This window comes from Candidatus Phytoplasma prunorum (assembly GCF_036924415.2).
Taxonomy (GTDB): domain Bacteria; phylum Bacillota_I; class Bacilli_A; order Acholeplasmatales; family Acholeplasmataceae; genus Phytoplasma; species Phytoplasma prunorum.
In genome coordinates, this window is the sequence record NZ_JAZHCY020000004.1 from 1 (window position 1) to 57,671 (window position 57,671).

Here is a 57,671-nt window from a genome sequence, read left to right on the forward strand (position 1 = left end):
TTTTTTTATAAAAATAAAACTTAAGTAATCTTTGATATTCTTCAAAATTATTATAATTTTTATTTTTCATAAAATAACGTTTTAAATCTCTAGACAAAAAAATTCTAATATCATCACTATTATATCCTACTTGAATTTTTTTATCACATACAATTATTGGTGTTCTTAAAATACTTGGATATTTAATAATAATATTTTTCAATTCCAAAACATTTAAATTTTCAAAATTAATTTTTTTTTCTTTATAAATATTAGATCTTTTAGAAATTATATTTTTAAAACCATATTCTGTATTTTTTAATATAAAATTAATATCAAAATAATTCATTTTATAAAAATTTAAATTAAACTCTTTGTAATCCAATTTATGTTCTTCTAACCAATTTTTAGCTTTCTTACATGAAGAACTACTTAAACTAGTATAAATCCTAATCAATTTAATATATTCCTCCTTTATAATAATTTAATTAATATTTTTTAAAATATTTAATATTAAATTATTTAAAATTTAAAATAATAATAAATATATGAAAAGAATTATAACAAAAAAAAAAAAATATTCAACTAATAGGCATATATATAAAAAAAATATAATAATAATTAAAAAAATTTAAAAAATAAATATTTAAATTTTTTTAATTATTTTAAAAATAAAAAAGATCAACTTAAAGTTGATCTTAATTATTATTTTTTTAAATATTAATATTATCATTAAATTATAAATATTAATATCATTTTATAATGAAAAAAAATAAATAAAATAATTTAAATTTAAAAAATAAAATAGAAAAATATTAGTTTGTTTATCTATTGTGATATGATTAATTTTTTTTATATTTATATAAAAAAATTATTAATCAATATATTTTAATTGATTTATTTATAAGATTTTTTTAAAGAAATAATTTCATTAAAATTCAATATTTTTTCTTCCTTTTTATCAAAAACAAAATAACCGTTTCTAATAAATTGAAATTTATCTAAATTTTTAAAATTTTTAAAAGAACTATCTAAAAAACCAACTTTAGTTTCTAAAGATTTAAAATTAAATTCTAATTTTAAATCTTTAGGTTTTTCAGTTTTATACATAAATGAAAAAAAATTAAAATTAGCTTTTTGCGCAGTATTAACTTCTACAAAATGAATAGTTCCATTAGGCTTTCTTTCATTAAAACCACTACCACTTTTTGTTTTAGGATCATAAGTAGCTAATAATTCAATAATTTCATCATTATTATTTTTAATAACATCATAAACTTTAATAAAATAAGCATGAAATAATCTTATTTCACCATTTAAAAACAATCTTTTGTATTTTATGTCAGGTTTATTAATTTGAAAATCTTCTTTTTCTATATATATTTCTCTAGAAAAAAAAATTTTTTTAGTTTGAATTAAATAATCATTATTTTCTTGAAACTCTAAAATTTCTTTTTTATTTAAAGGATAATTAGTAATTGTTACTTTTAAAGGATTTATTACAGCCATCATTTTAAAAGTTTGAGATTTTAAATCATCTCTTACAAAAGATTCTAACATACTTTTCTTAACTTTAGAATTAGTTTTAGACAAACCAATATTAGATAAAAAATTTTTAATAGAATTAGGGGTATATCCTTTTCTTCTTAATCCGGATAATGTAGGCATCCTTGGATCACTCCAACCATCAACTAAATTATTATCTACTAAAAATTTTAAATTTCTCTTACCTAAAATAAAATTTGTAATATTTAACTTACCAAATTCAATTTGAGTAGGAATATGAGACATTTCTGTTTCTTTAATAACCCAATCATATAAAACTCTATGATCTTCAAACTCTAAAGAACATAATGAATGACTAATTTTTTCAATAGCATCTTCTAAAGGATGTGCATAATCATATGTAGGAAAAATAAACCAATCAACATTTTTTAAAGTTTTAGCATGTAAAATACGATATAAAACAGGATCTCTTAAATTAATATTAGGACTTTTCATATCTATTTTAGCTCTTAAAACTTTTTCACCCTCCTTATAAAATCCTTCTTTCATTTTTTGAAAAAGTTTTAAATTTTCTTTTATACTACGTTTACGATAAGGAGAATTTTGGCCAGGTTCAGTTAAATTACCACGAGTTTGAAATATTTCTTCAGAACTTAAATCATCCACAAAAGCTTTACCTTTTTTAATTAAATTTAAAGCTCTTTCGTACATTTCTAAAAAATATTCAGAAGCAAATAATATTTTATTGGGTTTATAACCTAACCATTTAATATCTTCTAAAATAGAATTAACATAAATTTTATCTTCTTTAATAGGGTTGGTGTCGTCATATCTTAAATTAGTTTGCCCATTAAAAAAATTAGCTAATTCAAAATTAATAAAAATAGCTCTTGCATGACCTAAATGTAAAAAACCATTAGGTTCAGGCGGAAAGCGTGTAATAATTTGATTATATTTTTTTTTTTTTAAATCTTCCATTATGATTTTTTTAATAAAATTAGATTGTTTTTGCATTTTTTTACTCTAATTTAAAAAGATAAATTAGGTTTACCTTCCCAACGATAATTTTGATTAAATTTTAATTGATATTTAAATTGATAATAAGCTGCTATACCAATCATAGCTGCTTGATCACCACAATATTTTAAACTAGGAATAATAACTTTTAATTGAGAAAATTCACTCAAAAATCTTTTTCTTAAACTATAATTAGCAGCAACTCCTCCTGTAATAATTAATTGTTTAAAAAAATATTTTTTCAAAACTCTCTTTGTTTTTTCTACTAAAACATCAATAACACTAGACTGAAAAGAATTACAAATATTTATTTTTTCTTGTAAATTAAAATTATTTTTAGAAACTAAATTAAATATTAAACTTTTCAAACCAGAAAAACTAAAATTAAAATTATCATTTTTTAAATAAGGACGAACAAAATTAAAAGTATCATTACCTTTTTGAGCTAATTCATCAATAATAGGTCCTCCGGGATAACCAAAACCTAAAATTCTAGAAACTTTATCATAAACTTCTCCGATAGCATCATCACAAGTAAAACCTAACTTTTTAATTTGTAAATAATTTTCTAAAGATAATAATTCTGTATGTCCTCCTGAAACAATCAAAACTAGAGCAGGAAACTCAATTTCATTTTCTATTTGCGCCGCATAAATATGCCCTAATAAATGATTAATACCTAAAACTGGTTTTTTATAAATATAACCAAAAACCAAAGCACAATTAATTCCTACCAATAAAGAACCAATTAAACCTGGTCCTTGAGTGAAAGCAACTAAATCGATTTTTTGAGGTTGAATATCAGCCTCTTTTAAAGCTTTTTCTAAAACTAAAGTAATATTTTTTACATGTTCTCTAGATGCTAATTCAGGAATAACACCACCATTCAATGAATGTTCTTTAATTTGAGAAAAAACAATATTTGAAAGAACTTTTTTACCATCTTTAGTTACAGATACACTAGTTTCATCACAACTAGTTTCAATCGATAAAATTATCATATTTTTTTCCTTAAATTCTTAAATTTTAACTAAATAATTAGGAACTAAAGTATGTATATTATTAACTTTTTTTGCATAAAAAAAAATTTTTTTAAAATCTATTTTAATATTATCATTATTTATTAAAATATGATTTGGATAATTATCTAAAAAAATTTTGTTATATCTTCCTTCTGGTAAAATTATTTTTTTATCTTTCAAACTTAAACCAAAAAAAAAATTATTTCTAGCATCTATTAAAGGAGTTAAATATTTTTTAAAATATCCACTAGTTAAAAGAATTAAACTACTAATTTCTAATAAAGGTATATCAAAAGATAAAGCAATTATTTTCGATGTCAAAACAGCAACTCTAGTGCCTGTATAAGATCCAGGGCCTGTACCTACTAAAATACCATCCAAATCTTTAAAATCTGTTTTATTTTTTTTTAATACTTCATCCATCAAAGGAACCATATTAGTAACATATTTTTTTTTTTCAAAATTTTTTTTAAAAGTTACTATATTACCATCAATAACTAAAATAACAATTTGAACTTCGGTAGAAGTATCTAAAATAAGAAAATTTTTCATTTAATTTATAAATACCTTTAATATATATCTTTACTTTTTTTTAATTTAATTCAATTAAAATATTTCTTTTATTTTCACTTAAATAATCAATTTTTACTCTAAAATTAAAATTACTAAATGATTTTCTTAAATCTTTATAAGTTTCAATAACTAAAACATCTCCTATTTCAACTTCTTCCAATAGCTCTAATAAATTTTCAAACTTAAAAACAAAACGATAAATATCTATATGATGTAAATTTCTTATAGAACCAAAATAAGTTTTCATTAAAACAAAAGTAGGACTATTAATATTTTTTTTTATACCTAAAGATTGTGCTAAACCTTTGGTAAAAGAAGTTTTACCAGAACCTATTTCTCCTTCTAACAAAACAATAACTGTTTTTTGAATAAATTTAATTTTTTGTCCTAAAAATTTACCTATTTCTTTAGTCTCTTCAAAAGAATTAGTTTTTTTTATTATTATTTTTTTATTTTTTATTTTCATTCAAAAACTTTTAAACTCCCTTAAATTTGAAAATTTTTTTTATATTTCAAATGTGTAGTTCATTTATTTATTTAATTAATTAAATATCTTATTAATAACAATTATTATTTTTTAATTAATAATATTTAATAATATTAAAAAAAATTAAAAAATTTCAATTAAAGTTTCATCATTTGATTCTTCTTTTTTAATCAAAGTTTTTTTAATCAAAGCTATCGAAGATACTTTATCACTTTCTTCAAGCGAAATCAAAACATTTCCTTGTGTTACTTTAGATTTAGTCAAAGGTATTTGTTTAGTATCAATTCTAACTACTTTTCCATGATCAGAAAAAATAATTAATTCTTCATTTTGATAAATAGTTAAAAGTCTCACTAATTTACCATTTCTACAAGTTATTTTTAATGTTTTAGTACCTTTACCACCACGCATTTGATTTCGATATTCTTTAGCTTTAGTTATTTTTCCATAACCATTTTCAGTAATAACTAAAATATTTTGTTTTTCACTATCAACCACAGTCATACCAATAATTTCTTCTTCTTTTTGTATTTTGATACCTCTAATGCCTGAACTTTTAATTCCTGTTTTTCTAATTTCAAACTCATTAAAACGAATTGCTTTTCCATCAGAAGCAGCTAAAATAATATCTTGTTCGCCAGTAGTTCTACTAACAAATAAAACTTCATCATTATTTTTTAAAACAGCAGCTATTTTACCATTTCTACGAACATTTTCAAAATCTTTTAAAGAATTTCTTTTAATTAATCCTTTTTTAGTTACTAAAACTAAATAATTTTTTTCTTCTTTAAAATCTTTTACACTCGTTAAAGAAGTTAAAAATTCATTCTCTTCTAAAGGTAATAAATTAACCAAAGGAATACCTTTAGAATAACGTGAACCTAAAGGAATTTCATAACCTTTTAATTGATAAATTTTACCTTTATTAGTAAAAAATAATTGATGATCATGTGTGGAAGTAATTAAAATATGTTCTAAAAAATCATTTTCTTGCATTTTTAAACCAGAAACACCTTTTCCACCACGATTTTGTTTTTTATAAGTATCAAGATTTAAACGTTTTATATAACCTCTATGAGTAACTGTGATCAAAATTGTTTCTTTATTAATTAAAGATTCATTTTCAACAGTTAAATATTGTTCATTACTAATAATAGATTTTCTTTTATCTTGAAATTGATTTTTAATTTTTAATAATTCTTTTTTTAAAATTTTTTCTTTTTTAATTTGTGAATTAATAATGTTTTCACATTCAAAAATTTTTAATTTCAAACTTTCTTCTTCTTTTATAATTTTTTTTATTTCTAAATTAGTAATTTTTTGTAAACTCATTTCCAAAATAGCTTTACTTTGAATTTCATCAAAATTATAATTTATCATAATATTTTTTTGTGCATCTTTAACATCATTAGAACCTTTAATAATCTTTAAAACTTTATCTATATCATTAAGAATGATTGCTAAAGCAGTGATTAAATGTTTTTTTTGTTTTGCTTTATTTAATTCAAATTTTTTTTGACGATTAATAACATCCATCCTAAAAAGAAAAAATTCTTCTAACATATTTTTTAAAGAAACTATTTTAGGAACACCATTAACTAATGCTATCATATTAAAACAAAAAGAAGTTTGTAATTGAGTATGTTTATATAAATTATTTAAAATAATTTTAGGTTCAATATCTTTTCTTAATTCAATAATAATTCTCATTCCTCTAGCATTATTAGATTCATCCCTTAAATCAGTTATACCTTCTATAATCTTTTCTTTAACTAAAAAAGCAATTTTTTCAATTAAACTAGTTTTTTTTATTTGATAAGGAATTTCTTTAATTATTATAATTGGTTTATTTTTATCAGAATAAATAATTTCTGTTTTAGATCTAACAAATATTCTTCCTCTTCCCGTTTCATAAGCTTCTTTTAAACCTGAAACACCTAAAATTTCTCCTCCTGTAGGAAAATCAGGTCCTTTAATAAATTTCATTAAACCTTCGGTATCAATTTCTTTATTATCAATATAATTAATTAAAGCATCTATTACTTCGGATAAATTATGAGAAGGGATATTAGTAGCCATCCCAACAGCAATACCGGTCGATCCATTTACTAATAAATTAGGAAAACTGGAAGGTAAAAAAACTGGTTCTTTTTCACTACCATCATAATTATCAATAAAATCAACTGTTTCTTGATCAATCTCTTTCATTAATTCCATAGATATTTTAGACATTTTAACTTCAGTATAACGCATAGCTGCAGCATTATCACCATCAATAGAACCTAAATTACCGTGACCATCAACCAAAGGATAACGATAATTAAAATCTTGTGCCATTCTAATCATAGCTTCATAAATACTAGAATCTCCATGAGGATGAAACTTACCCATTACATCACCAACAATTCTAGCTGATTTTTTATAACTAGATTGAGAATAAACACCTAATTCATTCATTCCATATAAAATTCTTCTTTGAACAGGTTTTAATCCGTCTTTAATATCAGGCAATGCTCTAGAAACAATAACACTCATAGCATAACTTAAAAAAGATTTTTTAATCTCTTGATTAATATTAATTTTTTTAATTTTTCCAATTAAAAAATCTTCATTTTTTAACAAATCATTTTTTTTTGACATTTTTTAGTCTCTTCTTTTTAAAAAATTTTTTATTAGATATTTTATTAAACATCTAAATCAGCATAAACTGCATTATTTTGAATAAATTCTTTTCTTATAGAAACTTCTTCCCCCATCAACATATTAAAAATTTTGTCAGATTCTAAATCATCTTCTAAATTAACTTGTAAAAGAGTTCTAGTTTCTGGATTCATTGTAGTTTCCCAAAGTTGTTCAGGATTCATTTCTCCTAAACCTTTATATCTTTGAATATTAAATTTGCTATTTATTTGACTTAAAATTTTTTTTAATTCTTGTTCTTCATAAGCATAAGTTATTTTTTTACCATATTGAATTTTATATAAAGGTGATTTAGCGAAGTAAATATAACCTTTTTCAATTAAAGGTTTTAAATTTCTAAAGAAAAAAGTCAAAAGTAAAGTTCTAATATGAGCACCATCAACATCAGCATCAGTCATAATAATAATTCGATGATAACGAACCTTTTCAATGTTAAAATCTTTACCAAAACCAGTACCTACCGCTTGAATTAAAGAAATAATTTCTTTATTGCTTAAAATTTTTTCTAAACGAGCTTTTTCAACATTCAAAACTTTTCCTTTTAAGGGTAATATAGCTTGATATTTAGAATCTCTCCCTTGTTTAGCAGAACCACCGGCTGAATCACCTTCAACAATATATAATTCTGATTCCTTTGGATTTTTATTATAACAATCAGCTAATTTAGAAGCAAATCCTAAAGTTTCTAAAGGTGATTTTCTTCTTGTAGCTTCACGAGCTTTTTTAGCATCCATTCTAGCTTTAGAAGATAATAAACATTTTTCTATAATTTTTTTAGCTTCTTGTGGATTCTCTAATAAATATTTTTCTAATTCTTCCCCAAACAACTTAGAAATAATTTGTCTAACTTCAGAATTTAAAAATTTAGTTTTAGTTTGACTCTCAAAAGAAGGATTAGGATGTTTTAAAGAAATAATCATAGTTAAACCTTCTAAAGTATCTTCACTAATAAAATTAATGTTTTTTTTTAACATATTTTTATCTTTAACATATTTATTTAAAATTCTATTAAGAGCCATTTTAAAACCTTCTTCATGTGTTCCACCATCATGAGTAGGAATATTATTTACAAAAGAATAAATATTACTATTATAAACTTCTGTATATTGAAAAACAATTTCAAAAAACATTTTTTCAAAAAATTTTTCTTGATAAAATTCTTTATTTAAAATTATTTTATTTTTATTTAAATATTTAATATATTCTTTTAATCCTTCTTTATAGTGAAATTCAAATTTTTCTTCTATATCTTTTCTTTTGTCAATAATAATTAATTTAATACCTTTATTCAAAAATGCTAATTGTTGCATTCTTATCTTCAAAATTTCAAAATTATATTTTGTAGTTTCTTTAAAAATTTCATTATCTGGTAAAAAAGTAATAACAGTTCCTTTTTTATCTGTATTACCTTTAATTTCTAATTCTGTTACTGGTTTTCCTTTTTCATATTTTTGAAAATATAATTTACCTTTTAAGTGGATTTCAACTAAAAACCAAGAAGATAAAGCATTTACTACTGAAGCACCAACACCATGTAAACCTCCAGAAATTTTATAAGAAGAATTATCAAATTTTCCTCCTGCATGTAATGTTGTTAAAATAGTTTCTACTACTGTTTTATTAGTTTTTGGGTGAATATCTACAGGAATTCCTCTACCATTATCAGTTACACGAATAACATTTTCAGGCAAAACTTCAAGTTTTATTTCATCAGCATAACCTTCTAAAGATTCATCAATAGCATTATCAATAATTTCCCAAACTAAATGATTTAATCCTTTTTCGTTTGTTGAACCAATATACATTCCAGGTCTTATTCTTACAGCTTCTAAACCTTCTAAAACCTGAATACTTTCGGCATTATATATTTTTATTTTTTTTGACATTTTATTAAAAAATTACCTTTCTTTTTTAATAATACAAATATTTAATTTTTTTAAAATATTATTTATTTTTTTATTTAATTTACATAATTTAATAAATTAATATAAAAATTATTAATTTATTAAGGGAAGAATTAAATGTAAAGAAGTTTTATCTTCAAAACTAGTAATAATAAAAGGTTTAAAAGCAGATTGAAAAGAAATGGTAATTTCCTTAACTAAAAAAACTTTTAAAATATCTTCTAGATATTTGGCATTAAAAGATATTTCTATTTCTTTTGCTGAAATATTTTCTAAAGGTAATATTTCTTCTATAATATTACCAATTTCATCATTATAAGAAGATATTTCTACTTTTTTTTCTTTTTTTATTTTTAATTTAACAACATTAACATCATTTACATCTTTATTCGAAATAAAAGAAACTCTTTCTAAAGTTTTAATTAGTTTTTCTTTATCTAATTTAATTTTATTAATAAAATTATTTTCTAAAATTTCTTGTGTTTTAGGAAATTCACCTTCTAAAAGTATTGTTTGAAAAAATAAATTATCAGTTTTTAAAAACATTTTTTTAGAATTAAAATAAATTTGTAAATTATCATTTTCATAATATTCTAAAATTTTACTTAATTCTTCTAAAATTTTGTAATGTATTACAATGTTAAAATTTTTATAATCAAAATCTAATTTTATTTTTTTTTGACTTAAACGAAAATAATCAGTTGATAAAACTTTTAAAAATGGTTTTTGATAAACAAAATTTACACCAGTTAAAATTGATTTTTTTTCATCTTTAGAAGCTGATATTTTAATTTCTTTAATAATTTTTTTAAAAATATTACTTTTAATTTCAATTTTTTCTTTAAATTCTAAAAAAAAATTAATTTTAGGAAAATAATTTAAATTCATTAATTTTAAATTATATTCCAAAAGTTTTGTTTTTATAGTTAACGAATTATTTTCAGTTTTTATCATTTCAATATAATCACTGTTTATTTTTTTAATAATTTCAATAAAATATTTTCCTGAAATTAATAAACTTCCTTCTTCTTTAATTTTTAAACTTTCGTTTTTTATTTTTATTTTAATCGATGTATTTCCATCAGTTGATTCTAATATTAAAAAATTTTTTTTAATTTTTAATTTAATTCCTAAAAAAATAGGAAAAAAAGTTTTATTAGGAATAATTTTTTGAATTTTTAAGAGTTGTTCTAAAAATATTTCTTTTTTAATTTTAAAATGCATTTTGTATTTCCTAAATTTCTTCTTTTGATTTTATTTTTTTTATAATAAAATCAACTGATTTTTTAAATTCTGAGTTTTGTTCAATATTTTTTTCAATTTTTTTGCAACCTTTTGAAATAGCAGAATGATTTTTTTTAAAAAATTTTCCAATTTCATTGTATGAAAATTTATATAATTTTTTAGATAAATACATCGATATATGACGTGGTAATGTATATTTTTTATGTTTTTTTTTTCCTAATAATTCATTAATTTCAACATTATAAAAACTACTTATTATAAGATTAATTTTTTCCAAATATTCTTTTTTGTATGATTTATTTTTAAAATTGTTTATTTTTCCTTTTAAAAGTGGTTTTAAAATTTCTTTAGCAATATTTAAATCAATTTCACTACTGTAAGTTTGAATATAATTAAAAAGTCTTAACAAAGCTCCTTCCATTTCTCTAATATTATTTACAAAACAAGAAGCTATTAATTCTAAAATTTCTTTATTAATTTTAATTTTTTTTATTTCAAATTCATACATTTTTTGATTTAAAATATTTATTCTATGTTTAAAATCTGGTTTTTTTATATCTATTATTAATCCAGCTTCAAATCTTGATATTAAACGTGACATTATGTTTTTTAATTCTGATGTATTTTTATCACTAGTAATAACTATTTGTTTATTATTTAAATAAAGATAATCAAATAATTTAAAAAATTCTATTTGAGTTCTTTTAGCTTCGGACATTATTTGAATATCATCCATTAATAATACATCAATATTTCTATATTTTAATTTAAAATTTTCTATTTTTTCTTCTTTTAATTGATTAATAAAATCTTCTATGAATTCATCAGCTTTTACATATAAAACTTTTTTATCTTTATTATTTTTAATAATTTTATTACCTATGGAATGTAATAAATGTGTTTTTCCTAATCCAACATTTCCAAAAATATAAAGAGGATTAATTTTAATTTCTTTATTTTCAGAAATTTTTTTAGACATTTCAAAAGCAAATTTATTACTTTCGCCTATTATAAAATTTGTAAAATTATATTTTTTATTTAAATTTCCGTAATTATAAATATTATAATTTTTGTTATCTATTTTTTCTTCTTTATTTTCTTCTTTAATTTCTTTTTTTGTTATAAATTTAAATTTTAGTTTTTCTTTAAAAAAAAATTTTGATATTTCATTTATTTTTGATAAATAAATTTTATAAATTTTATTTTTTATAAATTCATTTTCTGTTAAAATAAAAATTATTTCATTTTCATATTTATAGACTTTTTTAGTATTTTTAAAAGTTTCATTAAAAACTTCATCACTGTAAATTTTTGAAATTTCTCTTAAAATTTTTTCCCATATATAATTATATTTTTCCATAATTAAAATTTAAATCTCTTTTCGAACTAATTACTAATAAATTTTAAATTTTTATAATTATTTTTTTTCTTTCTATAACAATAATATTAACATATTTTTTTTTTTTTTATTTTTTAATTTAAATTTTTATTTTTTTTCTATTTCTATTAATATATTTAATTTATTATTATTATTATAAAATTATTTTTATGTTCTTACTTTTTTTTTATAAGTATTTTGCGTTTAATAAAAAAAATTATAGGAACATTATAGGAACATTATAGGAACATTATAGGAACATTATAGGAACATAAAAATAAGATATAAAATTTTTAATATTTTTTTTTTAATATTTTTTTAATATTTTTTTTAAAAGATGAAAAATTTTTTTTTTTTTTTTTTTTAAAAAAAAAATATTTAAATGTTCCTATTTTTTTTGAAAAAAGTTTACTAATTTAAATAATTAAGGAACATTTTTTTATTACTTGAATGTTTTGTTTTTATTAATCATTTAATTATAAATATTTGATTTAGGAACAATTTTTTATTTAGGAACAATTTTTTAAAATGTTTCTATAATGAATTTTAGTATTCGCAAATTACTTAGTTTAAAAAAAGTAGGAACATTTTTTTATATTTAATAAAAAATTAAGTGTCGAATGTTCCTATTTTTTTAAAAATACTAATTTTTAAATTTAATAAGTTGACTTATTAAAAAATTATTGAATAATTAATAAAATAAAATTGAATAATTTATTAAATGAATTTTTTTAAATCCAAAAATTATAATAACAATTTAAAACTAAAACATAAATTTATGTTATATTATGTTATAATTTTAAATATTAAACATATTGAATATATTAAAAAAAATATTATTAGGAGAATTATTTATATAATGAGTAAATTAAAAAAATTTATAATTAAAATTAAAAACATGAATAATTTTAAAAAAATATTTTTTGTTTTTATTTTATTATTTATTTCACTTTTATCATATAGAATATTTACAATATCTAATACAAATGACCTGACAAGAAATATAAAAAGAAAAAATTTAAAAGTATCAACAGCTTTACCTAATGTTGAGAAAATTTTAAATTCATCATGTAAAAATTTTTTATCAAAACAAAATATTGATTTAGAAGTTCAATATCTTCCTGGTAGTTTTCATGAAACAGTAAATTTAGTGGAATGTGGGAAATCTGATGCTGTTATATCATGTCATATGCCTTGGATTTTGATGAATCAAAAAAACGAAAAAAAATGGAGTAATATTGTTCCAATACAACCTTTTTATATTGCTAGCTTTGGTATTTATAAACACCAAAATATTGATCTAAATTTTAATAGTAATCTTAAAGTACTAATTCCAGATGATGATGTTAATAGAACTTTTGCTTTACTTTATTTAAAAAAATATGGTTTAGTAGAATTAAATGATGATAATATTCGAAACGAATCAATAAGTTTTATTTTGTCTTTAGAAAATTTAAAATCAAATTCTAAATTAAATAAAAATAATTTTGAATGTATTTCTTATGGACAAATAGAACAAGCATTTCAAAAACGAGTTAATAATAATTATCAATATAGTTTAGCTGTTAATTTTCCTTCTTTTATGAAAGATTATAATGATGAAAAAATAAATAGTGATAACCATAATTTTTCAAATACAATAAAAAATGATAATTTTTTGTTTGAAGATAAAGAATTTAATATTTTTGCAATTACTTTAATGTCAAGAAAAAATAATCAAGATAATGAAGAAATAAAATATTTAAAAGAATCTTTAAAACAAGATGAAATAGTTAAATTTTACAATGAAAATTGTAAACATATAGGAATTATTATTTATGAAGAAGATAAAATAAAAGATATTATAAATAATATAAAAAATATAAAAATATAAAAAATTTTATTAATATTTTATAATATTTTATAAAATTGTGATATATCGAGAACTTTTTTTGTTTAATCATATCATATTAATATGAACTCCATATAAATTATCATATGAACAAGTTTCAAAATATAAATTGGTTCTAAATTTATACTTTATTTCGTGAAGTTGCTTTAATTTTCTTGAAAGCTTAGAATCTTTAATTTAATTATGAAATTTAATTCATCTTTTGTCTCGTAATAGGTTGTTAAATGTTGTTTCAGTGATACTATTGTCTTAATTATTATAAATTAATTTTTGTTTCCAAGACTAATATTATTATGATTTTTTCTTTAATTCATTATTTGCGTAATGTTTTAACTAAGATATAGTGATTTTTTATTAATATTTAAGTTACTCGCAATTGCGATCTGATATTTTTAGGTGTTCTGTAATGCCTTTTTTAAGTTGAATACCTTTTTTAGCTGGTTTAAGTCTTGGGTTTTGGGTCTTAATAATTTAATTAAGTTGATAATTTTAAATATTACCGCGATAAATATTTAAATATTTTTGTTCAAAGACACTTTAACTATTGTGTTTTTAATTTACAAAATTACCTTATTTTTTGCTTTTAGGTTCATTTCTGAACTTATTTTCTTTAATATCTTCATTTAGAAGAGTCTTTTTGTTTCAATATTTTAACCTCAAACTATTTTAATTCTCTTTTATGAACTTAAATGTTTTCATTTTTAAAGAACGAGAATTTTATGTATTGCATTATCACAATAATCGTAATTATTGCTTAATTTACTCATAATTTTTGCCTTTTTTACGCTCAAATAAGTTTAAGGGAAGTGTTTTATGGATTTTTTTTTAAAAAGATATTTAGAAGTTTTATTTTATAAAGAACCAACAGTTAATTCGAGTAAAGAAAAATCTTATTTAATTTTAAATGGTTTTTTAGAAACTTTAAAATTAATATTGCCTGCTACTTTTATTTCTTTTTTTATAGGTTTATTTTTAGGAATTTTTTTGTATATGATTAAAATAAAAAAAACATATTTTAAAAATAAAATTTATAAAATAGTAAATTTTATTTTTAATTTATTAATGTCTGCTCCTTTTTTAGCTTTTTCTATTTTAATTATTAGAAATTTTTTTGGACCTTATTTTAATTTTTATTATGGATTTGAAGCTGCACTTTTATGTTTAATTTTTATATTAGTTCCTATTTTTGCTCGTAATTGTGAACAAATTTTTTTAGAATTGGATGAAAATATTTATGAAACTGCTTATATTTTAGGTGCAAATAGACTACAATTTATAAAATATTTTATAATAAGAGAATCTATTCAAAGTATAATTTTAAAAACAATATCGCTTTTTATTAGTTGCTTAGCTTATGCAAGTGTTTTAGGTCCTATTGGTATTAATGGTTTAGGAGAAATAGTTTATCGTTATGGTTTTCAGTCTCCACCTTATCATAATTACGTTAATATTTTTACAAGTACAGATGTAATATTTGTATGTATTTTTATTAATCTTTTAATGGTATATATTTTTTATTTAATAGCAATTATTATTAATAATATAATAAATAAAAAATAAATTATTTCTTGAATTTATTTAATAATTTGTTTATAATATTATTATGGGGATGTTTTTGGATTTGCTAGTATCAATTAATTTTATAAAGCATATCTTGGTTATGCAAGTAAAAACATCGAGGTTTTAAATAAACGACGAAAATAATAATTCAATACAAAATAATAAAGCTGTTCCAACATCTTTTTTAAGTAATTTATTAACATCAAAATCTTCAATGGTTTCAGCTGTTTTATAATAAAAATAAATTTTAAAAATTATTACAATTGTTTTAAAAAAATAAATAATGAAGTCTTATCATTATTTAATAAAAATTAAAAGACTATTAGTTTAATTTTTTGTTTTTTTATGTTAAATTATAAAAATTTTAAAAAAAACTAAATATGTAGAAAATATAAAAAAAATTGATATTATACATGGGTTCGAATCCCATCATCTCCACCAAAATTAATATTTTAAAATTTAATAATTTAACCTATTAGAGATCGATATTTATCGATTTTTTTTATTTTAAAAAAAGTTTAGTTTTTTGAAATATTACAATCTATGATATAATATTTTTAAATATAAATTAACGTAAGTTAAAAAAATTTTTGTTTTCGGAGGATTTTTAAAATGATAAAAATTGTTTATGATGGATTAAAATATGGTCAAGTTTATAAAATGGCAAAAAACTTAAATTATTCTTTTTATCACGTAAAAGAACATTTATCTAATTTAGAATTAAAAGAACAATTAATAAGTGGTCTTCCAATTTTTCTTATTACTAAAAGTGTAAATTTTGGAGAAATACCTAATGAAACTAAAATTTTTTTAGATAAACATTCTGCTTCGGTTATAGGTGTTGCTGTTTCTGGAAATAAAAATTGGGGTTCTAATTTTGGTATGGCAGGGGATTTAATTGCTTCTAATTTTAATATTCCTTTGGTTTTAAAATTTGAAGGTAGTGGTTTTGAAGAAGATATTTTATATTTGAAAAAATGGTTATCTGATTATATTTATAATAATGGTCAAAAAAATGTGATTCCTAAATGGATTATGTTAAATAATCAAGTTATTGATGAAAATGGTAATATTAAAGATTTACAAAAAGATCAAGAAGCTTTAGAAATTTATTTTAAAGAAGAAATAAAACCTAAATTAAAATATTTTTATAGTTTGAAATCTAAAATAGATTATTTATTAGATAATAATTATTACGAAAAAGATTTTTTTAATTATTATACTTATGAACAAATAAAAACTATTTATCAAATGGCTTATGAAGAAAAATTTCGTTTTTCTAGTTTTATGGGTATTTTTAAATTTTATAATGATTATGCTTTACAAAATAGAAATAAAACAAAATATTTAGAAACTTATGAAGATCGTTTAGTGATTAATGCTTTGTATCATGCACATGGTGATTTTTTATTAGCTAAAAAATTAATAAAATCATTAATTAAGCAAAATTTTACTCCTTCTACTCCAACTTTACTTAATAGTGGTAAAAAATATCGTGGTGAATTTGTTTCTTGTTTTTTAATTGAAGGAGGCGATTCTTTAAACGATATTTCACGTATTTTTGAATTTTCTATGCAACTTTCGAAAATTGGTGGAGGAGTTTCAATTAATTTGAGTAATTTAAGAGCAAAAGGAGAAACAATTAAAAAAAATGTTAATGTTTGTAAAGGAGTAGTTGGGGTTTGTAAATTGCTTGATCATGGTTTTAGATATGCTGATCAAATGGGGCAAAGAAATGGTGCTGGTGCGGTTTATTTAAATGTTTTTCATGCAGATATTAAAGATTTTTTAAATACTAAAAAATTAAATGCTGATGAAGATGTTAGAGTTAAAACTTTATCTCTAGGTGTTGTAATTCCTGATAAAATGTTAGAATTAGCTAAAAATAATGAAATAATGTATATATTTTATCCTCATACAGTTTTTTTAGAATATGGTCAAAATTTTTCTGATATTAGTATTAATATGAATTATTGGTATGATATTTTAGTTAAAAATCCAAAAATTAAAAAGAAAATTATTAATCCTCGTAATTTATTAGATTTAATTGCTCAATTACAAGGTGAATCAGGTTATCCTTATATTATGTTTTGTGATAATGTCAATAAAAATAATATGTTGAATTTACCAATTAAATTTTCTAATTTATGTACAGAAATTTTACAACCAACTATTACTTCCCATTATGCCGATTATGATAAAAGAGAAGAAGACAAAATTGGGATGGATATTTCTTGTAATTTATCTTCTGGTCATATGGGTAATATGATCGAAAATAACTCAATAAAAGAAACAGTATTTATGGCTATGGAAGTAATGAATTCTGTTGCTTTAAATACTGATATTTCTTATGTTCCTGGAGTTGCTAAAGCTAATCGTTTGAATCGTAGTGTTGGCTTTGGAATTATGGGGCATCATGAATTTATTGCTAAGAATTTTATTTTTTTTGGTAGTGAAGAAAATTTAGATTTAATTGACGTATTTTTTAACGCGGTTAATTATTACAGTTTACTACATTCGATGCAAAAAGCTAAAATTACTGGTCAAAAATTTTTTAATTTTTCTAAATCTAAATATGCTGATGGAAGTTACTTTAAAAATAGAGGTGAAATTTTACCAAAAAATATTAAAGTAAAAAATATTTTTAAAAATATTCAATTACCTAGTAATAAAGATTGGGAAGAATTGAAAAAAAATGTTATTAAATATGGTCTTTATAATTCTCATCGTTTAGCTGTTGCTCCGAATGGTTCTATTGGTTATATTATGAGTACTACTCCTTCTTTAACGCCAATTAAACAATTAATTGAAGAAAGAACTTATGGAAATTCTAAAACATATTTTCCATCTCCTGGTTTAAATAAATTTTCTTTTATGTATGAAACTGCTTATAAAATTAATAAGTATCGTTTAATTGATGTTATAGCAACTGCACAAAAACATATTGATCAAGGAATTTCATTTGAATTAGGAATTACATCTGATATTACAACAAGAGAATTGCAAAAATATTATTTATATGCTCATTATCAAGGTATTAAAACTTTATATTATACAAGGACCCAAAAATTAAAAGTTAATGAATGTGAAGCTTGCGGAATTTAAATAAAATAATTAAAAAATAAAAAAATGAAAGTTTAAAAATGGAAAATAAAAATATTAATTATATTGGTGCTAATTGGAATCAATTAGAAGATTCTTATACTCATTTTTTTTATGAACAAAATTTAAGTCAATTTTGGCGTCCTGAAGATATTAGTTTACAAGGAGATTTACAAACTTGGAAAGATCTAAGTGAATTTGAAAAAAATGTTTATTCCAAAAATTTATTAATTTTAACTTTTTTAGATACTTATCAAGGTGATGCAGGAGTATTCATTATTTCTTCTTCTTTTGCGAAAGAAGAACATCAAAAAAAAGCTACACTTAATTTTATGGGTGCAATGGAAAATGCAGTACATGCTAAAAGTTATTCAAATATTTTTATGACTTTATTAAGTAGTCAAGAAATTAATGATTTATTTTTGTGGGGAGCGAATCAAAAATATTTACAAAATATTATTCGTAAAATTATTAATATTTATGAAAATTTGGAAAAAAAAATTTTTCAACGTAAATATAATGATGAAAATATAACTGATTTAATTTTTAAAAAATATCAGTGGAAAGCTATGGTTTCTTCTGTTTTTTTAGAAACTTGGTTATTTTACAGCGGTTTTTATTATCCTTTATTTTTTTATAGTCAAGGTAAATTAATGCAATCAGGTGAAATTATTAATTTAATTATTAGAGATGAAAGTGTACATGGAGTTTATATTGGTAGATTAGCTTTAAATATTTATAATTCTTTCGATAAAACAACTAAAGATGAATTATCAAAATGGATGTATAATTTATTGAAATATTTTTATCAACAACAAACTGCTTTAGTAAAAAGTGTTTATAATGAACAAACTTTAATTAATGATGTTAATAAATTTGTACGTTATAATGCTAACAAAGCTTTAATGAATTTAGGTTTTAATCCTTTTTTTGAAAAAGAAGAAGTAAATCCTGTAATTTTAAATGGTTTAAATACTGAAACTAAAACTATGGATAATTTTTCTATGAAAGGTAATGGTTATCAAAAAATGAGATCTGAAAGTTTACAAGATAGTGATTTTATTTTTTTTGAACCAAAAATTAATTAAATTTAATCTTTTAAAAATATTTATTTCATAAAAATATTTTTTTTATATAAAAAAAGCTAAATTATTTTTTTTAATAATTTAGCTTTTATTTTATTTTTATAATAAAAAATATTTAAATTTTATTATTCTGGCATCATCATAGAATTTTCTTTATTATTATTTTCTTTTATTGTTACTACTGCTGCTTCTGTAGTTATTATTAATGATGCAATAGAAGCTGCATTTATAACTGCTTGACGAGCAACTTTAGTTGGATCAATAATACCTTTTTTTAATAAATTAGTATAAATGCCTTCTTTAGCGTCAAATCCAAAATTTTCTTGTTCAGATAATTGTTTACGAATTACATGATCACCATCGAAACCTGCATTTTCTGCAATTTGATAAGTTGGTGCTAAAAGACTTTCGATAACCACATTAATTCCTTTTTGTATATCCGGATTAGAATCAGTTAATTTAACATTTAATTCTTTATAAATTTCTATTAAAGCCTTACCACCACCTACAACAATTCCTTCAGTTATAGCTGCTTTAGTAGCGTTTAAAGCATCTTCAATTCTTAATTTTTTTTCTTTTAATTCTGTTTCAGTAGCTGCACCAACTTTAATTAAAGCTACTCCTCCTGATAATTTAGCTAATCTTTCTTTTAAATTGTTTTTTTCAAATTCGTTATCAGTATTAAAGCATTGGATTTCAATTTCTTTAATTCTTTCTTTTAAAGCAGAAGTTTTTTGAGCCCCAACTAAAACAGTGTTATCTTTTTTAATTAATGCTTTATGAACACTACCTAAATCTTTCATTTTTATATCTTTTAGATTCATATTTAAATCTTTAGAAATAAATTTAGCTTGAGTTAAAATAGCAATATCTTGTAAATTTTCTTTTTGATTATCTCCAAAACCAGGTGCATTAGTAACAACTATATTAAATGTTCCTTTCATTTTATTGATAACTAAAATACTTGTAACTTCATTTTCTACAGAATCAGCAATTATTAATAATGATTTACCTTGTTTAACTACTTCTTCTAATAAATGTAAAATTTCTTGAATATTATTTATTTTATGATCTGTTACTAAAATTAAAGGATGTTCTAATTCAACTGACATAGTTTCTCTGTTATTAACAAAATAAGGTGAAGCGTAACCTTTATCATATTGCATACCTTCAACTACTTCTAATTTGGTTTCAAAACCTTTAGATTCATCAACATTAATAACACCATTTTTTGTTACTTTTTGCATTGCTAAAGCAATGATTTTTCCAATTTCTTTACTTCCAGATGAAATAGAAGCTACATTTTCAATATCTTCTTGCGTTATTACTGGTTTTGATTTTTCTAAAAGTTTTGCTATAACTTGTTTTGTTGCTTTTTCTATTCCTTCTTTTACTAAAACAGGATTAGCACCTAAATCTATTGCTTTAAAACCACGATGAATCATTTTTTGAGCTAAAAGAGTTGCAGTTGTAGTTCCATCTCCTGCGTTATCGTTTGTCTTAGAAGCGACTTCATATAATAATTTAGCTCCCATATTTTGAAAAGGATCTTTTAATTCTATTTCTTTAGCGATAGAAACTCCATCATTAACTATTAAAGGAGATTCATAATTTTTTTCTAAAATAACATTACGTCCTTTAGGTCCTAAAGTAACCTTAACAGTATTTGATAAAATATCTACTCCTTTAAGAAGTTCTTTTCTTGCTTCTTTGTTATAAATAATTTCTTTTGCCATATTAAAAATTTACTCCTTTCATATTTAAATTTATTTGTCAATTATTAATATTTTTAGAAATTAAATTTAATTTTTAATGATTTATTATTTTTTTAATTGTTTTATTTTAAAAATTTATTTTTAAGTTTTTAACAAATATTTATAATAACCATATTCATTTTATAATTTTTTTTAAAAATTATTTTATAATAAAGCTAAAATATCTTTTGAAGAAACTACTAAATATTCTTTGTCTTTAATTTTAATTTTATTTCCTGAATAATTTTTATAAATTACTTCATCATTTTTTTTAATTTCTGATACTTTTGGTCCTACCGCGATAACTTTTCCAAATGATGATTTTTCTTTTTCTTGAGTATTTATAATAATTCCACTATCTGTTGTATTTTTTTCAATTTTAAATTCTAAAATGACATTATCTTCTAAAGGTCTAATCAAAATTTTACTCCTTTTACTTAAATTTTTAAAATGTTTTAAATGTATTAAAAAATCTTACAAAATTAAAATATTTATTATATCTTAATGAACTTTTGATATTTTATAAATGATGTTTGTTAATAATGATATTTTTATTAAAATTTTTAAATTTCAAAATTTAATAAATTATTATATATAACATCAAACTTAATTATAATATAGTTAAAAAAAAATGTCAAATTTATAAAAAACAAATATTACTTATTTTTTAAAAAAATTTCTTTAAAGATAAAATTTTTATGATAAAATTTTATTAAAAATTATAAATTTTTTTAAGTAAATTTTATAAATATTAATAAATAATAATATAATAAAACTTATTTTTGAATAAAATATAGAAAGGTTGTTTTTAATTATATATATGTATAAAAATGGTTTAATAAAAATTGAATTATCTAGTCCTGATATTGTAATTTGTAATCCTTTTGTTAATGCTAAAAAAATATTAAAAATTATAGATTTAAGTTTATCTAGTTTTGTATTATTTCCGGAACTTTGTTTAAGTAGTTATAGTGCTGGAGATTTATTTTTTAAAAATTCTTTTTTAGACGAAAATATTAAGGCTTTAGAATGGTTAATTAATACTACATCTTTTAAAGGAATTTATATTTTAGGGATGCCTTTAGTTGTTGATTCTTCAATTTTTAATGTAGCGGTTATTATACAAAATAAACGTATTTTAGGTATTGTTCCTAAAAAAACTATTCCAAATTATAAAGAGTTTAATGAAAAAAGATGGTTTCAATCAGGAAAAAATTTTTCTCAAACAGAAATTATTTTATTAGGTCAAAAAGTTACATTTGGTGATATTTTATTTATTAATAAAAAATTTAATTTAATTTTTGGAGTTGAAATTTGTCAAGATTTATGGACTATAGAATCTCCCAGTGATCTTTTAGTTTTAAATGGTGCTCACATAATTTTTAATTTATCATCTTCTGTCGAACATATTGGTAAAACAGAACAACGTTTAATGGCTGTAATAGATCATTCTCGTAAACAAATAGGAGGATATTTTTATACTAGTAGTGGAATAACAGAATCATCAACAGATGTTGTTTTTTCAAATCATAAAATAGCTGCTGTGTTAGGTCAATTAATAGGCGAAAAACATTTATTTGAACAAGATGTTAGTTTGGTTGTTGATGTTTGTCTTGATTCTATTAAAAATCAAAGAATAGTTGATACTACTTACAACGATCAAATAATTAATAAATTTTTTAAATTTCAAAAAGTTTATTTTACATTAAAGGAAACCAAAGAATATATTTTAGAAAATAATTTAGATTTTTTACCTTTTATTCCGAAGAATAATTTGTCTAAACAATTAAAAATAGCCGATATGATTCAAGTTTATTCTTTACAAAATAAATTAAATTATCTTCCGAAAGTGAAAGTAATTTTAAATATTACAAACAGTATTCAAGATTTTTTATCTTTAATGGTTGTTTATAAAGTTTTTACAAATTTAAAAAAAGATTTAAATAGTTTGGTTATTATTTTACCTTATTGTGAGTTTAGCGAAGTTAATCATTTTAATAAAATTAAACAATTTTTAAAACAATTAAAAATCAATAATATTGTAAAAACTATTTATGTTTTAAAAGAAAATCATAAATTATTATCATTATATTCTGAAAAGAAGATTTTTCTAGAAATAAATAATAAAGATATAAATGATGAAAAAAATTTATTTTTAGCTACTTATAATTTATCTGATATTGCTTTAGGTAATATTAAAAATCAATTTTTTTATAATTATATTTACAATGTTAATGTTGGAATATCTAATACTTTTATGCAAAAATTATTTTTACATCATTTAGAATCTTATAATTGGAATATGGATTCAGAATTAAAAAAATTTTATTTATCAAAAACAAATGATTTATTACAAGAAAAAATAATTATTGAAGATTTTATTTTATATTATTTTTTATTTAAAGGTTTAAAAAAAGATAAAATAGCTTGGTTTTTAACAGAAGTTTTTAATTTGGATATTAAAAAAAGTTTAAAATTAGTTGATGATTATTTAAAAAAATTTTATAAATCACAATACAAAAGACAATATATTTCTCCAGGACCAAAAATATTAGAAAATAGTTTATCTCCTAGGACAGAATTTAAATTACCATTAGATTTTGAAATAAATTAAAAGTTGGTAAAATATGAAAAAAAAAGTAATTATTGGTTTATCTGGAGGAGTAGATAGCAGTGTTGCGGCTTTATTGTTAAAACAAAAAGGTTATTTAGTAGAAGCTGTTTTTATGAAAAATTGGGATTCTGGTTTAAATTTTGATATTGAAGGTAATCCAGATGTTAAAAAAATAGTTTGTCCTCAAACAAAAGATTATCAAGACGCTTTAAAAGTATCTAAACAATTAGAAATTAAATTGCATAAAGTTAATTTTGTTGAAGAATATTGGAATAAAGTTTTTAAATATTTTTTAGATTCTTTGAAAAAAAATTTAACTCCAAATCCTGATGTATTATGTAATAATGAAATTAAATTTAATGTTTTTATAAAATATGTTGATAAATTTAAACCTGATTTTATTGCTACTGGTCATTATGCAAATATATGTTATGATAAAAATAATAAAGTAATTTTAAAAAAAGCTTTTGACATAAATAAAGATCAGAGTTATTTTTTATCTCAGTTAAAACAACATCAATTGAAAAAAATTATTTTTCCTTTAGGTAAATTAACTAAAATAGAAGTTAGGAAAATAGCTAAAAAAGCCGGTTTAATAAATGCTAATAAAAAAGATTCAACTGGTATTTGTTTTATTGGTGAAAGACGTTTTTGTGATTTTTTAAAAAATTATTTACCAATGCAACCAGGAAAAATGAAAAAGCTTGATGGAACTTATTTAAAAGAACATCAAGGAACTATATATTACACTATTGGCCAAAGAAAAGGATTAGGTTTAGGTGGTTTTAAATCTAATCAATCTCCTTGGTTTGTTATTGGTAAAAACTTAAAAAAGAATGTATTATATGTAGAACAAGGTTCAGAACATTTTTATTTATATAGTGATTCTGCTTTAATAGTAAATGTAGTATGGCGTAGTAATATTGATGATATTCAAAAACAAATTGAAAAATCGAAAAAAAATTTAAATGCTAAATTTCGTTATCGTCAATTAGATCAAAAAATTATTATTAGTTGGTTAAATAATACTACGGTTAAAGTTTATTATCCTCAAAAAATTAAAGCCGTGACTCCTGGACAAATATGTGCTTTTTATTTAGACGATATTTGTTTGGGTTCTGGAATGATTAAAGAAGTTTATTCTTGTAATAAAAAAATGATTTATGTTTAAAAATTATTTAAATTATGTTTTATTTTATTAACTAAAATTATATTTAAATTTATATTATTTTTTTAATTAATTATAAAGAAAATAGGTTATATATTTGATAATAAAAAAAAATTATTTACAAAATGATATTTTATTTCAAGATTTAATTCAGACTGTTGCTAAAAATATTTCTCAAATACAAATTTTAAATAAAATTACTAAAGCTTATCAATTGGCTAAACACAAACATGATGGACAAAAAAGATTAACAGGAGAAGATTATATTGTTCATTTAGTAGCTGTAGCTAAAATTTTATCTAATTTAAATGTAGAACCTAATACTTTAATGGCTGGTTTATTACATGATATTTTAGAAGATACTGATTTAAGTTTTTTAGAATTAACTGATTTAATGGGTGAAGATATAGCTAATTTAGTTAGATATGTTACTAAGTTAGAAAAATTAGTTTTTAATCAAGATTATGAACAATATGGACAATCTGATAATCATCAAAAAATTTTTTTAGCAATAGCGCAAGACATAAGAGTAGTTATTATTAAAATTGTTGATAGATTGCATAATATGCAAACTTTAAAATCATTAAGACCAGAAAAACAAATTAGAATAGCTAAAGAAACGTTAGAAATTTATGCTCCTTTAACTCATCGTTTAGGTATTTTTGAAATTAAATCTGAATTAGAGGATTTATGTTTAAGATATATTAATCCTCAAATTTACTATCATATTTCAGAATTAATTAAGTCTAAAAAAAGAGAAAGAGAAATAAATATTGAAAAAATTATAACTAATATCAAACAGTTATTTTTTCAAAATAATTTAAATAATTTTATAATTAAAGGAAGAGTTAAAAATATTTATAGTATTTATAAAAAAATGACTAAAAGAAATTTGAGTTTTTCTGAAATTTTTGATTTATTTGCTATTAGAATTATTGTTGATAATGTAGATTTATGTTATCAAATTTTAGGAGTTATTCATGCTAATTATTTTCCTATTCCTTTAAAATTTAAAGATTATATTGCTGTCCCAAAACCTAATTTATATCAATCTTTGCATACTACAGTTTTATCAAAAAAATCAGGTGATTTATTTGAGATTCAAATTAGAACAATGGTAATGGACGAAATAGCTGAAAAAGGTATTGCTTCTCACTGGACTTATAAAGAAAATAAAGTTTATTCTAAAGAAATAAAACAATTGGAAATTGCAAAAAAATTAAGATGGTATAATGAGCTTATTAAAATTACTAAAGATTCTTATGATAATTATCCTCAAGAAACTTCTAAAGAGTTTACGGATGCGATTAAAAATGATATTCTAAGTGAAAATGTTTATGTTTTTACTCCTAAACAGAAAGTTTTAGAATTACCTAAAGGTTCTACTCCGATTGATTTTGCTTTTAGGATTCATACTGAAATTGGTGCTAAAATGTCTGGAGCTATTATTAATGGTAAAATTACTCCTTTAAATTATCAATTAAAAAATGGTGATTTTGTTAATATTAAAACTAATAAAAATGTTATAACAATTAATAAAGAATGGTTAAGAATTGTTAAAACTATTTATGCTAAAAGAAAAATTAAGCATATATTATATAAATATCAAAATGAAGATTTAATTGCATTAGGTAAAGAATTATTAGAAAAAGAAAAACAATTACAAAAAATAAATTTTATTATTGATAATAAATTTTTAAAAAAGAATTTTAAAAAATACAATTTTGATTCTTTAAATGATTTTTATTTAGAAATAGGTAAAAAAAATATTTCTCCTAAATTAATTTTTCAACAATATGTTTTTAAAGAAGACGAACAAAAAAAATTATTGAATAATTATATTCATAAATCTTCACAAATATCAAATAAAAAAAATAAAATTGGTATTATTGTTGATGGTTTAAGCAATATAAAATTAAAGTTAGCTAATTGTTGTTTGCCTGTTTTAGGAGATGAAATTTTGGGTTTTATTAGTAAAGAAAAAGGTGTTGTTATACATTGTTATGAATGTATTAATTTAAAAAAATATAATAAAAATAAATTAGTTAATGTTGTTTGGGATTTTAATGTTAAAATAAAAAATGCTGCTTATCTTTATATAAAATGTTCTAAAAATATTTCTTTATTACCACAAATTATAAATAAATTGAATAAATTTGCTATTAATATTGTTAATTTAAATGTTATTAATAATAAAATTGAAACCATTATTAAATTAAAAATATTGGTTAATAATAAACAGGAATTAGATAATTTAATGATTAATTTAAGAAATTTTTCTAATATTCACTATATTTCTAGAAATATTAATTAAATTATATTCATAAAATTTAAATGTTTGATATACTTATATATTATGGTTAAATAACTATAAAATTGTATCATTATTTTACAATTTTGAATTTTTTAATATTTAATATAATTTAAAATATATTTTTTATTTTACAAATGAATAATTTTAGTTTAAAATATTTAAGTTATTTAATTACTTATAATTTTATTATTTATAAAAAATGGCGGTTGTGGCGAAGTGGTTAACGCGGCGGCTTGTGGCGCCGATATTCGTGGGTTCGATTCCCATCAACCGCCCCAAAAGAATAATAATTTATAATAAATAATATTTTTTTAGGCCCATAGCCAAGTGGTAAGGCAACGGACTTTGACTCCGTGATTCGTTGGTTCAAATCCATCTGGGCCTGCCAAATTTTTAATTATTAATTTTTTTTGATTTTTTATAATTATATATTATTTTGCGGGTGTGGCGAAATGGCAGACGCACTAGACTTAGGATCTAGCGTTTAATAAAACTTGCAGGTTCAAGTCCTGTCACCCGTACCAAATTAATTTCATAAAATATAATTTATTATTTATTAAAATTACAAAAAAAATTATAAAAATAGTATAAAAATATAGGGATATGATGTTAATGGCTAGCATAACGGTCTCCAAAACCGCTTGTTCGGGTTCGAATCCTGATATCCCTGCCAACTAGAAATTTAAATAATGTTTATATTTTATTAATATATTATTTTTTTAAATTTTATATTAATTAATAAGATAAATATTAAAATGATTATTTACTATTAATTAATATAAAATAATATATGTTTTTAAAAAAAATTTAATAATTTAATATAATTATTTTTATAAATTTGATAAAATACAATAGAAAATGATTTCTATTATAATTTTATAACTTGATCTTTTTCTTTAGATCCTTTTCTTTATTAATTAAAGAACAAAAAAATGTCCATAAGGGGAAAATATGAAAAAATACGAAATATTATATATTATGCGTCCTAATATAAGTGATGGAGAAATTAAAAAAAATATTGAAAATATTAATAAAATATTTTATAATAATGAAAATAAAAGTATTAAAACAAAAGAACTAGGATTAAAAGATTTAGCCTATTGTATTGATAAACATTATAAAGGTTATTATGTTTCTATGTTTTTTAATGCTATTCCACAAATGATAGAAGAATTTAAACGTGTTGTTAAAATTAATGAAGATATAATAAGATCTATAGTTATAAAAGAGGAGTGATTTATTTATGATTAATAAAGTTATTTTAGTGGGTAGAATAACTAAAGACCCAGAATTGCGTTATGTTAATCTTGATATACCTACTGTTAGATTTAGTTTGGCTGTTGGTAGAAATTTTATTAACAAAGAAGGTAATAGAGAAACTGATTTTATTAGTTGTGTAGTTTGGAGAAAACAAGCTGAAAATTTAACAAAATATATTACAAAAGGCGCTTTATTGGGTATTGAAGGTAATATAAGAACTAGTAATTATGATACTCCAGATGGTATTAGACGTTATGTAACTGAAGTTTATTGTGATAGTATTCAATTTTTAGAACCAAAAAAATCTAATAATTTTGACGATAAGTTAGAAATTAATAATAATCAAAAAAATATTGATATTTACAATAGTGAAGATGATGATGATGTTCCATTTTAAACTAATAGTTAGGATAGAGTAAATTATGAAATTTAATAAAAAGAAAATTTTTAAAAAACGTAATAAAGTTTGTTATTTTACAGATAATAAAATAACTAAAATAGATTTTAAAGACATAGAATTATTAAAAAAATTTATTACTGAACAAGGAAAAATTATACCAAAAAGAATAACAGGTACTAGTGCTATTTGGCAGAGACGTTTAGCAATTTCAATAAAAAGAGCACGCCATATGGCTTTACTTCCTTTTATAAAAAAATAAAACAAACAGAATATTTTAATTCTGTTTATTTTTTTATAATATGTAAAAATAAAAAAAGAAAGAGTTTGATTAAATTTCATGTTCAAAAAAAAAATTAACTATAAAACTATTTTTATTTTATGTTGTGTGATAGTTATTTTTATATTATTTATTAGTTTGACTATGGATTTTATCAGTATTAATAGTAATATTAAAAGTATAATAGTTGGTGGAGAAAAATCAATAAAAAAAGTATGGACTGATTTCACTACTTTTAGTCTTTTAGTTAAAATATTTTTATTAATTTTATGTATAGGTTTTTTGTTGAATTTTCAAAATTATTTTGAAATTAATCGTTTAAGAAATAAACTTTCTTTATGGTCTAAATTATCTTATTATGTAAATCAAGTTGGTGAAGAAGTTTTTAATAAATTACCTATAGGTATTGTTTTAATTGATGATGTTGAAAAAGGTATTCAATGGTTAAATCCTTATGCTAATTCTATTTTAAAAAATCCTGTCATTAACACACCTTTAAAAAATTTAAATGAAGAAATGGAAAAATTAACTAATTTTGCAGATAATAATAATACAACTATTATAAATATTGATCAAGAAAAGTTTGAATGTTTATATAAAAAAGAATTTAATGTTTTTTATTTGTTTAATGTTACAGAAAAAGAACAAATTAAAAAACTTTATTATCAAAAAACACCAGCTTTATCAATTTTGTCTTTTGATAATTTAGAAGAATCTTTAGTTCGTTATGATTTATCTGAACAAACTCATATACAAGGTCAATATTTGACAGTTATTTCTGAATTTGCAGAAAATCATGAAGGTTATTTAAAAAAATTATTCGATAATCGTTTTTTATTGATCATTCATAGAGAAAAGTTAGAAATTATTATAAAAGATAAATTTTCTATATTAGAACAAGTTAGAAATATTTCTAATAAATATCAGTTAAAAATTACACTTTCAATTGGGATTGCTTGTTGGAATTTATCTTATGATAAATTATCTTCTTATGCTCAAAATGCTATAGAATTGTCTCAAAAAAGAGGTGGAGATCAAGCTGTTGTAAATATAGAAAATGAAAATATTAAATTTTTTGGTGCTAAAACAGATTCGTTTATTAAAAATTCGAAAGTTAATGTTAGAGTTAATGCACAAATTTTGTTAGATATATTAAATAAAAATAATGATTGTTTTATTATGGGTCATAATAATACGGATTTTGATTCTTTAGCTTCCATGATAGCTTTTTATAGAATTGCTTCTAGTATTAATAATTTTAATAAACAATATTTAATTATAGATGAAGATAATTTAGATCCTAGCGTTACTTTTGTCTATCGTAAACTTATTATTAAAATTCCAGAAATAAAAAATAACATTATTATTACTGATAAAGCAAAAAAAATGATTCAAAAAAATGATACTTTAGTTATTTTAGATACTCAATCGAAAGAAATAACTAATAGTCCTCAATTACTTTCTTTAACTAATAATATTGTTGTTATAGATCATCATCGTACACCAAATGATAATATTAAAAGTCTTTTTTCTTATTTGAATTCTTCTGCTTCTTCTACTGTAGAGTTAATGGTGGAATTAATCCCTTTTTTAGGAAAAGAAATTATATTTACTCCTTTTGAAGCAAGTATTATGTATGCAGGAATTTTATTAGATACTAATAATTTTACTTATCGCACTAGTTCTATAACTTTTGAAGTTTTGGCTAAGTTAAAAGATTTAGGCGCAGATAGTATGGAAGTTAAATCTTGGTTAAGAAATGATTTTATAAAAATTTTAGAAATAAATAAATTAATTGATAAAATGGAAATTTATATGGGAAGATTTGCTATTGTTAAAAGTGAACAAATTTATGATAATAGATCTTTCTTAGCTCAAGTTTCAGAAACAGTTTTAGATATTCAAAATATTGATGCTGCTTTTACATTTACTAAATTAAATGAAAATACTGTTGGCATAAGTGCTAGATCTTATAATAATGTTAATGTTCAAATATTAATGGAACAGTTGGGTGGTGGAGGACATTTAAATAGTGCAGCTACTCAAATTAAAAGTGATAATGTTGAAGAAACTGTTAAAAAATTAAAAAAATTATTAAAATTAGAATATGAAACTGGTGTTAATATGAAAATTATTGTGTTAGAAGATATTCAAAATAAAGGTTTAAAGAAAGGAGATATTATTAAAGTAAAACCTATTTATGGTAATTTTTTAATAAAAAGTAAAAAATATTTATTAGCTAATGATGAAAATATTGAAAAAATAAAAAAAGAAAAAAATGATGAGATAGAAAAAAAACGTAATCATGAATTTTTAATGTCCAAATTAAAATCAGAAATTGATAATAAAAAAATTAATATTGAGGTAAAATTGGGACCTAATGGAAAAATTTATGGAAAAGTTACTTCTAAACAAATTGTAGAAGAATTTCATAAAATATATAATATTTTTATTGATAAAAAAAAAATATGTTTAGATGGTGAAATCAATTCTTTGGGTATTTATAAAATAGAAGTTATTTTAACTAATGAAATTAAAGCTTATTTTTTAGTTAATGTTGTTGATGATAAGATAATTTAATAATGAAAAATGTTATAATAAGAAAAAGATTACCTTTTCATTTCGAAGCTGAACAAGCTATTTTAGGAATTATTTTTTTAAATCCTAAAAAAATGTCTTTTATTTATGATGTTTTAAATGTAGAAGATTTTTTTGAGATTAAACATAAAGATATCTTTCAAGCTATGAAAAATTTATTTAAAGAAAAAAAAGAAATTGATTATATTTCAGTTCATTCTTTATTAAAAGAAAAAAATATATCAGAAGATAAAGAAGAAGATATAGACTATTTAATTGATTTAGTTAATTTAATTTCTGATATTAATAATTTAGAAACTTATATAGAATTAATTAAAGAAGCAGCTTTAAAAAGAGAATTGATTGAGGTTAGTGCTGCGATCAATGCTAAAGGTTATAATGATGAAATTGATATTCAAAGGTATTTAGATTTTGCTGAAGAAAAAATTTTTTCATTATCAAAAAAAAGAAAAACTAATTTTTTTATAGAAATTGGAAATTTATTAAAATCTATTCAAGAAAAAACTATTAATACTCGTAATTCTGATGATCGAGTAATTGGTTTAAGAACTGGATTTAATAGTTTAGATGAAATTACATTAGGTTTTAAACCAGAAGAATTTATTGTATTGGCTTCTAGACCTGCTATGGGTAAGAGTGCTTTTGTTATGAATTTAGCTTTAAATATGTCTAGAGTTAATTCAACCCCGCCAGGAATAGCTATTTTTAGTTTAGAAATGTCTAATGAACAAATTGGAACTAGAATGTTAAGTTTTAAAACTAAAATATATCATAAAAAAATTCAATTAAGTAGAGGATTAAGTGAACATGAATTAAATATGATTAATAAAACCTGTGATGAAATAAGTGAGTATAACATTTTTTTTGATGATTCATCTTCTGTAAATATTTCAAAAATTAGACAACAATGTCGTCAACTTAAACATGAAAATAAATTAGATTTCGTTATTATTGATTATTTACAATTAATTCATAATTCTAATCAAAAGAATAATCGACAAGAAGAAATATCAACTATTTCGCGAAATTTAAAACAAATGGCAAGAGAGTTAAAAATTCCAGTTTTAGCTTTATCACAATTATCTCGTGATGTAGAAAAAAGAGAAGATAAAAAACCAATATTATCCGATTTAAGAGATTCTGGTTCGATTGAGCAAGATGCTGATGTTGTAATGTTTTTATATCGTGAAGATTATTATGTTAAAGATAAAAATCAATTTGGAAAAAATGATGTAGTTAAAGTAGATTTAATTATTTCTAAAAATCGTCAAGGTATTATTGGTATTAAAAAATTTGATTTTAATCTTACAACTTTATCTTTTATAGAAGAAATATAGGTATTTTAATAAATTATATAAAATATATAAAAAACTTATTATAATAAGGAAAATAGTTAAAAAATGTTTGATAAATTAAAAAAAATAAATCAAAAATATTTAAATTTACAAAAATTAATTTTATTAGAAAAAAATTCTAAAAAAAAAGTTCAATTATTTAAAGAAATAGGAAATTTAAAAGAAATTGTTGATACTTATGATGAATATTTAAATTTAGAAAAAGAATTATTTAAAATAAAACAATTTATTAAAAATGATTGTAATAATGATTTATTAAATTTAGCTTTTCAAGAAGAAGAAATTTTAAACGAAAAAATACAAAATGAATTAAAAAAATTAAAATATTTATTATTTCCGCTTGAACCAGAAGATAATAAAAATGTTATTATACAAATTAAAGGGGCTGCCGGCGGTGATGAAGCTAATCTTTTTTCGGCAGATTTATTTAGAATGTATTCTAAATATGCTGAATTAAAAAATTGGAAAATGGAAATTTTAAATTTAATTACTAATATTAAAGGTGGTATTTCTTCAGTAGAATTTATTTTGTCTGGAAAAAAAGTATATTATTTTTTAAAGTATGAATCTGGTGTACATAGGGTTCAAAGAGTACCGACTACAGAAGTACAAGGTCGTATTCATACTTCTACTTCTACCGTTTTAGTTATGCCTGAAGTAGATGAAATAGAATTTAAAATTGATTGGAAAGATATTCGTTTTGACACTTTTAATTCTAGTGGCCCAGGTGGTCAATCTGTTAATACTACAAAATCAGCTGTGCGTTTAACTCATTTACCAACAAATATTAGTGTTGCTTGTCAAATAGGTAAAAGTCAACATGAAAATAAAAAAAAAGCATTTAGTTTATTAAAAGCTAGAATTTATGATAAAATTAATAAGCAAAATACAGAAAAAGAAAATCAAAAAAGAAAGTTTTTAATTGGTGGTGGTGAACGTAGCGAAAAAATAAGGACCTATAATTATCCACAAAACCGTATTACTGATCATCGTATTTCTTTAAATTTAAAAAAATTAGATATTATTATGGAAGGAAAATTAGATTTTATTATTGAACCTTTAATTGATGAATATAATAAATAAATTTTTATTTATTGAAAAAAATAAAAATTTATTTCATTTATTGGTAATAAATATAAAATTTAATAATTTTAAAAATATGAAAAAAGGATCGTTAATTATTTTTCCTACGGATACAATTTATGGTATAGGAGCTAAAATTAATGATAATGAAGGAATTAATAAAATTTATAAGTTAAAAAAAAGATCATTTTCAAAACCATTATCTATTTTATTTTATGATTTATCTCAAATTAGACAATTTGTAAAAATTAATGCAACATCTAAAAAATTAATGAATCACTTTTGGCCTGGACCTTTGACTTTAATTTTAAAAACTACATCTTTTTATAAAAAAAAAAATAAAGAAAAAAACTTAGGAATTAGACAACCTAAACACTTGCTAGCTTTAAAATTATTAAAAAAATATGGACCTTTAAAAACTACTTCTGTTAATATTAGTGGTTTCCCTCCTTTAAACAATTATAAAGTTATTTTTGAAAAATATGAAAAAAAAGTTGATTATATTTTTTATGATTCAGAAAAAAATTTATCAAAATTATCTTCTACTGTTTTAGATTTGCAATTAAATAATAATTTTAAAATTTTAAGAGAAGGTTCTATTACTAAAAAAATGATTTACAAAGTTATTTATAATTATTAAAAATTATTAATTTTAATTATTTATTAATTTTTAATAATTATAATTAAAATAAATTATTAATCTTTTTATTATTATTTTAATTATTTTATTTTTTATATATATTTACAACAATTTATAATATTATAAGATAAATTTATATTTTTTATAAAGAAATTAAAATAAACAGGAAGAATGGAATTTAATAAAATGCATTTTTTATTATTTATTAATATTTTTTTTATTGCTATTAGTTTTTATCTTTTAGGATCTTTTCCTACAGGTTTAGTAATAGGCAAATTAGTTAAAAATAAAGATTTACGTTTTTTAGGTTCTAAAAATATTGGCACTAGCAATGCTGCTAGAATTTTAGGTTTTCAATATGGTCTTATTACTTGTTTTTTTGATTTTAGTAAAGGTTTTTTAGCTGTATTTTTTTTTAAAGAACATAATAATGATGTTAATAATATTTCTTATTATAGAATTATATTTGGATTATTTTCTATTTTAGGACATATTTATCCATTTTTTACCAATTTTAAGGGTGGTAAAGCGGTAGCTACTACAGTAGGTATGTTTTGTGGTTTATCAACTGTTTGTGGCTTATTAGGTATGTTATTTTTTATTGTTATTTTTTTAATTTCTGGTTATTCATCATTATCTTCAATTTTAACTATTTTTTTTATTTATATTATTTTATTTTTTGAAGGTTCAATTGGTGTAAATGAATTAATTACTATTTTTTTTATTAATTTTATAATTTTATTTAAACATAAAAAAAATATTTTAAATTTAATTAATAAAAGTGAATATAAGTTTAGTTTTAAAAAAAAATAGAAAATTTAAATATTTAATAAATAAATTTTCTTTTCTATATTATTTTTTTTTTTAATTTGTTTTTTAGATTTTATTTGATTTTTTTTAATTTCAATTTTTTTAATCAAATATTTAAAATAAATTAAAATAATAATAAAAAATAATTTAATTTTTTCTAAACAAATTATTTTTTTTATTTTTATTTTTAAACAAAAGTTATTTTTTCTAATTATGAAATTATTTTTTTTAATTATTTTATCATTTTTATTTTTATTTTGTTTAAATTTATATAATAATTGTTTTTTAATATTTCTAAAATAATCCATATTATAATGTTCATTATTTTTTTTTAATTTTTTTATTTTTTGAAAATATAAAAATCTTTTTTTTATTTTTAAATTTAATTCTTCTTTTTTAAAGTTAAATGTTTTAATTAATTTTTTTTGTTCATTTTTTAATTGTTTTATAATGTTCAAATGAGCTTCTTTTAAGTTTTCTTCTATTAAAAAAGATGTATTTTTCATATAAATAAATTGATCTTTAATTACATTAATAATTTGTTTTTTTTCTTTTTGTAAATTTATTTTTTTTTCTAATTTTTTTTTATTTTTATAATTTTGATTAATAATATTTATATTTTCAATAATACTTATTACTAAATAATAAAAAATATCTATTTTTTTTTGATTTTCTTCAATAATATTATTTTTAAAAATTATAATATTTTTTTTTTCTTTTTTAAAAAAATTAAAAATTTTTATAATTTTATCTTTTTGTAATTGATTTCTTTCATAAATAAAATTGATGTTTTTTTTAAATTTTTTTAAAATTTTTAAAAATTTTTTTTGTAGTAATTTATTTCTATATTTTTGAAATAATTTATTTTTTTCGATATTTATTTTTTTTTGATTTAAATTATTGAATAATTCTATTTGTAAAATATTGTTAATTTTAATTATTTGAAATTGTTCTTGTTTTAATTCGAAAATATTTTTTTGATATTTTTTAATTAATATTTCCATTTGATTATTTAATTTTTTTAAATTTTTTTTAAAAATAAGATTTTTTTTTTCATATTTTTTTATTTTTTTTTCTAAAAAATAATTTAAACGATATTTATTATTGTAAGAAATATTTTGTTTATTTTGTATTAATTGTCTTATAAAAGAAAGATTATTTTCATAATATGATATTATTTCTTTAACCATTTTAACTTCATTGTTAATTTTTTGTTTTTCAAATAAATATCTTTTTTTATAAAAAAAATAATAATTTTGATATTTTTTATCAATAATATTTTCAGAAATAAACTGAAATAAATTATTAATTTTGTTAAAATTTTTATTAAAAATATTTTTATTAATATTGATTTGATTTAAATAATGAATAATTTTACAAAAAATAGGTTTAGTAATTTCTATTATGTTGTCAAATAAAATATATTTTTGTACAAATTCTAATATTTGTTTTAAATTAAAATCTTGTTTTAAATAAGATTTTTCTAATAAATTTGTAATTTTATGTTTTTGTATTTGATATTTAGTAAAAAAATTTTTTTTTTCTTGATTATGAAAAATATAATTAATTTGTATATTAATACTATTAAAAAGTTTAAAATTTTTTATTTTTTGTTCTAAATGAATTATTTTTTGACGTTTTGAATAAATTTTTTCAAGATCTTTTAATTGAAATTTATTTTTTTCTAATTTTAATTGTAAAGTTAATAAATTTTTTTTTTGTTGATAAATTTTATTTAAATTTAAAAAATTTTTTTGATATTCAAATTCATTTAAAATAATTTCTTTTTCTATTTGCAATTGTATTTTTTTATTTTGAATTTCTTCTTTTAATTCATAATATTGAACATCTAATAAATATTTTTTTTCTTTATTAATGTTTAAATATAATTCTGTTTGCATTTTAATAAAATTTATTTTTGTGGAATTTAATAATTGATATTGTTGTTTATTTTTATCAAAAATAATTTCATTTTGTTTTTTTTTATGTTTGAATTTTTGAATTTCTAAGTAACTTATATAATTTAAAAATTTAATCTTTGTTTGATTAGATAATTTAAGAAAAAAATTTTTTTGACGCCAAAAAGTTAATTTTTTTAAATGAATTAAATTATTTTTTTTAATTTGATTTAACAATTTTAAAAAAATTTTATAAATATTATTATTGGAAGTTTTTGGTAAAAAAATATTATGAATAAAATAAATTATTTTTTTTTTATCAAAGCATTTTTTTATTTTATTTTCTAAATCTTTTTTTTTATCTAAATAATCTTTTTGCATTTGATCAAAAATCTTATAATGAATAAAAAAATTTTTTTGATAAATATCGTTTGTTGCATTTATTTTTTTTTCAAAAAGTATAATATTTTTTTTTTCTAATTTTTCTAAAATATCTTTATTTTTTTGATGTTTTTGTGTGTGTATTATTATTTTTTCTTGTAATTCTTTATTAATAATATTTATTTCTAAATTAAAAAAAGTATTCTTTTCTTTAAAAATTTTATTTAAAATTTGTTCTTGTTGAGAATGATTATAATCTTGTTTAAATTGTTTTTGTTCTAAAAATTTTAATTCTTTGTCTATATTTTCATTTTTTTTTAAAAAAATAGTTTCTATTTGTTGTATTTTTTCTAAATTTTGTTTTTTAATTTGATTTTTTTGTTTTATAAAATCAATATGTAAATTTTGAATTTTTAATTTATTTTTATTTTTTTGTTGATTTAATTCTTTAATTAATAATTTTTGTTTTTTATTTTCTTTATATATTCTTTCTTCTTTTAATTGTTTTTGATAAGAAATAATTTTTTTTAAATTATTTTTAGAAACAAAAATATTTTTCCAATTTTTTTCATTTAAAGCTTTAACTAAAATTAAAAATTCATTATCTAAATATTGTATTTTTTCTTTTAAAATCTCTTCATTTTTTTTATTGTTATTTGTTAAAAATTGTTGATTTTTAACAACATAATTAAAATCTAAAGGATTTTTTAAAAATTTTTTTTCAGAAGATGACATAAAAATTCTCCTTATTTAATAAAATGATATTTAAAAAATCATACTTAAATTATTATAACATACTTATTTATAAGTTATAATTATAATTATAACTTATAAATAATAATATTTTTTAAAGGGAGTTTGTTTATGTATTCTTATATCAAAGGTAAAGTAGTAAACATTGGCCAAAAATTTGTTGTAGTTGATAATAATAATATTGGTTATCATATTATGGTTTCTAATCCTTATTTTTATGAAATAAATAAAGAATATAAATTTTTTGTTCATTTTCATATTAAAGAAAATTTACAAATTTTATATGGTTTTAATAATAACAAAAATTTATTTTTTTTTAAAAAATTATTAGATGTTCCTACTATAGGACCTAAAAGTGCTTTAATGCTTACTGAAACAGATAATTTAGAACAAGTCTTACAAGCTATTGAAAATAATGATAATTTATATTTAATAAAATTTCCAGGAATTGGTATTAAATCAGCTCAACAAATTATTTTAAAACTTAAAGGTAATTTAATATTTGCGGAAAAAATAATCTTAAATAAAAAACAAAAAGAATTGGAAAAAATTTTATTAAACTTAGGTTTTGTTAAAAAAGAAATTAAATCAGTTTTAAATAAAGTTGATGATACAAAAGAATTAGAATTAATGACTAAAGAAGCTTTATTAAAATTAGTAAAAAATATTTAATAAAAAAAGGGTTATAAAATAATGACATTAAATAAAAATTCTGAATTAAAATTATCTACTATCGATGAAAAAGAAAAAAATTTAAGGCCAGAAACTTTGAAAGAATATATGGGGCAGAAAAATTTAAAAGAGATTTTATCTGTATATATAAAGGCTGCTAAAAAAAGAAAAGAATCCTTAGAACATTTATTAATTTATGGTCCGCCAGGATTGGGTAAAACAACTTTAGCTAAAATCGTTGCTAAAGAATTAAATGTTAATTTTAAAATTACTAGTGGTGCTGCTATGGAAAGAAGTGGTGATTTAGTTGCTACATTAAGTAATTTACAAATTGGCGATGTTTTGTTTATTGATGAAATACATCGTTTGCCTAAATCAATTGAAGAAATTTTATATTCTGCTATGGAAGATTATGTTTTAGATATTTTGTTAGGTTCAGAAAATGAAAAAAAATCTATTAGAATTGACTTACCACCTTTTACTTTAATAGGTGCTACTACTAGATTTGGTGATATTTCTTTTCCTTTGAGGGATCGTTTTGGTTTAATTTTAAAATTAAATTATTATTCCGAAGATGAATTAGAATTAATTATAAAAAGAACATCATTAGTTTATAATACAAAAATTGATAATAATACTTTAAAAAAATTAGTAAAAAGAAGTAGAGGTACACCCAGAATTGCCAATCGACTTTTTAGAAGAATTAGAGATTTTGCTGATGTTTATAATGAAGGTTTGATTGATGAGCGTATTGCTACAATGGCGCTAGAAAAACTAACTATTGATAAAAATGGTTTAGATGACGCTGATTATACATATTTAAAAAGTTTAGTAGAAAAATTTGAAGGTGGCCCGGCGGGAATAAAAAATATTGCCGCAAATATTGGAGAAGAAGTTTCTACTATTGAAGATATATACGAACCTTATTTGCTAAAAAAAGGTTATATTAAAAGAACAAAAAGAGGAAGAATAGCTACATCTTTAACATTTAAACTTTTTAAAAATTATAAAAATAAATAATTAAATATAAAATAAATATTTTTTAAATTTTAAACAATAATAAAAAAATTTATTTTCAAAAAGTAATTTTTTATATAAAATTATTATAAAAATAATTATTATTTAATTATATTTTTTTATTATAAAAATTATTTTTATTTAAAGCAACTTTTTTAGCAATTTCTGTTAAAAATAAAAAATCTTTTACTTTTAAAGAAGAATTTCCAACTAAAACTCCATCAATTTCTTTTTGTTCTAAAATATTTTTAATATTAGAAAAATTAACAGAACCACCATAAATAATTCTTATTTCATTAGCTATTTCTAAAGAAAAAAATTGAGAAATTTTTTTTCTAATAAATTTAATTATTTGATTAATATCGAATAAATTATCAATTTTTCCTGTACCAATAGACCAAGAAGGTTCGTAAGCAATCACAATGTTTTTGACATCTAATAATGAAACTCCGCTAAACAATTTTTTTAATTTTTCAGCTAAAAATAATTCTTTTTTTTTCATTTCTTTAATTTTAAAATTTTCACCTATACATAAAATTATTTTTAATTTTTCTTTTAAAGAAGTTAAAATTTTTAAATTAATTAATTCATAAGTCTCGTAAAATAAATTTATTCTTTCACTATGGCCTAATAAAACATATTTAACACCTAATTGTTTAAGATTTGCTGGAGAAACTTCACCAGTAAAAGGACCTTCTGTTTTATGAAAAGTATTTTGAGCCCCAATTTGTAATTTAGAACCTTCTCGTTGAATTAAAGAATCTAATAAAGTAAATTGAGGAAAAATAATTGTTTCTATTTGTTCAAAAGAAGGAATTTTAGTATTAATTTGATAAATAAATTCTAATGCTTCATCTTTTGATTTATACATTTTCCAATTTCCAGCAATTAAAATTTTTCTTTTCATATTTAAAATTTCCTAACTTAATTTTTATTTTATAAATAATATAATTAAAATAAAAAAATTATTATAATATTATTTTTGATTCATTTTTTCTATTAATAAATCAATAAATTTATCAATTTTCATTGTTATTTGTAAATTTTTTTTATATTCTCTAAAGGTAATTATGTTATCTTTTATTTCTTTATCACCGATAACTATTTGATAAGGTATTTTAAATTTTTGAGCTTCTCTAATTTTATAACTTAAAGTAGAATCTTTTTTATTAATTTCAACTCTAAAGCCATTTTTTAATAAAATAGATTCAATTTTTTTTGTATATATTAAATGATTATCTAAATTAATAGGAATTAAAATAACTTGTACAGGTGCTAACCAAAAAGGAAAAAAACCTTTATATCTTTCTAATAAATAAGAAAAAAATCTTTCCATAGTAGAAACAATACAACGATGAATTAATATTGGGGAATAATTTTGACCATCTTCGCCAACATAAGTTAATTTAAATCTTTTTGGTAATAAAAAATCAATTTGAACTGAGGATAAAGTTTCTTCATGACCTAAAGCTGTTAAAACTTGAACATCTAATTTAGGACCATAAAAAGCAGCTTCACCTTTAGCTTCAGTAAAATTTAGTTTTAATTCTAACATAATTTCTTTTAAAATAATTTCTGCTTTATTCCACATTTCATCATCATTAAAATATTTTTTTTTATCTAAAGGGTCGCGATAACTTAAACGAAATATATAATTATTAATATTAAAATCTTTATATACTTCTTGAATAAAATTTACAATTTTTTTAAATTCTTCTTTAATTTGATCTTTTCTAATAAAAATATGAGCATCATTTAAAGTCATTTCTCTTACTCTTTCTAAACCAGAAACTGCACCTGATTTTTCTAAACGATGCATCATCCCTAATTCAGCTATTTTAACTGGTAATTCTCTATAACTATAAATTTTATTTTTATAAATCATCATATGATGTGGACAATTCATAGGACGTAAAACATATTTTTCTCCATTTGGCATATTCATTGCTGGAAACATATTATTATGATAATGTTCTAAATGTCCTGAGGTTGAATAAATATTAATGTTAGCAATAATAGGTGTGTAAACATGGTTATAACCATTCATTAATTCTTTATCAATAATATATCTTTCGATTATACGTCTTATAGTGCTACCTTTTGATAACCAAAAAGGAAGACCTAAACCTACTTCTTTTGATAACATAAAAAAATTTAATTCTTTATTAATGTATTTATGATCGCTCATTTTTTTTTTTTGTAAAAGTTTTAAATAATTATCTAAATCATTTTTATTAAAAAAAGAAGTTCCGTAAATTCTAATTATTTGTTTTCTATTAGAACATCCTTTAAAATAAGCACCAGAAATTTTTAAAAGTTTAAAATATTTTATTAATTTAGTGTTTATAATGTGTAAACCAGAACAAAGATCCATAAAATCTCCTTGTTGATAAATAGTAATTTTTTTATTTTTATTTTCTTTTAATAATTCTTGTTTATAATGATTATTTTTAAATATTTTCAATGCTTGTTCATAAGTAAATTCTTTTTTTGATATATCTAATTTTTTTTCTGCAATTTTATGCATTTGTTTTTCTATAGAATCAAAATCATGATTAGAAATTTTATATTCTTGAAAATCAATATCATAATAAAATCCCTCTTCATTAAAATTTCCTACAGTTGGTAACATATTCGGAAATTTAATACTTAATGCTTGCAACATCAAATGAGAAGTAGTGTGATTTAATATTTTTAAACTTTCAATGTGTTTAAAATTAATAATTTCTAATATTCCATCTTCTTGTAATGGAGTATTTAATTCAATTAATTTTTCATTAAAAAAAGCTGCTACTGCTGTTTTTTCTAATTTTTTTAAATATTTTTTTATAATAGTTAAAACATCAGTTCCGTGAGAAAAATATTTTTCTAAATCATTTTTTAATTTAACTTTAATCATATTTTCAATTCTTTCTATGCGTTGTTTTATTTTTAATTTTTATAAATTATTTACCTAAACAAAATTTAGAAAATAAATTTTTTATTAAATTGTCAGTTTGATATTCTCCTAAAATTAAACCTAAAAATTGATAAGATTTTTTAAAATCATCTACACAAATATCTACAGGTATATTATTTTGTAATGAATTTGAAGCATCTTCTAAAGAACATAGGGCTTTTTTTATTTGTTGAATATGTCTTGTATTGGATAAATAATTAAAATCTTTTTCTTTAATAACATCTAGTTTTAAAATTTTTAAAATATTATTTTGAAGTATTTTTAATCCTTTTTTTTTAATAGTAGATATAAAAATAATTTCTTCTTTAAGTTTTTGTGTTTCAATTTTAGTTTCTAAATCTGATTTATTTCCTATTAAAATTCGAGGGTAATCTTTTGTTAAATTTAATAACTCTTTATCTTCTGATTGTAAATAATTGCTTTGATCTAACACTAATAAAACTAATTCTGCTTTTTTTAAAAGTTTTTTAGTTTTTAAAATACCAATTTTTTCTATTTTATTTTCTGATTTTCTAACGCCTGCTGTGTCAATTAAATGTAATGTAATTCCTTGTAAATTTAAATAAACATCTACAAAATCTCTTGTAGTTCCTGGTACATCAGAAACAATAGATCTTTCTTCTTTTAAAAAAAAATTTAATAAACTAGATTTACCTACATTAGGTCGACCAATAATTAAAGTTTCAACACCTTCTTTTAAATAACGTGTTTTATAAGAATGTTTTAAAATATTTCTGATTTCTTTAATTAATAATTTAGTTTGTGGTAAAATATTTTCTTTAGACATTACGATTGTATCTTCATATTCAGGATAATCAATATTAACTTCAATTTGTGAAATTAAATTTAAAATTTTTTCTCTTAATTCAATAACTAATTGAGATGTTTTTTTTTGTAAACCTAAGTTAGCTATTTTAATAGCATTTTCATTTTTAGCATAAATTAAATCCATAATTGATTCTGCTTGTATTAAATCAATTTTACGGTTTAAATAAGCTCTTTGACTAAATTCACCTGGATAAGAAATTCTAATATTTAATTCTAATATTCTTTCTAAAACCATTTGTGTAATTAAAATTCCCCCGTGAGTATGGATTTCAATTACATCTTCACCAGTAAAAGATTTAGGATTTTTAAATAAAGATAACAAAACTTCATCTAAAATAATATTATCTTTATTTAAAATAAAACCGTGTGTGATTGTGTGAGAATTCATTTTATTTAAATCTTTACCTTTAAAAATTTTTTTTATTTCTTCTATGGTTTTTGTTCCACTAATTCTAATAATACTTACTCCACCTGTTCCAAAAGGGGTTATAATTGCCGCTATAGTATCAAAAATCATTTTTAATATAATATTTCCTTCCGTTGTAAATTAAAAAAATCTTATCAAATAAATTTAATAAGTTTTTTATTATAATTATTTATTAATAAAAATATTAATTGATTTTTTAATTTCTTTCAAAAATAAAGATAATTCATCTTTAGAACTAAAAATTACTCCACAAGCTTTTAAATGTCCGCCACCACCAAATTTTTTAGAAATATTATATATGTCTGGTCCATGTGAACGAATACTAACTTTAATTTCATTATTTTCTTTTTCTAACAACAAAGCCCAAACATAATTTTCTTTTAAATTTTCTAATAAATTAATAGCCGAAAGAGCTTCTTGAAAACTTAAATTAAATTTTTTTAAAATATTTAAAGAAATATTAACATAACAAAATCCTTTATCAATAATCAAATTTTCTATTATGTATCCTTTATATTTTAAAAAATTTAAACTTTCTGAATGTATTTTTTGTTCAATTTCAGGAATATTTAAACCATATTTTAATAATTTAGAAATAATATTAAAAGTATAGCTATTAACTCGATCATACTTAAAATTACCACTATCTGTTGAAATACCTATATAGATTGCTAAAGCTCCTTGAATATCTAGTTTCATATTTAATTTTTCTTTTAAAATAAAAATCATTTCTGAACAAGAAGAAAAATTAATATCATTCCAATAATGAATTTTATCATCAATAAAATTATTTTGAATATGATGATCAATCCAAATAATTTCTTTTCCTAAAGAAAATCTTTGATCACTAATCAAAAGTTTAACACCAGTATCAACTACAATAACTAAAGCATCTTTATATAGATAATCTGGTATTTTATCAAATTTGCCAATAAAAGATAAAGCAGGATTGTTTTCGCCTACAACATAAACTTTTTTGTTAGGAAAAGTATTTTTAATTATATTTTTTAAACCAAATTGTGAACCATAACAATCGCCATCGGGCATTTTATGACCATGAATAATAATAGTATTAAAATATTGAATTTTTTTTTTAATTAAATTCATTTTTTTAACTTCCTTTTTTATATTAGAAAAATAATAAATAAAAAAATATAAAATCAAAATATTAATTATGTTATAATTAGTTATTTTATCTTATGTTTGCTATTTTATTATTGTTTTATTATTAATAAAATATTACTCAACTCAAAATAAACTTACAATTTATTATATATTTCATAATCAATTTTATATATGGTTTTATATGTTTTATATTATATATATAAGTTAATTTGATTTTATTTTTGTTTATGAATTTCTACAAAAAACATTTTAATACGTTTTTTAGTGTGCTTTATATAATAAAAGATTATACAATAAGATATTATTATAATTTTATTATTATATTAATCTATTTTTTTCTTTAATAATGTTTATATTATTGTTTAATTGTATATTATTTAAATATTAATTATCGTTTTTAATATGTATTTTTAATATTTTTAATTTTTTTCAATTTGGTTTTATTTATTTTAATATGTTATTTTGATATAATTTTAATTTTTTATTAAGAATAATTTTTTTAAACATTGTATATTTTTTCATTTTATATTTTTACTTTATAAATTTTGTTAATCTTTGTGTTTTTTTAATTATTTTCTAGTTTAGTATATTAACATATTCTGATTTTAATTTTTAATTATTTTTTACTAAAATTTTTATTTTTCTTGTTCAAAATTTTTTTATTATTATTTTTATTTTTATATATAAATGACTTTAAATTATTATATGATATTTTTATATATTTATTAAAATGATATGTTTTACATAGTTTTTTAACTTTTAATTTAATTATGGGTAAAGAAAACATTATTCAGTAACTATATTTAGTTTTTAGATTTTTGAATATTTATATTTTGAAAGTTTAATAATTTTAAATATTCATAAACTTAATTATTTATACTTTTTAAGATTGGAAATTTTTGCTATTGTTTTTGTTAAATTTCTATATTATCACTATTTGTTTTTTATCAGAATTACGTTAACTATTATTAGACTTATATTTTCTACATGTGGTGAGAATATTGTTGATTAAATTATTTTTCCTTTAATTATCCTTTATTCTTAATTTTAATTCTAAATTATTTTGTTTTTATAAAAATGATTATTCTTATGTAATTTTAATATATTATTCAAAACTATTGAAATTTGTTATATATTTTTATTAATTTATTTATAATATGAATTATATTTGTATTTGTTATTAACATTAATAAAAAGTTTAACAATTTTTTTTGTATATTTATTTTTAATAATATTTTTTTGCTAAAAAGTTGATCATTTTAAAAATATATATTATAAAATTTAAATATTATTTATTAATAAATAACAAAATATAGTTTTAAAATTACTAAATTATAAAATAAATTTTGAATTCAAAAAATTAATCAAGAATTATAATAATTTTCATAAAATTTAATATTTTTGTTTATTTCTGAATCTAAATATTCATCGTTTTTAGAATTAATGATTAAACAACTAACAAATAAATTTCCTATTGATTCTCTAAGTATATTAGATTTTTCAAAAACTCTAGTATAAAATTTATTTTTATTTGTAGAATCCATTAATTTGAATAAACAATATTGTAAATCATTTTTATAATTTTTTTGTTCTTCTAAATATTGTTTTACATATTGTTTTATAGGAGAAAATTTACCTGATTTTAATAATATTTTGTTAACTTCTTCGGAAAATAAATACTTAATAAAATACCAAGAAGCTAAAATTTCATCTATGTTTTTTTTATAAAACAAACAAATACTAGGACCTTGTTGTAATGCTTTTGAATCATTATTGTGATTTGAATTAATTTGATTATGATAAGGGATAGGAGCAATTCCTAAAATAAAATCATTATTATTGATATTTTTTCGATAATCTTCTAATTTTCGAGAAGAATTAATCATCATAGAAATTTCTTTATTTTTAAAAACAGATATATTATCTGTCAAACCGAACAATTTTTCTGAGGTTAAATATTCTTTGTCAACAAAATTTTTTTTAAAATATTTTAATATTTCTTTTTTAACAATTTCATTATTAAAATAATCATTTTTTGAATTAGAAATTTTTAGAGATTCAACCGAATCATAAAATAGATTCTCTATGCTTTGTATAAAAAATGGAATAATTTTTTTATTATTTTTTTTTTCTATATTTTTTATAGTTTCACATAATATCTCTATTTGTTTCCAAGTAAAAGATATTGTTGGTATATCTGTAGATTCTATGTTAAAATATTGTTCATATTTTTTCCAATATTTGTCCCAATTTTCATTATTTTCATTAAAATTTTTTTTAAATGCTTTTTCAAATTCTTTTTTATTTTCCGCAAAATACGTTTTATTGTAGTATAATAAATCTTCGGTTTTAAAAAAAGGTAAAGAAAAAATTTGTTTATTTTTTTTATTTATTTTAACTAAACCTTCTTCCCAATAACTACTATAAGTTTCTTCTTTTATTTTTTCTTGTGTATTAATTTCTACTTTATCTTCATTTATTTTATATAATTGAAATTCTTTAATTTTATCTTTTTCTTCATAATTATCTTGTGAATGTTTAATAAACTTATCAAAAGGCAATAACTTACCAGAATAATAATAAGAAAATAAAAAATCTGGATAACAAAAAACTAAATTAGGATAATTATCGGTAGGTAAAACACCACTAACATTTTTGTAAAGTTCAGGCCAATTGCCTTTATTAACTGATATAACTTTTATTTTGTGATTTTGTTTTTTATGAAAAGAATTAATAATTTCATTTAACATTTTGTTTTCTGAATTAGAAACACTATTCCAAAAAATAATTTTAATATCTTTTTTATCGGGCTCAAATGAACTTAGTTTTTCTTGTATATTTTTTTGAAATTCTTGTACTTCAATTTTCATTTTTGATTCATTTAAACTATTAAAATACATTGAAAATATAACAAATAAAAAAATAATTAATAAATAAATTATAATTACAATATTATTTTTTAATTTTTTTTTTAAAAAAAATTTAACCTTTAATACCACTTTGTAATTCTCCAGTTACAATATATTTTTTAAAAAATAAAAAAATTAAAATTAAGGGTAAAATAACTAAAAAAGAAATAGTCATTTGTAAATTCATAGTTAAAGTTTCTGTTTCATAATAAAAAAATTTTCGAACTGTATTTGTTAATAATTTACCCCCTACTAATTCAGGCCACATATAAGAATTCCAAGCAGCGACAGATCTAAAAATAATAGTTGTAACAATAGTAGGTTTTAAAATAGGAACCCAAATTTTCCACAAATAATTCCAATCACTAGTTCCATCAATTTTAGCAGCATAATATAATTCTTTTGGTACTTTTTCAGAATTTTCAATTAATAAAAAAATATGAAAGATATCTACTAAAAAAGGTAAAATCATAGCAAAATAAACTCCTCCTGTAATAGTTAAACCGTCACCAGTATCGGTCATTTTTAAACTAGTTACAGTACGAAAATTAGTTAATAATAAAGATTCATTAGTAATAATCATACCTAAAAAAAGAAGTGTATATAATTTTTTTTTAGATTTAAATTTTAAAACACTAAAACAAAAAGCGGTTATAATAGAAATAAAAGTTCCTAATAGGGTTGAAAAAAAAACCATTTTCACGGTATTTAAAAAATATTTAAAAATTTGAAATTCTTGAAATATTTCTTGAAATTTTAATACACGATAAAAATTTATAAAAGTAATTTCTTTTGGTTTAAAACTAAAATTAGAAGATAAAATATCTTGATCATTTTTTAAAGCACAAATAATCATAAAAACAAAAGGGAAAACTAAAAAAATAGCAAATAAAACTAAAAAAGTATATCTAAAAATACAAATAAAAATTTCAATTAAATTATTTTTTTTAATTTTTTGTAAAAAAAAATTAAATATATTTTTTAAATATAACAAAGCTTTTTTGTAAAAATACATGGAAAAATTAATCCTATTTCATTTTTTTCTTAAAAAAGTAAAAACTAATTAAAGTAAATATTGCTGAAATAAAAAATAATATTATTGACGCTGCTGAACCTTTAGCATAAGAATCTAAATGATGGTTTTGTAATTGTTTATAAATATAAAAAGTCATGGTTTGAACTGAACTATTATTTTCGCCAAATAGACCAACAACAGAATCATATTCTTTAAAAGTTTGCAAAATGGAAACAATTAATTGATAAAAAAAAACGGGTGATAATAAAGGTATAGTGATTTTAAATAAAATTTTTAATCTAGAAGCACCATCAATTTTAGCAGCTTTATAATAATTTTTATCAATATTTTGTAAACCTACAGTAAAAATAAAAATTTTAAAAGGAAGACTAGTCCAAATAATATAACAAATTAAAACAAAAAACTTTCTGTTCCAACTAGAAGAAGGATTTAACCAACCGCCTTCTATTTTTAAAATTTTGTTTAAAAAAACATCAATTAAGCCATCAGGTTTATTAAAAAAACCATAGCTATGATAAAAAAGAAAAGAAAAAACAATTCCCATAATAACTTTATTCATTAAAAAAGGGAGGAAAAAAATAGTTTTTAAAAACTCTTTTAATATTTTATTGTAAACAGAATTTAAAAATAAAGCAATAACTAAAGAAATAATCATAGACAAAGGAACAGAAATAAAAACTAATAATAAAGTATTTGTAAGACTTTGAACAAAATATGGATCTTGAAAAACTTTTTTATAATTTTTAAATCCAAAATTAAATCCATTAAAACTATCTGAAAATTTATTATAATCAACACTAAAAGAAATAATAAAAGTTTTTATCAAAGGGTAAAAAATAAAAATAGTTAAAATAAATATTGCTGGTGTTAGATATAAAAAATGTTTATATTTTTTTTGATTATTAAAAAATAACATAATTAAAAAATCCTTTGACCGTTATTTTTATCAAAAATAAAACATTTTTCTTTTTTTATATCAAATTTTAAAAAATTTTTTTGATTATTGTTAAAATTTAAAAATTCTTTTTTAATTTTATAAAAGATTATACGAAAAGTTTGGTTTAAACATTCGCTATGGAATGCTAATAAAATTAATTCTCTACCAATATTTTCAAAATATAAAGCTCTTATTTCTAAAATACCTTTAGAATTTAAATTATATCCTTCTGGTCTAATTCCAATATAAACTTCTTTTTTAATTTTTTTTAATTCTGGAACATTAAAAATAATAACTTCACCAATCTTAATTTGTCCATTATTTATTTCACCGTTAAAAACAGAAATAGCTGGAATACCTAAAAATTCTGCTACAAATAAATTTTTAGGTTGCATATAAACTTCTTGTGGAATACCTTTTTGTTGAATTTGACCTTGATTAATTAAATAAATTTCATCACTAATACTCATAGCTTCTTCTTGATCGTGAGTAACTAATATAATAGTAATACCTGTTTTTCTTTGTATTCTTCTTATTTCTTCTCTCATAATCAATCTAAATTTTACATCTAAATTCGAAAAAGGTTCATCCATTAATAAAACTTCTGGTTCTTTTACTAAAGCTCTAGCAATTGCTATTCTTTGTTGTTGTCCACCTGAAAGTTCAGAAGGTTTCTTATCTAATTGTTCTTCTATTTTTAATAATTTAGAAATTTCTTGTATTTTTTGTTTGATATAATCTTTAGTTTTTTTTAAATTTTCTAAAGGAAATATAATATTTTGTCGAGCTGTCATATGAGGATATAAAGAATAATTTTGAAAAACTAACCCTACACCTCTTTTTTCTGGTGGTAAATTAGTAACATCTTTTTCATCAAAAAATATCTTTCCAGAACTCACACTAGTTAAACCAGCAATCATAAAAAGAGTAGTAGATTTTCCACAACCAGAAGGTCCTAAAATAGTTACTAAACTACCTTTTTTAATATTCATTTCAATATTATTAACGGCATAATTTATTTTTTTCTTTGAATCAATAAAATTTTTAGAAACTTTTTTCAATATAATACTCATATATGAATATTTTTCCTTTAACTTTTAATTAAATTTTTAAATTTTTAAAAAATAATTAGTAATTAAAAAATTAAATTATGTCTTTAAAGATTAATATTTTTTTTACTAATAGGAAAAGCAATAACATCTCTAATGTTTTCAATTCCAGTTAAATACATTAATAATCTTTCGAATCCTAAACCAAATCCAGAATGTATACAACTACCAAAACGACGCAAATCTAAATACCATTCTAAATTTTGTGAAGAGATATTTAATTCTTTCATTATATTTTTTAAAGTTTCTAAATTTTCTTCCCTTTGTGAACCACCAACTAATTCGCCAACAAAAGGAACTAAAAGATCTACACAAGCAACTGTTTTTCCATCTGGATTAATTTTCATATAAAAAGCTTTGATTTCTTTTGGCCAATCAATAATAAAAACAGGACTTTTAAAATAAATTTCAGTTAAATATTTTTCATGTTCGGTGTAAAAATCACTACCTTGAAAAGGTTTAAATTCAAAATCAACACCACTTTTAATTAAAATTTCCATAGCTTCTTTATATTTAATTTTTGGAAATGATTTCAATTCAATAAATTTATTTAATTTTTTAATTAAACCAGGAGATTCGTTTTTATCTAAAAATTCAAAATCATTTTTATTTGTTAATAAACAAGATTTAACTACTTTTTTTAACATTTTTTCGATAATTTCCATATTTTTTTCTAAATCATAAAAAGCCATTTCAACTTCTAACATCCAAAATTCTGCAACATGTTTAATAGTGTTAGATTTATCAGCTCTAAAAATAGGACCAAAACTATAAACTTTATTTAAAGATGTTGCTAAAGCTTCTAATTCTAATTGTCCAGTTACACTTAAAAAAGTTTTTTTGCCGAAAAAATCTTTATGATAGTCGATTTTTTTATTTTTTGTTAAAACTAATTTTTCTAAATCAAAAGTAGTTATTTGAAATAATTCTCCTGCTCCTTCTCCATCATTAACAGTAATAATAGGAGTGTTAGTTAATAAAAAATTTTCGTTTTTGAAAAATTCATGTATAGCTAAAAAAACAGCACTTCTGATACGAAAAATAGAACCAAAAAGTTTAGTTCTTAATCTTAAATGAGGAATTTTTCTTAGAAAAGATTTTGAGTGATTTTTAGGTTGAATTAAATATTCAAAAGAACTAGAACCTAAAATATTAATTTTTTCTGCTTCTAATTCAAAAATATCATTGATTTTAAAATTTTTAACTAAAAAACCTTTAATTTCTATAGATGCTCCTATTTGTAAATCTTTTTTAATTTTTTCAAGAAAAAAATTTTTATCTTTTTTACAAACAATTTGTAAATCATTAATAAATGTTCCATCATTAAAATCAATAAAAAATAATTTTTTTTGAAAACGACAATTTTTAATCCAACCTTTTAAAAAAATTTTTTTATTTTCATAAAATAATGGATTATTAAATAAATCTTTTAAAAAAACTATCATGTAAAAATTCTCCTAAAAGTGAAATTGATTTAAAATACAAATACAAAAAAATACAAAAAATTCATATTTTTTTTCAATTAGTTTGAATAAAATAATTATACATTAAATTTTTATTTTTTTAAAAATAAACTTTGAGATGTTTTTATAATAATATCTTATTATTTATATAAATATTTTTTAATTTTTATATTACTTATATATTACTTATTCTATAAAAATTATATAAAATTAAATATAAAAAAATTAATATTTTTAAGAACCGATTAAGATATCCATTTTTTAAGTTGATTTTAATTATTATTTTTTAATTTTTTAAAATTTATGTAAGTTTTTTTATTTTTAATTTAAATTTACTGAAATAATATTATATAATTTTTATAAATTTGGTTAGAAATTCAATTAGGGAAATTTTTATTTTAATTTTTATTAAGAATAAACATTATTTTAATATTTTTTGCTTGATTAAAAAAAATTTTTTTGATTAGACATAAATACATAAAATTTACAATATTATGTTAATTATTAATATTTAAATTTAGTATATTTATGAATAAATGTTTATTTTGCTATTTTATAAAGTTTTTTTCAAAAGTTATTCGAATGCTTTTTCATAAGAAATAAATTTTAAATCTTTTAATTTATTTTTTAAATTTATTTCTTTGATTATTTTTCCTTTTTCTAAAATAGCTACTCTGTGACATAAATTTTTAATAATAGAAATATTATGTGAAACTAGAATAATAGTAGTTTTAAAATTATTATTAATTTCTTTAATTAATTTTAAAATTTCATAACTATCATAATTATCCAAATTTGAAGTTGGTTCGTCACAAAAAATAATTTTCGGTTGTATGGATAAAGCTCTAATTATAGATATTTTTTGTTTTTGACCACCAGAAATTTGATTAGGATAAGCATTTTTTAATTTTTTTAATTTAACATATTCTAATAAATTATTTATTTTAGAAATAATTTTTTGTTTAGAAAAATTTCTTAACTTTAAAGATAAAGCTGCATTTTCAAAAACATTTAAATTATTTAAAAGATTAAAATTTTGGAAAACCATTGAACTTTCTAAACGATCAAATTTTCTTATAACATTATTTTCATCTGGTTGAATAAAACCACTCATGATTCTTAATAAAGTAGTTTTTCCGCAACCTGTATTTCCTACTAATCCAAAAATTTCATTTTTTTTAACTTCTAAATTAATTTTTTTTAATATTTTAAAAGGTTTTTTTTTAATATAAAATGTTTTTGAAATATTTTCTAATTTAATCATATAAATTCAACTCATTCCGTTTGTTTTTTTAAAATATTTTATTAATTTAAAATTTCTTAAAATTTATAAATTAAATAAATTAATTACAAAAAATTACAAAATAATTTTTTAAAAATTATTAAAATTTTTGATTTTAATTTTATTTTCTTAGTTTATTTTTAACTATATAAAAAAATATTTACAAATTTTAATTATTAAATAATTTAAATTGAAAATAATAAAAAATAAAAATATTAAAATTTATTCAATGATTGGTTAAAAAATAAATATTAATTTAATAAAAATATGAAAAAATTTATTTTTAATTTTTTATATAAAATTTTTAAATTAACATGTTATTATTAATATGAGTTATAAAAAATTTTTATATAAAATCTTTTTTATTAGTTTTTATTTATTTGATTTAAATATACATTAAAATTATGTAACATAGTATTAAGAATTAGTTTATTTAAATATTATACAAAATATTATTGTTTATAATAATATTATTTTTAGTATTTGTAATAATAAAAACAAAATAATTATTGTTTTTGACAAATTCAAAAATAAAAGTAAAATTATAGTTGTTATTTTTATTTATAAAACGTATTTTTAGTATTATTTTTAGTATTATTAAAATTATCTTTTAAAATTAATTATCATATTATTATTATTATGTATTATACTAATAAATAAATATATTTATTTTTGTAAATAATTATAGGTTTGGAAATTATAGGTTTGGAGGAAATATTTAATAAATTTAAATTAAGAATAGTTATGATTATTTCTAATTTTAAAATTTTTTTTATTTTTTTTATATAATTAAAGATTAAATTTAAAAAGGTTGAGGAATTTTTAAATGTTATTTAAAAAATATGATTTATTTAAAGAATATGATCCTTTAAAAAAAAAAAGGTTACAAATTTTAAATGAAAAAGGTAAATTAATTAAACCAGAATTAGAACCTAAAATATCTGAAAAAATATTATTGAAAATATATAAAACAATGATACTAGAAAGAGTTGCAGATATAAAAGCTTTCCAATATCAAAGACAAGGAAGAATGTTAACTTATGTTCTGAATATTGGTCAAGAAGCTTGTCAAGTTGCTGCAGCTGCTACTTTAGAAAAGCAAGATTGGGTTTCTCCTTATTTTCGTGATATAGGTTTTTATTTATATAAAGGTGTTCCATTAAAAAACATTTATTTATATTGGTACGGAAATGAAAAAGGTTCAAAAATGAAACCAGAAACTCGTATTCTACCAGTAAATATTATTATTGGTTCTGGTATTAATATAGGAGCTGGTCTAGCTTTAGCAAGTAAGATACAAAAAAAAGATGAAGTTGTTGTTGCTACTATTGGTGATGGAGGATCATCTCATGAAGAATTTTTTGCAGGATTAAATTATGCTGCTACTTTTAAAGCACCTTTAGTAGTTTTAATTCAAAATAATCAATATGCTATTTCAACGCCAAGAAAAATTGCTTCAAACGCAGCAACTTTAGCACAAAAATGTTATGCTTTTGGTATTCCAGGCATTCAAATTGATGGTAATGATGTTTTAGCTGTTTATACAGCGGTTAAAGAAGCTGTTAATAAAGCTAGAAAAGGCGGTGGTTCTTCTTTGATTGAATTTTATACTTATCGTGTGGGAGCTCATACAACTAATGATAATACTACATTATATCGTACAAAAGAAGAAGAATTATTATGGAGTAAAAAAGATCCAATTTTACGTTTTGAAAAATATTTATTAAATAAAAAAATTTTAACACAAAAAGATATTGAACAAATAGCAATTCAAACAAATAATTATGTAACAAAAGTACATCAAGAAATTTCTATTGACGGTGATAAAGTAAAACCTATTGAAGTTTTTGAAAATATTTATGCAGAGATGACACCACAGTTAAAAGAACAATATGAAGAATATGTATCTTTATTGTCAAACTTATCAAAATCTTTCTTATTAAAAGGAGATAAAAAATAATGGCTTTAATGAATTTATTACAATCTATTAATAATGCTTTAGATATTTGTTTAAAAAATAATCCTAAAACAGTTGTTTTTGGACAAGATGTAGCTAAGTTAGGCGGTGTGTTTAGAGTAACTGCAGGATTACAAAATAAATATGGCGAAGAACGTGTTTTTGATACACCAATATCTGAATCTTCTATTGTCGGAAGTTCTATAGGTATGTCCATTAATGGTTTAATACCTATTGCAGAAATACAATTTGATGGTTTTTCTTATATTGGTTTACAAGATTTATTTTCTCATGCTGCTAGAATGAGAAATCGTACACGCGGAACTAGAACTGTACCTATGGTTTTAAGAATACCTGTTGGTGGAGGTATTAAAGCATTAGAACATCATTCTGAATCTTTAGAAACTATTTATGGTTCTATTCCAGGATTAAAAATAGTTTTTCCTTCAACTCCTTATGATGCTAAAGGTTTACTATTATCTGCTGTTAAAGATCCAGATCCAGTAATTTATTTCGAACCAAAAAGAATTTATCGTTCAGGTAAACAAGAAGTTCCAGAAGAATATTATGAAATACCAATTGGTAAAGCTAAAATAGTGAAACGAGGTAATGATATTACTGTTGTAGCTTGGGGTTCTATAGTAAGAGAGGTAGAAACGGCTATTAAATTATTAGAACAAGAAAATTTTTCTATAGAAATAATTGATTTGCGAACTATAAATCCAATTGATCGAGAAACTATTGTTAATTCAGTGAAAAAAACTGGTAGATTTTTAGTTGCACATGAAGCTTGTAAAACTTATGGTCCGGCAGGCGAATTAATTACTTTAATTAATGAAAAAGCTTTTGAATATTTACAAGCTGCTCCATCTAGAGTTACAGGACATGATATTATTTTTCCTTTAGCTAGAGGCGAAAAACATCAATTTTTAAATCCTATTCGTATTGCTGAAGCAATTAAAAAAGTTTTTGAATTTTAAAAAATTAAAAATAAATTAAGGAGATAAAAGCAAAATATGTCTGAATTAAATATTTTTGAATTAAAATTCGCTGATGTTGGCGAAGGTATTGAAGAAGGAACTGTTTTAAAAGTATATTTTAAAATTGGTGATAAAGTTAAAGAAGGTGATATTTTAGTTACTGTAGAAACAGATAAAGTGAATTCAGACGTATCAGCTCCAATAAACGGTTTTATT

The 57,671-nt window shown here is 19.8% G+C and carries 42 protein-coding genes and 4 tRNA genes (1 of these 46 running past the window's edge); 24 read left to right on the top strand and 22 right to left on the bottom strand.

Annotated elements, in window-relative coordinates; translation table 11 throughout:
• From V9D86_RS00225 to dnaA, 9 genes are all read right to left on the bottom strand, one after another.
• The coding region (locus V9D86_RS00225; RefSeq protein WP_334330800.1) for a Spx/MgsR family RNA polymerase-binding regulatory protein at positions 1–436 on the bottom strand (436 nt) is incomplete at its 3' end.
• 440 nt (positions 437–876) lie between these two features.
• Complete coding sequence (glnS, locus tag V9D86_RS00230; RefSeq protein WP_334330801.1) at positions 877–2,499, bottom strand: glutamine--tRNA ligase; 1,623 nt, start codon at positions 2,497–2,499, stop codon at positions 877–879.
• Between the two features lie 14 nt (positions 2,500–2,513).
• On the bottom strand, positions 2,514–3,503 hold the full coding sequence (gene tsaD / locus V9D86_RS00235) for a tRNA (adenosine(37)-N6)-threonylcarbamoyltransferase complex transferase subunit TsaD (protein WP_334330802.1): 990 nt from the start codon (positions 3,501–3,503) through the stop codon (positions 2,514–2,516).
• An 18-nt stretch (positions 3,504–3,521) separates the two neighbouring features.
• Complete coding sequence (gene tsaB, locus V9D86_RS00240; protein WP_334330803.1) at positions 3,522–4,076, bottom strand: tRNA (adenosine(37)-N6)-threonylcarbamoyltransferase complex dimerization subunit type 1 TsaB; 555 nt, start codon at positions 4,074–4,076, stop codon at positions 3,522–3,524.
• 40 nt (positions 4,077–4,116) lie between these two features.
• Positions 4,117–4,563, bottom strand: coding sequence for a tRNA (adenosine(37)-N6)-threonylcarbamoyltransferase complex ATPase subunit type 1 TsaE (tsaE, locus tag V9D86_RS00245; RefSeq protein WP_334330804.1), 447 nt, complete (start codon positions 4,561–4,563; stop codon positions 4,117–4,119).
• A 144-nt stretch (positions 4,564–4,707) separates the two neighbouring features.
• Positions 4,708–7,224, bottom strand: a complete 2,517-nt coding sequence (gene gyrA / locus V9D86_RS00250; protein ID WP_334330805.1) for a DNA gyrase subunit A — start codon at positions 7,222–7,224, stop codon at positions 4,708–4,710.
• 44 nt (positions 7,225–7,268) lie between these two features.
• On the bottom strand, positions 7,269–9,170 hold the full coding sequence (gyrB, locus tag V9D86_RS00255; protein WP_334330806.1) for a DNA topoisomerase (ATP-hydrolyzing) subunit B: 1,902 nt from the start codon (positions 9,168–9,170) through the stop codon (positions 7,269–7,271).
• Between the two features lie 111 nt (positions 9,171–9,281).
• Positions 9,282–10,412 carry a DNA polymerase III subunit beta gene (gene dnaN / locus V9D86_RS00260; RefSeq protein ID WP_334330807.1) on the bottom strand — a complete coding sequence of 377 codons (1,131 nt, stop codon included), beginning with the start codon at positions 10,410–10,412 and terminating at the stop codon, positions 9,282–9,284.
• Between the two features lie 10 nt (positions 10,413–10,422).
• Positions 10,423–11,793, bottom strand: a complete 1,371-nt coding sequence (gene dnaA / locus V9D86_RS00265) for a chromosomal replication initiator protein DnaA (protein WP_334330808.1) — start codon at positions 11,791–11,793, stop codon at positions 10,423–10,425.
• A gap of 877 nt (positions 11,794–12,670) precedes the next feature.
• On the opposite strand from dnaA, the gene V9D86_RS00270 reads away from it, so the two are divergent.
• The 4 genes from V9D86_RS00270 (at position 12,671) to nrdF (ending at position 19,452) form a co-directional block, all read left to right on the top strand.
• A complete protein-coding gene (locus V9D86_RS00270; RefSeq protein ID WP_334330809.1) occupies positions 12,671–13,684 on the top strand; it encodes a MetQ/NlpA family ABC transporter substrate-binding protein in 1,014 nt (337 codons plus the stop codon).
• Positions 13,685–14,515: 831 nt separating this feature from the next.
• Positions 14,516–15,262, top strand: a complete 747-nt coding sequence (locus tag V9D86_RS00275; RefSeq protein ID WP_334330810.1) for an ABC transporter permease subunit — start codon at positions 14,516–14,518, stop codon at positions 15,260–15,262.
• Positions 15,263–15,874: 612 nt separating this feature from the next.
• Complete coding sequence (nrdE, locus tag V9D86_RS00280; RefSeq protein WP_334330811.1) at positions 15,875–18,367, top strand: class 1b ribonucleoside-diphosphate reductase subunit alpha; 2,493 nt, start codon at positions 15,875–15,877, stop codon at positions 18,365–18,367.
• A 38-nt stretch (positions 18,368–18,405) separates the two neighbouring features.
• Entirely contained in the window at positions 18,406–19,452 is a 1,047-nt protein-coding gene (gene nrdF, locus V9D86_RS00285) for a class 1b ribonucleoside-diphosphate reductase subunit beta (protein WP_334330812.1), read from the top strand.
• Positions 19,453–19,574: 122 nt separating this feature from the next.
• Here nrdF and groL read toward each other — a convergent pair whose 3' ends face one another.
• Together groL and V9D86_RS00295 are read right to left on the bottom strand one after the other, a co-directional pair.
• Entirely contained in the window at positions 19,575–21,185 is a 1,611-nt protein-coding gene (gene groL / locus V9D86_RS00290) for a chaperonin GroEL (protein ID WP_334330813.1), read from the bottom strand.
• A gap of 183 nt (positions 21,186–21,368) precedes the next feature.
• On the bottom strand, positions 21,369–21,623 hold the full coding sequence (locus V9D86_RS00295; protein ID WP_334330814.1) for a co-chaperone GroES: 255 nt from the start codon (positions 21,621–21,623) through the stop codon (positions 21,369–21,371).
• Between the two features lie 400 nt (positions 21,624–22,023).
• On the opposite strand from V9D86_RS00295, the gene V9D86_RS00300 reads away from it, so the two are divergent.
• The 15 genes from V9D86_RS00300 (at position 22,024) to plsY (ending at position 35,725) form a co-directional block, all read left to right on the top strand.
• On the top strand, positions 22,024–23,817 hold the full coding sequence (locus tag V9D86_RS00300; RefSeq protein ID WP_334330815.1) for a nitrilase-related carbon-nitrogen hydrolase: 1,794 nt from the start codon (positions 22,024–22,026) through the stop codon (positions 23,815–23,817).
• Positions 23,818–23,830: 13 nt separating this feature from the next.
• Complete coding sequence (gene mnmA, locus V9D86_RS00305; protein ID WP_334330816.1) at positions 23,831–24,988, top strand: tRNA 2-thiouridine(34) synthase MnmA; 1,158 nt, start codon at positions 23,831–23,833, stop codon at positions 24,986–24,988.
• 94 nt (positions 24,989–25,082) lie between these two features.
• Positions 25,083–27,299: a RelA/SpoT family protein gene (locus V9D86_RS00310; RefSeq protein ID WP_334330817.1), complete on the top strand. Its 2,217-nt coding sequence runs from the start codon at positions 25,083–25,085 to the stop codon at positions 27,297–27,299.
• Between the two features lie 202 nt (positions 27,300–27,501).
• Positions 27,502–27,577 (top strand) — tRNA-His (locus V9D86_RS00315).
• Between the two features lie 35 nt (positions 27,578–27,612).
• Positions 27,613–27,687 (top strand) — tRNA-Gln (locus V9D86_RS00320).
• Between the two features lie 50 nt (positions 27,688–27,737).
• Positions 27,738–27,823 (top strand) — tRNA-Leu (locus tag V9D86_RS00325).
• Positions 27,824–27,896: 73 nt separating this feature from the next.
• Positions 27,897–27,972, top strand: a tRNA-Trp gene (locus tag V9D86_RS00330).
• Positions 27,973–28,250: 278 nt separating this feature from the next.
• Positions 28,251–28,535 (top strand): 30S ribosomal protein S6, encoded by a 285-nt coding sequence (gene rpsF, locus V9D86_RS00335; RefSeq protein WP_334330818.1) that lies wholly within the window; start codon positions 28,251–28,253, stop codon positions 28,533–28,535.
• 7 nt (positions 28,536–28,542) lie between these two features.
• Entirely contained in the window at positions 28,543–28,956 is a 414-nt protein-coding gene (locus V9D86_RS00340; protein ID WP_334330819.1) for a single-stranded DNA-binding protein, read from the top strand.
• 25 nt (positions 28,957–28,981) lie between these two features.
• Positions 28,982–29,218 (top strand): 30S ribosomal protein S18, encoded by a 237-nt coding sequence (gene rpsR, locus V9D86_RS00345; RefSeq protein ID WP_334330820.1) that lies wholly within the window; start codon positions 28,982–28,984, stop codon positions 29,216–29,218.
• A gap of 78 nt (positions 29,219–29,296) precedes the next feature.
• On the top strand, positions 29,297–31,816 hold the full coding sequence (gene rplI, locus V9D86_RS00350; protein ID WP_334330821.1) for a 50S ribosomal protein L9: 2,520 nt from the start codon (positions 29,297–29,299) through the stop codon (positions 31,814–31,816).
• Between the two features lie 2 nt (positions 31,817–31,818).
• Entirely contained in the window at positions 31,819–33,171 is a 1,353-nt protein-coding gene (dnaB, locus tag V9D86_RS00355; protein ID WP_334330822.1) for a replicative DNA helicase, read from the top strand.
• Between the two features lie 63 nt (positions 33,172–33,234).
• Positions 33,235–34,272, top strand: coding sequence for a peptide chain release factor 1 (prfA, locus tag V9D86_RS00360; RefSeq protein WP_334330823.1), 1,038 nt, complete (start codon positions 33,235–33,237; stop codon positions 34,270–34,272).
• Between the two features lie 76 nt (positions 34,273–34,348).
• Positions 34,349–34,912 carry an L-threonylcarbamoyladenylate synthase gene (locus V9D86_RS00365; RefSeq protein WP_334330824.1) on the top strand — a complete coding sequence of 188 codons (564 nt, stop codon included), beginning with the start codon at positions 34,349–34,351 and terminating at the stop codon, positions 34,910–34,912.
• Positions 34,913–35,083: 171 nt separating this feature from the next.
• Positions 35,084–35,725 (top strand): glycerol-3-phosphate 1-O-acyltransferase PlsY, encoded by a 642-nt coding sequence (gene plsY / locus V9D86_RS00370; RefSeq protein WP_334347454.1) that lies wholly within the window; start codon positions 35,084–35,086, stop codon positions 35,723–35,725.
• Positions 35,726–35,730: 5 nt separating this feature from the next.
• Here plsY and V9D86_RS00375 read toward each other — a convergent pair whose 3' ends face one another.
• Complete coding sequence (locus V9D86_RS00375; RefSeq protein ID WP_334330826.1) at positions 35,731–38,736, bottom strand: hypothetical protein; 3,006 nt, start codon at positions 38,734–38,736, stop codon at positions 35,731–35,733.
• Positions 38,737–38,865: 129 nt separating this feature from the next.
• Here V9D86_RS00375 and ruvA point away from each other — a divergent pair, with 129 nt between their 5' ends.
• Positions 38,866–39,426: a Holliday junction branch migration protein RuvA gene (gene ruvA, locus V9D86_RS00380; protein ID WP_334330827.1), complete on the top strand. Its 561-nt coding sequence runs from the start codon at positions 38,866–38,868 to the stop codon at positions 39,424–39,426.
• Between the two features lie 21 nt (positions 39,427–39,447).
• Complete coding sequence (gene ruvB, locus V9D86_RS00385) at positions 39,448–40,446, top strand: Holliday junction branch migration DNA helicase RuvB (RefSeq protein WP_334330828.1); 999 nt, start codon at positions 39,448–39,450, stop codon at positions 40,444–40,446.
• 106 nt (positions 40,447–40,552) lie between these two features.
• Here the strand turns inward: ruvB and tpiA are convergent, their stop codons facing one another.
• From tpiA to V9D86_RS00435, 10 genes are all read right to left on the bottom strand, one after another.
• Positions 40,553–41,359 (bottom strand): triose-phosphate isomerase, encoded by an 807-nt coding sequence (gene tpiA / locus V9D86_RS00390; RefSeq protein ID WP_334330911.1) that lies wholly within the window; start codon positions 41,357–41,359, stop codon positions 40,553–40,555.
• A 60-nt stretch (positions 41,360–41,419) separates the two neighbouring features.
• Positions 41,420–43,342 (bottom strand): threonine--tRNA ligase, encoded by a 1,923-nt coding sequence (gene thrS, locus V9D86_RS00395; RefSeq protein ID WP_334330829.1) that lies wholly within the window; start codon positions 43,340–43,342, stop codon positions 41,420–41,422.
• 46 nt (positions 43,343–43,388) lie between these two features.
• Positions 43,389–44,747 (bottom strand): tRNA uridine-5-carboxymethylaminomethyl(34) synthesis GTPase MnmE, encoded by a 1,359-nt coding sequence (gene mnmE, locus V9D86_RS00400; RefSeq protein ID WP_334330830.1) that lies wholly within the window; start codon positions 44,745–44,747, stop codon positions 43,389–43,391.
• 75 nt (positions 44,748–44,822) lie between these two features.
• Entirely contained in the window at positions 44,823–45,764 is a 942-nt protein-coding gene (locus V9D86_RS00405; protein WP_334330831.1) for a DHH family phosphoesterase, read from the bottom strand.
• A gap of 1,382 nt (positions 45,765–47,146) precedes the next feature.
• Positions 47,147–48,652, bottom strand: a complete 1,506-nt coding sequence (locus tag V9D86_RS00410) for an extracellular solute-binding protein (RefSeq protein WP_334330832.1) — start codon at positions 48,650–48,652, stop codon at positions 47,147–47,149.
• A gap of 112 nt (positions 48,653–48,764) precedes the next feature.
• Positions 48,765–49,706 (bottom strand): carbohydrate ABC transporter permease, encoded by a 942-nt coding sequence (locus V9D86_RS00415; protein ID WP_334330833.1) that lies wholly within the window; start codon positions 49,704–49,706, stop codon positions 48,765–48,767.
• A 13-nt stretch (positions 49,707–49,719) separates the two neighbouring features.
• On the bottom strand, positions 49,720–50,643 hold the full coding sequence (locus V9D86_RS00420) for a carbohydrate ABC transporter permease (protein ID WP_334330834.1): 924 nt from the start codon (positions 50,641–50,643) through the stop codon (positions 49,720–49,722).
• 2 nt (positions 50,644–50,645) lie between these two features.
• The gene (locus V9D86_RS00425; RefSeq protein WP_334330835.1) at positions 50,646–51,737 is read right to left on the bottom strand and encodes an ABC transporter ATP-binding protein; all 1,092 of its coding nucleotides are present in this window, start codon (positions 51,735–51,737) and stop codon (positions 50,646–50,648) included.
• Positions 51,738–51,820: 83 nt separating this feature from the next.
• Entirely contained in the window at positions 51,821–53,218 is a 1,398-nt protein-coding gene (asnS, locus tag V9D86_RS00430) for an asparagine--tRNA ligase (RefSeq protein ID WP_334330836.1), read from the bottom strand.
• Between the two features lie 592 nt (positions 53,219–53,810).
• A complete protein-coding gene (locus V9D86_RS00435; protein WP_334330837.1) occupies positions 53,811–54,500 on the bottom strand; it encodes an ATP-binding cassette domain-containing protein in 690 nt (229 codons plus the stop codon).
• An 844-nt stretch (positions 54,501–55,344) separates the two neighbouring features.
• Here V9D86_RS00435 and pdhA point away from each other — a divergent pair.
• The 3 genes in view from pdhA to V9D86_RS00450 are tightly spaced (at most 36 nt apart) and all read left to right on the top strand, a layout consistent with a single transcriptional unit that may run on beyond the window.
• Positions 55,345–56,478 (top strand): pyruvate dehydrogenase (acetyl-transferring) E1 component subunit alpha, encoded by a 1,134-nt coding sequence (pdhA, locus tag V9D86_RS00440; protein ID WP_334330838.1) that lies wholly within the window; start codon positions 55,345–55,347, stop codon positions 56,476–56,478.
• Positions 56,478–57,455 (top strand): alpha-ketoacid dehydrogenase subunit beta, encoded by a 978-nt coding sequence (locus V9D86_RS00445; protein WP_334330839.1) that lies wholly within the window; start codon positions 56,478–56,480, stop codon positions 57,453–57,455. The genes pdhA and V9D86_RS00445 overlap by 1 nt, the downstream gene beginning before the upstream one ends.
• A gap of 36 nt (positions 57,456–57,491) precedes the next feature.
• A protein-coding gene (locus tag V9D86_RS00450) for a dihydrolipoamide acetyltransferase family protein (protein WP_334330840.1) crosses the window boundary here: on the top strand, positions 57,492–57,671 show its start. Its footprint extends 1,143 nt past the window's final position; the window shows 180 of its 1,323 coding nt (coding positions 1–180); its start codon is at positions 57,492–57,494; its stop codon lies off the right edge, out of view.

Bases quoted from the DNA above. Each gene is read 5' to 3' on its own strand.
- plsY (WP_334347454.1), top strand. From the start codon at position 35,084: ATGGAATTTAATAAAATGCATTTTTTATTATTTATTAATATTTTTTTT.
- nrdE (WP_334330811.1), top strand. From the start codon at position 15,875: ATGATAAAAATTGTTTATGATGGATTAAAATATGGTCAAGTTTATAAA.
- V9D86_RS00445 (WP_334330839.1), top strand. From the start codon at position 56,478: ATGGCTTTAATGAATTTATTACAATCTATTAATAATGCTTTAGATATT.
- V9D86_RS00340 (WP_334330819.1), top strand. From the start codon at position 28,543: ATGATTAATAAAGTTATTTTAGTGGGTAGAATAACTAAAGACCCAGAA.
- V9D86_RS00405 (WP_334330831.1), bottom strand. From the start codon at position 45,764: ATGAATTTAATTAAAAAAAAAATTCAATATTTTAATACTATTATTATT.
- nrdF (WP_334330812.1), top strand. From the start codon at position 18,406: ATGGAAAATAAAAATATTAATTATATTGGTGCTAATTGGAATCAATTA.
- ruvA (WP_334330827.1), top strand. From the start codon at position 38,866: ATGTATTCTTATATCAAAGGTAAAGTAGTAAACATTGGCCAAAAATTT.
- gyrA (WP_334330805.1), bottom strand. From the start codon at position 7,224: ATGTCAAAAAAAAATGATTTGTTAAAAAATGAAGATTTTTTAATTGGA.
- tsaE (WP_334330804.1), bottom strand. From the start codon at position 4,563: ATGAAAATAAAAAATAAAAAAATAATAATAAAAAAAACTAATTCTTTT.
- tsaD (WP_334330802.1), bottom strand. From the start codon at position 3,503: ATGATAATTTTATCGATTGAAACTAGTTGTGATGAAACTAGTGTATCT.
- rpsR (WP_334330820.1), top strand. From the start codon at position 28,982: ATGAAATTTAATAAAAAGAAAATTTTTAAAAAACGTAATAAAGTTTGT.
- V9D86_RS00435 (WP_334330837.1), bottom strand. From the start codon at position 54,500: ATGATTAAATTAGAAAATATTTCAAAAACATTTTATATTAAAAAAAAA.
- V9D86_RS00275 (WP_334330810.1), top strand. From the start codon at position 14,516: ATGGATTTTTTTTTAAAAAGATATTTAGAAGTTTTATTTTATAAAGAA.
- V9D86_RS00410 (WP_334330832.1), bottom strand. From the start codon at position 48,652: ATGAAAATTGAAGTACAAGAATTTCAAAAAAATATACAAGAAAAACTA.
- V9D86_RS00415 (WP_334330833.1), bottom strand. From the start codon at position 49,706: ATGTATTTTTACAAAAAAGCTTTGTTATATTTAAAAAATATATTTAAT.
- V9D86_RS00425 (WP_334330835.1), bottom strand. From the start codon at position 51,737: ATGAGTATTATATTGAAAAAAGTTTCTAAAAATTTTATTGATTCAAAG.
- V9D86_RS00375 (WP_334330826.1), bottom strand. From the start codon at position 38,736: ATGTCATCTTCTGAAAAAAAATTTTTAAAAAATCCTTTAGATTTTAAT.
- asnS (WP_334330836.1), bottom strand. From the start codon at position 53,218: ATGATAGTTTTTTTAAAAGATTTATTTAATAATCCATTATTTTATGAA.
- V9D86_RS00270 (WP_334330809.1), top strand. From the start codon at position 12,671: ATGAGTAAATTAAAAAAATTTATAATTAAAATTAAAAACATGAATAAT.
- groL (WP_334330813.1), bottom strand. From the start codon at position 21,185: ATGGCAAAAGAAATTATTTATAACAAAGAAGCAAGAAAAGAACTTCTT.
- gyrB (WP_334330806.1), bottom strand. From the start codon at position 9,170: ATGTCAAAAAAAATAAAAATATATAATGCCGAAAGTATTCAGGTTTTA.
- mnmE (WP_334330830.1), bottom strand. From the start codon at position 44,747: ATGATTTTTGATACTATAGCGGCAATTATAACCCCTTTTGGAACAGGT.
- mnmA (WP_334330816.1), top strand. From the start codon at position 23,831: ATGAAAAAAAAAGTAATTATTGGTTTATCTGGAGGAGTAGATAGCAGT.
- rplI (WP_334330821.1), top strand. From the start codon at position 29,297: ATGTTCAAAAAAAAAATTAACTATAAAACTATTTTTATTTTATGTTGT.
- V9D86_RS00300 (WP_334330815.1), top strand. From the start codon at position 22,024: ATGTATAAAAATGGTTTAATAAAAATTGAATTATCTAGTCCTGATATT.
- dnaN (WP_334330807.1), bottom strand. From the start codon at position 10,412: ATGCATTTTAAAATTAAAAAAGAAATATTTTTAGAACAACTCTTAAAA.
- pdhA (WP_334330838.1), top strand. From the start codon at position 55,345: ATGTTATTTAAAAAATATGATTTATTTAAAGAATATGATCCTTTAAAA.
- prfA (WP_334330823.1), top strand. From the start codon at position 33,235: ATGTTTGATAAATTAAAAAAAATAAATCAAAAATATTTAAATTTACAA.
- dnaB (WP_334330822.1), top strand. From the start codon at position 31,819: ATGAAAAATGTTATAATAAGAAAAAGATTACCTTTTCATTTCGAAGCT.
- V9D86_RS00365 (WP_334330824.1), top strand. From the start codon at position 34,349: ATGAAAAAAGGATCGTTAATTATTTTTCCTACGGATACAATTTATGGT.
- V9D86_RS00420 (WP_334330834.1), bottom strand. From the start codon at position 50,643: ATGTTATTTTTTAATAATCAAAAAAAATATAAACATTTTTTATATCTA.
- tsaB (WP_334330803.1), bottom strand. From the start codon at position 4,076: ATGAAAAATTTTCTTATTTTAGATACTTCTACCGAAGTTCAAATTGTT.
- rpsF (WP_334330818.1), top strand. From the start codon at position 28,251: ATGAAAAAATACGAAATATTATATATTATGCGTCCTAATATAAGTGAT.
- glnS (WP_334330801.1), bottom strand. From the start codon at position 2,499: ATGCAAAAACAATCTAATTTTATTAAAAAAATCATAATGGAAGATTTA.
- dnaA (WP_334330808.1), bottom strand. From the start codon at position 11,793: ATGGAAAAATATAATTATATATGGGAAAAAATTTTAAGAGAAATTTCA.
- thrS (WP_334330829.1), bottom strand. From the start codon at position 43,342: ATGATTAAAGTTAAATTAAAAAATGATTTAGAAAAATATTTTTCTCAC.
- ruvB (WP_334330828.1), top strand. From the start codon at position 39,448: ATGACATTAAATAAAAATTCTGAATTAAAATTATCTACTATCGATGAA.